This window comes from Mucilaginibacter pankratovii, assembly GCF_014773265.1.
Lineage (GTDB): Bacteria > Bacteroidota > Bacteroidia > Sphingobacteriales > Sphingobacteriaceae > Mucilaginibacter > Mucilaginibacter pankratovii.
On record NZ_JACWMY010000017.1, the window covers coordinates 1 to 57,671 of the forward strand.

Here is a 57,671-nt window from a genome sequence, read left to right on the forward strand (position 1 = left end):
CGAATTATTCATCTTTCCCATTATAAAACATTTGCTTATTGAACCCAAAAAAGGCAAAAAAGCGGCTTTTCAGATTGTTGATGATATATTTAATCCCTTAAGTTAACGGCTATGGTGACAACACCAACAAAGGCTCTAAGATTATTAAAACGAAAAAACCCGGCGATGAGCCGGGTTTTCTGTTTTATACTTATCTTACTGCGAGGAAAGCGTGGGCATGTAAGGCAACCACTCACCACCCTCTACTCATCACTCACTATTTTACCACCCAGGTATTATCCGCCTTGGTAGCATCTACAAAAATGCCGGTATCCAAAGTAACCGATTTCAGGCTTTTTCCAATAACAGCTTTGAATGTTACGTAGGCTTGTTTTTGGTTAGCTTCCCAAATGGCAGGTGTTTGGTGGATGGTTTTGGTAGTGCCATCGGCAAAGGTTAATACCACATCAAACGGAATAGCGAAACCGCCAACGTTGCTCACATTTAAAGTGTAGCCATCTTTGCCTTTTACACCTTCTTTTATCGCCAGGTCGTTATAACCATTGCTGAAGAACCAGTTGTTGAAGAACCAGGTAAGGTTTTTGCCCGATACGTTGCTCATGGAGTTGAAATAATCCCATGGGATAGGGTGTTTGCCATGCCATCTGTCCATGTAGCCGTGCAGCGCTTTTTTAAACAGGTCGTCGCCCAGCATATCTTTTAGTGCAAGGTAGCTTAATGATGGCTTGCCGTAAGCATTGTTGCCATAACCGCCTTTTTGCTCGCTGCTCATGGTGATGATGGGCTGATCTTCGGCGGTTGATTTATCGCCTATCCAGCCGTTGATACGGAACTGCTTGTAAAACTCAGCAGCTTTCGCCTGCCCGTTCTCCGCTGTGCCTATCAGGTATTCCAGGGTGGTTGCCCAGCCTTCGTCCATAAAGGCGTACTTACTTTCGTTGATACCCATGTAAAAAGGGAACCAGGTGTGTGCTATCTCATGGTCCTGCACCAGCTGTGCAAAAACAGGATCGCCAAATTGGCTATCGTTCACCATCATGGGGTATTCCATATCGGCGAAGCCCTTAAAGGCAGTCATTTTTGGGAAGGGGTAGGGTACGCCCGGCCAGTTGGCGCTAAACCATGCCAATGCATTACGCCCGTATTGTACCGATTTTTTAAAGTCGAAGGCGGCTTCGGGGTAGGCTGCCTGCATGCTGGAGCGGCGACCTGTTGTTTTATCAACCACAACGCTGGCCGCATCCCAAATGTAATGGTTGCTGATACCCACAGCCATATCGCTGATGTCATCTGCTTTCCACACCCAGGTATTGGTTGCATTTTGCGCGGTTACGCTATTGGCGTTTAACTCGGCAAGGGTAGCCACGTGTATGGTGGAGTCGCTCGTCATCGAAGCTGATAAGCGTTTTGCAAACTCGGGTTGTAAAACCTGAGCAGGATTTTGCAATGTCCCTGTTGCCCAAACTACATAGTTTTTAGGCACAGTTACATTTAGCGTATAGTTGTTAAAATCGTTGTAAAACTCTTTCGAATCTACAAACTCCACGCGATCCCAGCCCTGGTAATCGTCGTAAACAGATACGCGGGGATAAAAATAAGCGAGGTAGAAGGAGGTAGAATCTATCACCCCTTCGCGGCCGCTCTCTTTACTCAGATCGAAATGCCAGGTAATATCCAGCTTTACCGAATCGTGCGGTAATAAAGGTTTGGTTAGCCCTACAGCCTGGTTGGTAGTAGCGGCTGTTTTATTATCCCATTTCTTTTTTTGGCCAGCTACTAAAAAGCTGTCAACCTGTATACCTTCGGTAAGGTAATCTAAACTGGCGTTGCCATCGCGCGATGCACCGGGGCGATGAATGTTGAGGATCAGCTTCATATTCAGCCTTTTCAGGGTGTCGGGGCTGTTGTTAAAATAGATGATCTGCTCAACGCCCTTTACGGTGCGGCCGGGGGGCGTTAAGGTTACCGAGATATTGTACTTGCCAAAATTTTGCCAGTACTTGCTGCCCGGCTTACCATCGGGCGAGCGGGTACTTTTGGTATAAGCCTGCTTAATTTCGCGCGGCATATACAGGTTTTGAGCTTGTAATTGTAACAAAAACAGGCTGCATAATGCGGTTAACGCAATTGGTTTTAACATAAGTTATTGGGTTGTTGGATATATTGTATTTGATGATTTAGCGCGCAAATTAAATATTATACTTCTAATAGTTGAGACGATCAGCGTAAACGAATTGTTACAATGCCGCGGGCATATTAATTTGCTTACCGCCAATTAATTATTTTTATTTGTTCAAAGTTATTTTAGTAGGGGTATTAGATAACTGTGCAAAGCCGGGCGTTATGTCCGGCTTTTGTTATTTATAGCTGTTTTGAAGTTTCAAGAAGCCAAACCAATTGGAATTTAGGAGAGGTATAAGGTTTATAATCAAAACAACAGGCCAAATGGAAGTATTCACCTCTAACCTCTAACCTCTAACCTCTAACCTCTAACCTCTAATTCGTGATATATTCCTTAGCTATCAACGTAAATAGCTTATCATTATCCTGCGATTCATCAAAACTTTCCTGCAGCATTTGAATGATATTATCGTGCTTCAGCATTTTAGCTATCATAATAAGCATCCGGTACGAGGTAATGTTTACATGCTCTAATACCTGCACATACAGCATCAGGTCCAGATCGTTTAAAAGGGGCAGGGTTTGATCCTCATTGAGGCAAAACTCATCTTTAATAATATTGGTGATGGGGTTGCATTCGTTGTTTTCGGGGGTTTCGCCCAACAATGCATAAATAGCCTTCATCCGCACAATTTGTTTAAGCACATCTCCGCCAAACTCTTCAATGGCGAGTTGCAAGCCTTTGAAAGAAGCAAGATCCACAAGGCCCGGCAGGGTTTTGTGCAAAAAGCATTTGCCGTTGTATATGCGGTTGAGGTGGTGATGGAACACCTCTTTTAATAAATCATCATTTAACGGCACAGGGGTAGCGGTAGTTTCCATTCTGTTTAATTTTAACCGTGACGGGAAGCACAAAACTCTGATTTATTTTGGAAATGTAAAAACGATTTTGCTACGTAAATGTAAGTTTAATTATCGGGCGTATGGTATATTGATACCTTTGCCAAATACTATTGTGTTATGAAATATAAGTTAGGCGATTTTGTACGGTTTGTGGACGAAAAAATGGAAGGGTATGTTACCCGCATTATTAACGATCAGATGATAGGCGTAACCGGCGATGACGATTTTGAGATCCCGGTACTTGCTACCAAGGTAACATCAGTACATGGCCACAGCAAACTGGTGGGCGATGAGGAAGAGCCGCTTGTTGAAGCAATTGTCCCTGCCGGGGAATTTAAAAGCAAAGGTGTTTATATCGCAGTAGTTGCCGATGCTAAGGCCGGTTCGGTAGTGCACCTGCATTTGCTTAACGAAACCTCGTACCAGCTATTAGCCTCGGTTAGTACCGAACAAAATAAACAATACAAGGGCGAGTTTGCCGGTATTATTGAGCCACGCAGCCATGCCAAAGTATACTCGGCAAAATTGGCCGATCTGCAGCTGTGGCCAAAACTTATCTTCCAGGTATTGTTTAATACTAAACAAAACCAGCCGGTGCTTAGTCCATTGAATATAACCGAGCAATTTAAGGCGAAGGATTTTTCTGGAGCCAAAAAGCAGGTGCCATTTATCAACCAGTTGGGCTGGATGATCCAGCTGGATGAGCCAGAACTGGTGATAGATGCCGAAAAACTAAAAGAAGCCTTTTTTAAGCCCGCCGAAGAAAAGCAAGTGGTTGCCAAACCGCAGCAGGAGGTAGACCTCCACATAGAAAAACTGCGGGATGATCACCAGTTTTTAGCCAGCAGCGAGATATTGAACATACAACTGACCAATTTTAAACACGCGCTGGATGCCGCCATAGTGCACCAGATGCCCGAGATTACCTTTATCCACGGCACCGGCAACGGGATACTGAAACATGAATTGCACAAGCTGCTGAGCAAAAACCAAAAAGTGCAAACCTTTTTAGATGCGCGGAAGGAGAAGTTTGGCTATGGTGCAACTAAGGTAATGTTGAAGTAGACAAACTGCTGTACTTTACCACAAAGGACACAAAGAGCTAATTTAATAGATTCGCAAAGGGCACAAAGATTTTAAAACTTTGTGCCCTTTGTGGCTATGGGACATGCCCATCTTTGTGTGCTTTGTGGTTAAATCTCAAATTGGTTAACATTTTTATTATTAATATGTACAATTGACACATTGGCTCTTACCCGCTATCTATATTTTTAAAAACTCAATTACTAATCATTAACTATGCTCCGGTTAAATTCTGTTTTTAAAAAGTTAGCGCTCCTGTGCGTTTGTATTTCCTGGTTCGGCAACGCCAAAGCCAATGTAATTTCCTTTACAAAAAATGCTAAAAGCGTAACTTTTAAGCTGGATAAAGGCTTAATGCAGCTCAATATCTGCAAGGCGGATATCATTGAGGTGAAGTACACTATATTTGATAGTTTCCCCATAAAAGAATCGTTGGTGGTGAATAATAAATGGCCGCTTGCAACTGCATTTACGATAACAGATGGCAAAACCGAGGTAACTATCACAACTGCCAAACTCAAAATAAAAATAAACAAGGCAAGCAATGCCATCACCTATTGCGATATGGCTGGCAAAGTGATCGCCGCGGAAGCAAGCAGCAATAAAAGCATGTCGCCAGCTACCATTGCCGGGATAGAAACGTATAATGTAAGCACAGCCTTCAACTCCCCGGCAACGGAAGCGCTTTACGGGATGGGCTGCCACCCGCTCGATTCACTGAGCATAAACTACAAAGGCCGCGACCAGGATATGGCTATTAAATACCTTACCGGTGCCATCCCGGTGATGCTGTCTACCCAAGGGTATGGTTTGATGTGGGATAATTACTCGGCTTCTAACTTTTATGGCGCCGAGGAAGGCAACACCCAATTCAAATACGTATCCGAAAGCGGCAAACAGGTTGATTACTACTTTTTTTACGGCCCGGACTTTGATCATATCATCGACCTGTACCGCACTGCAACCGGTCGCGCGCCTATGTTTGGTAAATGGGCCTACGGCTTGTTCCAGTCGCAGGACAGGTACCTGAGCGAGGCAGAGATCCTGACCGTTAAAGACAATTACCGCAACAACAACATCCCCGTAGATGTATTGGTGCAGGATTGGTACTACTGGGATCCATTGCCCATCGGTTCGCACATTATGAAGCCGGAACGCTATCCACATCCAAAAAAGCTGGTAGATGCCCTGCACGCCGCCAACTTGCACGCCATGATCTCTATCTGGCCGGTGTTTGGTAAAGGCACACCCAATTACGATGCTTTAGAAAAAATGGGGGGCCTCACCAGCATTACCTGGGATAACGTAGTCACACATACTTTTGATACCTATTACGATGCCCACAACCCCAAAGCCCGCGAATTGTATTGGCAGCAGGCCCGCGACAGCCTGGTAAAACGCTACGGTTGGGACGCCTGGTGGATAGACCAGTGCGAACCGGATAATGGCGCCCTGCTTGATGAACGCCGTAAAGCCAACTTTTACACCGGCAAGGGGATAGATTATTTTAACACCTATTCGCTACAACATACCAAGGGCGTTTACGAAGGCTGGCGCAGGGATATCCCTGGCAAGCGTGCTTTCTTTTTGGTGAGGCAGTCGTTTGCGGGCGAGCAACGCAATGCATCAACCTTATGGTCGTCTGATATTGAATGTACTTTTGCCAGCTTTAAAAACCAGGTACCGCAGGGGATCAATGCCTGTGCATCGGGCATTCCTTACTGGACATCCGACATTGGCGGTTACCACTGGAAATGGAAAGCACCCGATTGGTCGAAACCCGAGTTTAAGGAATTGTTTACCCGCTGGTTTCAGTTCGGGGCATTCAGTCCGATATTCCGCATCCACGGAAAAGGGGAGCGGGCCATATTTTCTAAGAACTGGGACGAGGACACACGTTCTATCCTGTTAAACTTTGATAAGCTGCGCTACCGCCTGCTGCCATATATCTACTCGCTGGCAGGCCGTGTGAATACTGAGAATTATACGATGATGCGGGCGCTTACGTTCGATTTTCAGAAGGATGCCAATGTTTATGGTATACCTGATCAGTATATGTTTGGTCCGGCGTTTTTGGTGAACCCGGTTACCGCGCAATTATACACAGGTACAGATGCAGCAAGCAAAGCCAAAACCCGCGAGGTTTACTTGCCGGCAGCTACCAAATGGTACAACTTCTGGACGGGCGAAGTTACCAACGGGGGGCAAAAACTGATCGTAGATGTACCAATGGATATGATGCCGCTATACGTTAGGGCTGGCTCTATCATCCCGATGGGCCCGGTAATGCAATACGCTACCGAAAAACCGGCCGATAAAATAGAGCTGCGTATTTACCCCGGCGCAAACGGCACGTTTAAATACTACGAAGACGAAAACGAGAACTATAATTATGAAAAAGGCGCCAAAGCAACTTTCACTTTAAGCTGGAACGATAAACTACGCCAATTGAGTATCTCGGCCACAAAAGGCAGCTTTAAGGGCATGTTAAAAAAGCACTCATTTAACGTGGTGCTGGTAAAAGGTGCACATGGCTCCAATACCGGCGTAGCTGATAAGATAGATAAGAGTGTGGTTTACACCGGGAAACCGCTGATTGTGAAGTTGTAACACAGAGATACATCCACTGTACGATATCGTACAGTGGATGTATTAAATCCGAACGGATTAGTAGTTGTTGAATTGATTTATTTTATTGATAATCAGTTAATTAAATAATTGGTATCTTTTTAGCCTTATCAGTTTTACCAAAATGATAAGCCATGCTTAAAAATTACTTCCTTATCGCGTTCCGCAACCTGTCAAAAAACAAAGCGTTTTCTTTTATTAATATTTTCGGGCTGGCCATTGGTATGGCAGCCTGTTTGCTCATTTTACAATATGTAAGTTTTGAGTTGAGCTATGATAACTTCCATGTTAATAAGGACCGCGTCTACCGGGTTAATCAGGACAGGTACGATAAAGGCAAACTAAGCACCCAATGGGCAGGCGGGGCTTTTGCACCCGGCAATGCTTTTAAAGCAGATGTGCCCGAGGTGGAGGACTTTGTAAAGCTGGTACCCGCAGGCAACGCGCTGGCTAACTATAAGGACCAGAAAATCGTCATCAAAAAAGATTACTACTGCGGGGAGTCTTTCTTTAAAATATTTTCGTACCCTTTAATAAGCGGCGACCCTAAAACAGCATTGGTAGAGCCAAATTCGGTAGTAATATCCGAAGAGGTGGCTCAAAAGCTTTTCCACAACACGGAAGTAGTGGGGCAAACGTTGACGCTTAATACAACCAAACTATTAAAAATAACAGGCGTAATGAAAAATATGCCTGCCAATACGCATCTGAGTTTCGATATTTTACAATCGTACAGCACCCTGTTAAAAGAGAACCCACCAAGGGACGGATATAACCTGGATAACGCCTGGTATTCCGATGGTTGCACTACCTACCTGTTACTTAAAGCGGGTGCCAACCCTAAGGCAGTAGAAACTAAATTTTTACCCATTGTAAAAAAGGCCTACCAGCAATTTGCCAGTTCGGGCGCAAGCGCGATATATACGTTGCAGCCGATGCCGAGCATTCATTTATACTCTAACCGCATGTTCGAGATCCAGCCAAACGGCGACGGTAAATCTGTTTACCTGTTGTTAGGGATCGCTATTTTCGTAATTATCATCGCCTGGATAAATTACATTAACCTGGCCACCGCGCGCGGCATTGGCCGTGCTAAAGAGGTTGGCGTACGCAAAACATTAGGCTCGGCCAAAACCCAGCTGGTAACACAGTTTATGCTGGAGGCCATGTTCCTGAACGGGCTGGCAGTATTATTTGCCATTGCATTTATTGCCATTTGCCTGCCTATACTGGCCAATATTGCGGGCGTACAAATAGGTTTCGCCTTATTTGCAAAGCCCGGCTTTTGGGCGGCTGTCATCGGCATCTTTATAGTAGGTACCTTCTTCTCGGGCTTTTACCCGGCAATTGTATTGTCTTCTTTTAAACCGATAGAAGTGATGAAGGGCAAATTAACCGCATCGCCCAAAGGTATTGTGCTGCGCAAAGGAATGGTCATCTTCCAGTTCGCGGCCTCCATATTCCTGCTGATAGGCGCGCTTACCGTATACCGGCAGATCCAATTTATGCAGAGCCAGAAATTGGGCGTCACCATAGATCAAACCCTGGTTATTAAAGCCCCGCTGGTTAAGGTAGATTCGTTTTACCGCAGCATGAGTGCTTTTAAACAGGAGAGTTTAAAACAGCCGGCTATCAAAAGCATCACCGTATCCACTTCGGTGCCGGGCGAAGCGGTAGGATGGAATGCCGGCGGTATAAAACTTACCGGCGCGGCAGATGCGACTGCCGACCAGTACCGCATCATTGGCGGCGATTATGATTACCTTACCGCTTACGACCTGAAACTTTTAGCGGGCCGGAAATTTTCTAAAGAATTTACTACCGACCCGAAAACCCTGGTATTCAGTAAAACAGCTACACGCCGCATTGGGTTTGATACCCCCCAGCAGGCCTTAGGCAAACGGGTAGATTTTTGGGGCGATGTGTATACAATAATAGGGGTGGTGGATGATTTTCACCAGCAATCGCTGCGCGATACCTACGATGCCATTATTTTCCGTTGCATCCCGGATGTAAGGGGGGATGTATCTGTTAAAATAAGCTCAACCAATGTAGCCCAAACCATTACAGCCTTAAAAAGCAACTGGGATTCGTTTTTCCCCGGCGACCAGTTCGACTACTTCTTTCTGGATGAACACTTTAACGACCAATACAAAGCCGACCAGCGTTTTGGGCAGGTGTTTGGTATCTTCACTGTGATAGCCATTTTTGTGGCGTGTTTAGGTTTGTTCGGCCTGGTGTCGTTCACTATTGTGCAACGTACCAAAGAGATCGGCATCCGCAAGGTACTTGGCGCATCGGTAAACGGAATATTGCAGCTGCTGTATAAAGATTTTGCCCTGCTCATTGTTATCTCCTTCCTGGTTTCGGCGCCGCTGGGCTGGTATGCCATCAGTAAATGGCTGGAAAGTTACGCGTTCCGTATCAGCATAAATCCCGTGTTATTTATCGTTCCGTTTTTAGTGGTGCTGGTCATCGCTTTTGCAACAGTATCCTGGTTAAGTATAAAGGCGGCCCTTACAAACCCGGTAAAGAGCCTTAAAACAGAATAATTTTACCATAACTATAAGGAGAAAGCCCGGCAAATTAAAGCCGGGTTTTTTGTTTATACGAATTTGGGACAAGTTGATATTGAAAGTTATTTTACGCCGTGTAACGTCATTCTTGGCATGGTATTTATCCTATAGTTAATTCAATAAACCATTAAATAAATTATTATGAAAAGGATCATCTTAACACTGGCCGTTATCGGTTCGTTTGCCATAGGTACAGCCGTTGCCCAGGTAACACCCAATCCCGTTATTAAAAAAGACTCCGTAGTAAAACCAAGACAAAAGGTAACGCCGGCAAAACCGGTTACACCTACTACACCGGTTACACCAACCACGCCGACCACACCTACTATGCCAACGGTGCCTACAACACCTACCATACCAAATAGCCCGACTAACCCTACAAACCCGAGCTATCCAACAACGCCAACAAATCCTACGGTGCCAACAACACCTACGAGCCCAACAGTGCCAACTACACCTGCACCGGTGCCTACTACGCCTACGCCAACAACACCAACAGTGCCTACTACACCTACCGCGCCAACAACGCCACCCGTTAAGCCAGGCAAATAATAATAGCATTTAAACAAAAACAGGCCGCTGCATTTTTTGCAGCGGCCTGTTTTGCTTTACAAAGTTTTGTGATTATTGCTCTTCTACAAATTTCTTCAAACTTTCACCCAGGATGTAGTTCCAGCCTTTGCTAAAGCTCGATATGGCGAAATCCGGTCCATTTTGCGGCATCGTTTCCAGCCCGGTATGAGTTATCCTCACCAATGTTTTATCACCCTCGGGGAAAAGCTCAAAACTCACTTCCGAATCGCCTGGGAAGCCCTCGTAGCGCCAGGTGTAGCTTAGTTTTTTTTCAGGCTCAACAGAGGTTACGCGGCAAAGGTGTATATATTTTTCGCCGGTGCTGCCCTGTCCGGCAAAACTAAACTCAAAGCCAACGCGGGGTTCAAAGCTTTCGAGTTTAAAATACCATTTTTTCATTTTTTCGTTATCGGTTAGGGCTTCCCAAACCTTGCTTGTCGGCGCATTCAGCGTGCGCTCCACTATCAGCGGTTGTGTTTCCATAATTATTTAAGGTTGTTTAGTTTTTTCTTCGTCCAAAAAGCTTTCCAGTGCATCCAGTTTATCATTCCAGAAGTTGCGGTATTGAGCGGCCCAGTCTTCTACCAGCTTCAGTTTTTTGAAATTTGCCTGGCAAAAACGCTCGCGTCCATGTTGTTTCATCACTACCAAACCGCATTCCGTTAATATGCGGATGTGTTTAGATATTGCCGGCCGGCTGATATCAAACTTATCAGCAACCGCATTCAGGTTGAGCTGTTGCGATGCCAGCAGGCTGATGATCTCGCGGCGGGTAGGGTCGGCAATGGCCTGGAATACGTCTCTTCTCATAAAAACAGGCTATATGAAACCTTTCGGTTACAAATATATGTGAAACCTTTTGGTTACGCAAAGTATTTTTATAAAAAAAGCAATTGATGAAAAAGTCAATTTGAATTTAAGATGGAAGGGTTGTGTTGGATGGTGTTTTTTGAGATTGTTGTCGGTTTTGTTGTCGGTTTGTTAGTTTAAAACGGCTGACGGTAATTATTCTGTGTCTTACACTATTAATAATGGCGTTCCCTGCGGGCCAGGCTTTCCGCTCATACTGCGCAGGCATTAGCCACAGGCCGGTATCCGCTGCAATCCTTAACGCAACTTGCGGAATTTATTAAAAAACATATACTTACCTAAAAGTTGTGCTAATACTAAGCAACACCAAGCGCGGCGAATATCTCTTTCATAGAAAAACGGGCCCCGCAAACATGTTCATCGGCAGCGCCATAGTACATCGTAATGGTGTCGCCGTCGTCCTCCAAAATATGCCCGTTAGTAAATACCACGTGGCCGAAAAAGCCGGTTAGTTCATATGGCTCAGATGGTACCATAATGGGTTCCTCTGTGCGAGCTATGACTTTGTACGGGTCGTTCAAATCTAAAAGGAAGGCACCCAGGCAATACTGGTGCTCGTAATTGGCGCCGTGATAGATTTCCAGCCAGCCCTTTTCGGTTTTGATAGGGGAGCAGCCTGCACCTACACGGGCGCGGTCCCACATATTGCCGCGGGTTTTAACAATGCATTGATGATTGCCCCAATGCACTCCATCGGGCGATTGGGCCAGCCAGATGTAGTTACCGCCGATATCCACACTGCTTGGGCGGTGCAGGGCGTAGAATAGGCCATCTATCTTTTCCTCAAAAATGGCGCAGTCCTTATTATGCGGTGGCAATATCATGCCGTGCTCTTCAAAAGTTTTCCAGTCGGTAGTGGTACGCATACCCACGCCTACGCCGCTATCGCTTACAGCCGTAAAGGTGAGATAGAATTTATCATCAAGATGCGTAACACGGCAATCCTCTATCCCGAAAGTTTGCAGCGGCCCCTTACCAACGAGGTATTGGTAGCCTTCGGGCTGATAAAATTTTACGCCGTCATCGCTGCAAAGCAGGCGCAGGTGCGATAAGGTAGTGAGGTAATCTACACCTTTATATTTAACTACGCGTGCGTCTGAGGCGATCAGGTCAGCATCATTAAGGGCTATTTCCATAATTTTAGTTTCGCCGGTAGCCGTTAATATTGGGAAGGAAACCATCACCGCAGTTTGCTCTGGCCGCTCGGCAACCCGTACCAGCAGCCAGGTTTTCCCCTCGAACCTGAACACGCCCGGATTGAGCAGGCAAGCGATGTGCAGCCCGTCGAGGCTTGGTTTTAAATGAGCAGGGGATAATAAGGGGTTCTGCGAGAAACGTTTTGCAAGATCTGCCATAAGTTTACACGGTTAGTGTGTATGGCTAACAGGCGGGGTTGAAGATAGGTTTGGAAAAGTTTGAAATAGGAACGATGTGAATGCTGTTGTTAACTGTTGTGGCTTTTCATTCTATTAATTTCTTAATTCCAAAAATTCGAGTTCAAAAAAGGGAACAATAGTAAACCAAGTTGACTTATTTTTTTTCATGACAATTAAATTATACGGAGTTTAATTTATCGCTGTACATTTGCTTAACACTGTTAAATGATTTAATAGCAGTTAAGACACAATGGCAAGTAAAGACAGAATATTGAGATTAAAGGAAGAAACCAGGGTAAATATCCTGGAAGCCGCTCTTGATATTGTTAAGGAAGAAGGATGGCAGGCGCTAAGCATGCGCAAGATTGCCGACAAGATAGAATACACAGCTCCTATAATATATGAATACTTTGCTAACAAGGAGGCTATCCTGTTAGAGTTGAACCGCCAGGGTTACCTTAAACTGGCAAAAGAACTTCAGCAGGCGAAGGACGCACACGCTACGCCGGCGGAACAGTTAGAAGCTATGTGGCTTACTTACTGGAACTTTGCTTTTGCAAATAAAGAGCTCTACCAGGGCATGTTTGGTATTACTACCAGCTGTGCCTGCGAAATGGTGAATAAACTACCGGAGGCCGAACTACCCTGGGACATCATCACAGCATCTATCGGCGAGCTAATGAAGATCGAAGATATGGATTCCGAGATCATCTGTACCAAATATTACACGTTTTGGTCTATTGTACACGGGTTGGTATCTATCAACCTGCTGGATAGAGGTAACAGCGACGCCATAAACAGGCAGGTATTAAGAGATGCCATCACCGGCATTATCAGGAGTATAACTCCGTAAATTTTTTAACTAATAATATACAGTGTTAAATAATCTAACGCTGTTAAATAATTGTAATCTTATTATTAACTTTTAACAAATACAGCTATGGAAACAAACTCACACTCATCATACCAATCGGTTAACACTGTTAAACAGTTTAATGGTGTTGTAATATATAAATCAGCTCGATGTCGTTAGCTCCGCTGCAGGCACCAAAAAACATCTACCTACAAAACAGAATACCACAATACGAATACAATGAATTACTCAAACGAATCCATATATATTAATAGCCTCCGGGCAACATTTAATCCTACTAACTCACGCTCAAAATTAATCATCATGAAAAGTATCTTAATAGCCATTATAGCGATAGCACTCTTCAGCTGCTCGCCAAAACAAGAAGCGGCGCAGGCCCCCGCGCCGCCGGCTTTACCGGTTTCAACCATATTAGCCGGTACCCAAACCACTTACCAGGAATATCCTGCCTCTATTGAAGGCACTGTTAACGTAGAGATACGCCCACAGGTAAGCGGCGCTTTAGATAAAGTATTTGTAGACGAAGGCGCGTTTGTTTCTGCCGGTCAGCCGATATTTAAAATAAACGAACAACCTTACCGCGCAGCTTTAAACAACGCGCTGGCAGCCTTACATGCAGCTGAAGCCGCTGCAGGCAACGCGCAGCTGGAGGTTGATAAACTTACCCCGCTGGTTGCCAACAAAGTGGTATCAGATTACCAGCTGAAAACAGCTAAAGCAGCTTACCAGGTTGCCAAAGCCAATATCGAATCGGCAAAGGCAAACGTATCTACCGCTCAAATAAACGTAGGTTATACGCTGATAAAAGCGCCCGTTAGCGGTTACATTGGCAGGCTGATCAAAAAACAGGGAAGCCTGGTTTCGCCGCAGGATGTTGATGCACTAACCCAATTATCTGATGTGCATGATGTGCATGTGTACTTCTCTTTAGGCGAAAAGGATTTCGTGGCCTTTAAAGAGCAATACCCCGGCACAACATTAAAAGATAAGCTTAAGCAATTGCCGGCCGTTGCCTTGCTGCTATCAGATAACAGCGAATACGCAAAAGAAGGCCACATAGATATGATAGACGGCCAGTTTGATAAAACTACCGGCGCTATCACCTTAAGGGCCAGCTTCAGCAACCCGCAGGGCCTCTTACGCAGCGGCAACACAGGCAAAATTCGTTTGAGCCTGCCACACAAGGATGCGCTTATTGTGCCCGAATCTGCTACTGTAGAAATGCAGGACAAGGTGTTTGTTTGGGCTGTGGCTGATAGCAATAAGGTGAAAAAACTGCCAATTACCATCGAAGGTAAAAGCGGTAATAACTACCTGGTTAGAAGCGGCATAAAAGCCGGCGACCGCATAGTACTTTCCGGTATCGATAAATTGCAGGAAGGCGCGGTGATAAAACCGGAACCGGTTGCAGCCGATAAAGCGGTAGCTGTAGCAAAAAACTAAATAAGGGCAGCCTCACCCTGCGCTCTCCAAAGGAGAGGTTCAAAAAATTCTTAAGTCCCTCTCCAAAAGAGAGGGGTTAGGGTGAGGCTAAAATAAAAAACTCAAGACAAAAGACACAAGAACCAGGGGTAAGGTATAGGGGATATGGAGAGGAGACCGTGAGGTATCTTGCTCCCTGGTTCTTCCTGTCTTTGCTTCTACAAAAATCAAAGCCATGTTTCAAAAATTTATAGAACGGCCGGTACTATCAACAGTTATCTCCATATTGTTGGTGATTGTGGGTATCCTCGGCCTTACCAAACTGCCCTTAGAGCGTTTCCCTAATATTGCCCCGCCGGCAGTATTGGTAACCGCAGCCTACCCGGGTGCCAATGCCGAAACCATATTACGTTCGGTAACACCTTCCCTCGAGGAAGCAATTAACGGTGTGGAGAATATGACCTACATGACCTCTACCGCCAGTAACGATGGTTCGCTGGGCATTACCGTATACTTTAAACAAGGAACCAACCCCGATCAGGCGGCCGTAAACGTGCAAAACCGCGTTTCGCAGGCTACAAGCCAACTGCCTGCCGAGGTTGTGCAATATGGTATCACCACCACCAAACAGCAAAATAGCTTTATTGGTGCGCTGGCTATTTATACGGAGGATACCACAAAGTTCGACCAAACCTTTGTAGCCAACTACGCGCAGATAAACATTATACCCGAGATAAAACGTATCCCCGGTGTGGGTTCGGCGCAGGTATTTGGCGGCGTTAAGGATTACAGCATGCGTGTTTGGTTGAATCCGGCGCAAATGGCAACTTACAAAATTACCCCTGCCGAAGTAATGGCCGCCATACAGGACAAAAACCTGGAGGCTGCCCCAGGCCGTTTCGGCGAGCGCAGCGACCAATCGTTCGAGTATGTAATTAAATATAAAGGTAAGTTAACCAAGCCCGAAGAATACCAGAACATTGCCATCCGTGCCAACGCCGATGGCAGCGTACTGCACCTTAAAGATGTGGCACGTGTAGAACTGGGTGCTTATTCTTACAATAGCTACAGCAACCTTAACGGGCACGATGGTGTTATCGTTGGTATCATCCAGTTATCAGGATCCAACGCCAACGAGATCCAGATCCAGATTGATAAGCTGATGGAGAAAGCCTCAAAAAGTTTCCCTCCGGGCATCAAATACAACCAGTTCTACCGTACCAAAACCGATCTTGATGAATCTATCAACCAGGTTGAGCACACTTTGATAGAAGCTTTTGTGCTGGTATTCATCGTGGTGTTTATATTCCTGCAAGATTTTAGGTCTACGCTTATACCGGCCATTGCGGTGCCTGTGGCCATTATTGGTACCTTCTTTTTCATGAACCTTTTCGGGTTCTCTGTTAACTTGTTAACCCTGTTTGCATTGGTGCTTGCCATTGGTATTGTGGTGGATGATGCCATTGTGGTGGTTGAGGCCGTTCACTCCAAAATGGAGCACGACCCAAGTCTTAGCCCTAAAAAGGCAACCAGCGAAGCGATGCACGAAATTACCGGCGCTATCATATCTATTACCCTGGTGATGGCTGCGGTGTTCCTGCCGGTGAGTTTCATGTCTGGTTCCACAGGTATTTTCTACAAGCAGTTTGCCTTAACCATGGCCATAGCCATTATTATCTCAGCTGTTAACGCTTTAACTTTAAGCCCGGCCCTTGCTGCTTTGTTTTTAAAGAACAAACATACTGCCAATGGCGAGGCAGCGCCTAAAAAAGGCTTTGCAGATAAGTTTTACGCAGGTTTTAATGGTAGCTTCAACTACATCACCGATAGGTATGTTGGCGGCATAAAAGTGCTTATTAAAAATAAATGGGTAAGTATGGCCGGCCTCGCTGTACTAATTGCTGTTACCGTGTTTATGGTGAACAGAACCAAAACAGGCTTTATCCCTACCGAAGACCAGGGTTTTGTGGCCGTAGCGGTATCTACACCATCCGGAACCTCTCTAAGCGGTACCAACAAGATATTTAAACAAGCCGAAGATCAGCTGAAAACGCTGCCATCTGCAAGGTTTGTTACAGCTTTATCGGGCTTTAACTTCCTTACGCAGTCGAGCAGCCCCTCTGCCGGTGTTATATTCCTTTTGCTGAAACCTACCGACGAAAGGGGCGATGTGAAGAACATCGATGAGATTCAGAATATTGTAAGGGGCAAGCTGGGCGCTGTACCGGGTGGTACGTTCTTCGTGTTCAGTTTCCCTACCGTTCCGGGCTTCAGCAATGTGGAAGCGTTAGATGTAATGCTGCAGGATAAAACCAATGGCAAGCTGGATAAATTCAGTGCCGTGGCCAATAACTTTATTGCCAAGGTAATGCAGAAACCAGCCGTTGCTTACGCATTTACATCGTACAAGGCCGATTACCCGCAATTGCAATTAGAAATTGATGACGATAAAGCCAGCCAATTGGGCGTAAATGTAAAGGACATTCTTTCAACAATGCAGGCCTATTTTGGAACGGCGCAGGCTTCGGACTTTAACCGCTTTGGTAAATACTACCGCGTAGTGGTGCAGGCTGATGCAGCTGACCGTACCGACCCGACTACTATCGACCGGGTGTTTGTGAAAAACAACAGAGGCGAAACCGTGCCGATAAACACGTTGGTAAAACTTACCCGGGTTTACGGTTCCGAAACAGCTTCGCGCTATAACCTGTTCAACTCTATCCAGGTGAACGCCATTCCTAAACCGGGCTACAGTTCGGGCGATGCTATTAAAGCAATCGAGGAAACTGCCAAAGAGGAACTTCCGGAAGGATTTACCTATGAGTTCTCGGGCCAAACCCGCGAAGAGATCTCATCGGGCGGGCAATCAACCGTGGTATTCCTGCTGTGTTTGGTATTCGTGTACTTCCTGCTATCGGCACAGTATGAAAGTTATATCCTGCCATTGGCAGTAATACTTTCTATCCCTACAGGTATCTTCGGTGTGTTTGCAGTACTGGGCTTAACCGGTATCGAAAACAACATCTATGTACAGGTAGCGCTTATTATGCTCATTGGTTTACTGGCCAAGAACGCCATCCTGATCGTAGAGTTTGCGGTGCAAAAACGGCGTAACGGGATGAGCCTGGTTGACGCAGCCATTGAGGCATCGCGCCAAAGGATCCGTCCAATTGTGATGACATCGCTGGCCTTCGTATTCGGTTTGTTCCCAATGAGTATTGCTACCGGCCCATCGGCTCAGGGTAACCACTCTATCAGTATTGGTGCCGCAGGCGGTATGGTGTCTGGCGTGTTGCTGGGCTTGTTTATCATCCCTGTGTTGTTTGTGATATTCCAGCATTTACAGGAACGTATAAGCGGTGTGCCGTTCGACAGGCATCGGAATAAAAATACCGATAGTAACGACAAGCACGTAGATGAATTGCAACCGGAAATGATATAAAGAGCAATGCCTCACCCCAACCCCTCTCCAAAGGAGAGGGGCTTTAAGAAACTCTATTATAGAACCCCCTCCTTTGGAGAGGGCAGGGTGAGGCTCCTGGCTCACAAACGAACTTTAACAACAAGACAATGAAAAATTTATTCAGTAAACTGGCCTTTATACTGGTGGTGTTATCCGGTTGTTCAGTTTCAAAAGATATAGAAACACCCAAGCCCGAGCTGCCAACCGAATTCAGGAACGTGGCAACCGTAGGCGATACCAGCAGCATTGCTGATATACAGTGGAAAAGCTTTTTTGCTGATGCCACTTTGCAAAAACTGATAGATAGCGCTATCGTAAAAAATTACGACATGCAGATCGCGGTAAAAAACATCGAAGCATCGCAATTGCTTTTTAAACAGGTAAAATGGGATTATGTGCCTACCGTTGGCTTAAATGTTACGGCAAGCAGCAACCGCCCAAGCGATAATAGTGTTACTGGCTTAAGTATCAGCCAGTTTGGTATCGGTACCAACCATGTGGAAGACTATTCGGCTAACCTGGCTTTATCATGGGAAGCTGATATTTGGGGAAAGATCAAGAACCGTCAGCGCAGCGCGTTGGCCCAATACCTGCAAACTGCTGAAGCAAAAAAGGCTATCCAAACCAATATCGTAGCCGGTGTATCTCAAGGTTATTATAACCTGCTGATGCTTGATGAGCAGTTGAACATTGCCCAGCGGAATGTTAAACTGAACGATAGCACCCTGCGTATTATCCGTTTGCAATATGATGCCGGGCAGGTAACTTCCCTTGCCGTTCAGCAGGCCGAAGCGCAGCGCCAGGCAGCAGAGCAATTAGTACCCCAGTTTGAGCAGAACATCACTATACAGGAAAACGCTCTGCGCGTGCTTACCGGCGAATTGCCCGATAAAATTGCCCGCAGCGCCAAACTGGATGATCTTACAGTTCCCGAAAACCTTTCGGCGGGTGTGCCATCGGCCATTGTAAGCCGCAGGCCCGATGTGCGCAGCTCGGAATTGGCTTTAACTGTTGCTAATGCCAACGTAGGTATCACTAAGGCCGCTATGTATCCAACCTTAACTATCACAGCCAGCGGTGGCCTCAATTCCTTTAAGGCCAGCAATTGGTTTAATATCCCGGCTTCCCTGTTTGGTACAGTGGCAGGTGGGGTTGCACAGCCTTTATTAAACCGTAAAAGATTAAAAACCCAGTACGAAGTGGCTAAGGTAGATCGTGAGAAAACCGTGCTACAGTTCCGCCAGTCGGTATTGAACGCGGTAGGCGAGGTGAGCGATGCTTTGGTAAGGATAGAAAAACTAAAACAGCAACAAGCTATTGCAGCTAACCGCGTGAAAACGCTGCAACAGGCAACAGCCAATGCCAACCTGTTGTTTAAAAACGGCCTTGCCAATTACCTCGAAGTAATTACCGCCCAGGGCAACGTTTTACAAGGCGAATTAGAATTAGCTACCGTAAAACGCACCCAACTGGATGCTGTATCGGCTTTGTACCGCTCATTAGGCGGCGGCTGGAAATAAATAATATTAACACCCCTATATATAGCAGAGGCCTTCGGTAATTCGAAGGCCTTTTGCATTCTCCCTTACTTCATCCCGAATTTATTTCGGGACTTATATGCATAGTAGTATGCAAAGCGATTACCATAATGGCTTTTATAATAGGGTATTGAAACACGTTCAACATGATGGTTTAATAAGCAAAAAAGCCCTCTGCTTTTCAGCAAAGGGCTTCGTATATAAGAAACAGCTTAAACTATCTGTCCGGTTTGTGTATCCACAGTATAGGTATCGCCGTTGATAACGATCTTCACTTTATGGCCGCCCAGGAATGTGATGCTTCCTTTGTAGTTCCATTTGCCTTGCGGGGTATCGCCAATAGTTTCAAACGTTGCCGAACCACTGATGATGTCGCCATCGAGAGATGATGGGTCGATAATAAGCGAAGTGAGTTTATAATTGAACGTGGTACTCATTTTCGGTTTCGAGCCTGTATTGTACTGCACATCAGCCTTCATATTCATAATACCGCTGAAAGATAATTTATCATCGGGTTTTTGCGGGTTTACAGCGCTAACCGTTAAATTTTGCAGGATGTTATATTTAGCCGCCATTGAAGGAGTGGTGAGGTTAACCAGCAAGCTATCGTACATAGTTAAACCGGTTGGCGTATTGTTAGTGCAGGTTGATGCAAATTTAAACCGCCCGCTAATACTCATTTTTAGCGTATCAAAATCCATGCTATAGGTCATGGTGGTGTCCATCATCGAACCACACTCCGGGGTAACCGAATTGATAATTATTTTTTTACGACCGGGTGCTATCGCATTTATTTGCGGGCTTAAGCCGTCGCTTAAATCAAAACCGCCAACACCGCCATAAAGGCTTTGCGCTAAGTTTAAAGCGATTTGCTGGCTTACTGCTTTAGATGTTACGGTATTGCCCCCGGTTACGCCTCCGGTTCCGCTATAGTCGGGTGCATCCTTGGTACAGGAAGTATATAGAAGTACCATGGCTGCAACAGCTAATATGCAGGAGAGTAATTTTCTTTTCATGTGATAAAGATTTAGCTTGTAATGTTTTGCATAAATTTAGATAAAAATTAAAACATTCAAAGCAACAAATTCCAGTTTTTTAAGTGCATTAAATAGGCGACTCACCGCTGATAATAGCTCTTAAAAACAGAAAAGCCTCTTGCTTTTCAGCAAAAGGACTTCTCTTATCACTCCCAAAATTAAACCTGGTTATTTGCTTGCCAGTATTTCCACATGTTCTATGGTTGGCTCCAGCGCCAGCAGGTGCGGGGCGTTTGCCATTAAGGCTTCGGCAATTTTGCCGGCTAAATGGGCGTTGCGGCCCTCATCTCCCGGGAAGGTATCAAATATCCCGAATGTACTCTCGCTCACCCTGAACGCGTACCAGTTGGTGGTTTCGGGTTCGTTAAGCGCAAGCGGCAGGGCGCTTTCTAAAAATTCGGCAAGGTCGTATTCCTTACCGGGTTTTGCTATCAGTTTTACCAATAAGCCTGCTTTTATCATGTGGTTGTTTTTATAGGTAGATGTATTGGAATTACGTTTAAACCGCAGCCCCGGTTTTATTTGCCGGGAGAATTTTTGCCGATAACCATAAAGCCTGCTGCTAAAAACGCCAGATCCTTTACAATAAAAAATTCGCTAACGGGGACGCCATCCACAATTTTCCAAACACCCGGTGTGGTAAGCAAAAAGCTCAGTGTTGTTAAAAAGATGATTACGGTAAGGTAGCCAGCTATCAGTCCCGCTTTTTTGTTCCAAAAGGATGCGATCAGCAGTGTGCCGGTCACTATCTCGAATAGGCCTATAAAGTTTGATACCCCTTGTGTGCTGCCTATCTTGTACATCCAGTTCATTAAAAAACTATGCTGTACCAATGGCATTATTGCGGCTGCCTCGGTTGGGGTAAATTTAAAAATGCCTATCCATATTAAAATAAGCGCTGTTGACGCTACACCAATGGTGTAGCCAATTCTTGTGTGGTTCATGCTGTTGTGTTTTTAACCGCTTGGTCGGGCGGGATGGCAAAGCCTTACAGCATGGTGCAAAAAAAAGCGCCCCTGCTATTAGGCAGGGGCGCTAAAGGGATTGTATCAGCCTGAGCCTGTCGAAGGCCTATACCATAATGGTTCGACGAGCTTAGCCGGCTTTAATTAAAAGTTCGTCCTCATGGTAACGCCGTACATTCTTGGGTTGCCGAGGTGCGATGCGCCAAAATCGTAGGCGTAATCAATATAATTTTTGTTGCTTAGGTTGGTACCCCAAACAAACACATCCAGTTTTTTAGTGGTAACACCCAAACGTGCGTTGAAGGTGCTGTACGCTTTTTGCTCTATGTTGTTAGCCAGGTCGAAGTATTGTTTACCCAGGTATTTCCATTCGCCGCGGACAATTAATTTTGCGCCTTCGGCAACGCGGGCGCCATATTGCAGGGCCAGCATCGAGGTAACATCGGGTGTATAAACCTGGTGGTTGCCGTTTAAATTTACAACAGCGCCGTTGCTTGGTACCTGCAGGGAGGTATAGCGGGCGTGGGTGTAACCAAAGTTGTAAGAAATATCCAAACCTCTTAAAACGGTTGCGGCAAGCTCCAGTTCGGCACCCTTGCTACGTAGTTTACCTGCATTACGGGTAAGAACAATGGCTTGCGGTAATACCAGGGTTGGCACCTGCGCATTGTTTATCGATATGTAGAATAAGGAAGCGTTCACCCTTAATTTGTTATCGAAGAACAGGTTTTTAGATCCTACTTCAAAGTTGTTGCTGTATTCTGGCTTGTAAGCAAACAACGGCGGCTGAGATGGGTCGGCGCCAAGCTGGCTGATACCACCCGCTCTGAAGCCGCGGCTGTAGCTTGCATATAAGTTGCTTCCTTCGGATGCATGGTAAGCCAGGCTCAGTTTTGGTGTAAAGGCTTTGAAGCTGGCGGTTGATGAGGTATCGTTTTGAGTGGTAACAGGAGCATCGCCGTCCATCTGGAACTCGCCTTTTACCTGCTCTTTTTTATGCTCATAATCGTAACGTAAGCCAGCGGTAAGGTCCCATTTCGGGTCGAGTACAAAAACTACCTGGCCAAATACGGCTGTACCGTAGTTGCGCTCGATATTGGTATTAATGGTACTGAAATTCGGGAACGGAGCGCCTACCAATTCACCATCGGCACCAAAGTGCGTGCCGGTTTTGGTTGGTGCATAGCGGTAAAAACCGTACAAGCCGGCTGTCCACCTGATGTTGGTTGCCGAAGCGGGTGAGGAGAATCTGAACTCCTGCGTGGTTACCTTCACTTTGTTAAAACCGGGGCCGTAATTGTTAATTACGCTTACGCCATCTATTGGAGAAAAGTCACCATCGATAGGTACGGTGTAGTAGCGGTAGTTTTGCTGATAAGCTGTGTTAGAAATAAAGTTAAAATCTTTGCCGGTATAGCTGGCAGAAAGGGAGGCGTTAAAGATGTTATCGATCATCTTTGTCACTGCATTCTGGCTTACCTGGAAAGGTGTTGCCAAAGCATCCTGCGGTGAGCCTGATAACGCAAACGGACCGTTGTTGCGGTTAGCATAGTTCTTTACGTTCAGTGTTAAATTAAAGTTTTGGGTGGCCAGGTACTTTAAATAATAGTTGCCCATAAAGGAGTGCTGTTTATCCAGCTTGGTGTTGTTGAACTGATTGTTGTAAAAACCATCAAAGCCATTGTACAGGCCTGCAACACCCAGGTATAATTTATCATGTACCAGCGGTGTGCGGATGCCCAGGCTAATGCGTTTCTGACCGTAGCTACCAAAATTCACTTCGGCAAAACCGCTGGCCTGGTTGGTTGGCTGTTTGGTGATCACGTTGATAACACCGCCCATGGCATTACGGCCGTACAGCGTTCCCTGTGGGCCGCGTAATACTTCTACACGTTCTACATCAAAAAGCTGCGGGATGTACGTATCCAGGCTAAACTGGTTCACACCGTCGATGTACGTAGCAACAGCGGGGTCGTAAGAGGTTGTTGCCACACCACGGATGCTGGTTACGTTCCTGTCGTCGCCCGGGCTGGCGGTGTACAGGTTAGGCACAATGGCGGTAATATCTTTCAGGTTCCAAACCTTATATTCCTGTACCTGCCTGGCCGATAGCGTGGAAATACTTGCAGGCACCTGTTGCGCAGCTTCTTCACTTTTTTGGGCGGTAACAACTACTTCATCAAGCCGGTTACTTGTTGCGGTAAGCTGGATGGTGGTTGATGCCGATTGTGCGCCTACGGCGATGTTTTGGTTCACGGCAGCATAGTTCAAGCTGCTTACATGCAGGGTATACTTGCCCGCAGGTACGTTCTTAAAGCCGAAAGCGCCTTGCTGATTGGTGATGGCAGCGTAATTGGTGTTTAATAAACTTACTGTAGCTCCGGGGATAGGAGAGGCGTTTGTAGTGGTAACGGTACCCGAAAAATTAACTCGGGTTTGAGCGAATGCTGAACAAAATAACGTCAGCGCGAGTAATAGGGTAGATAATTTCTTCATTGTAAAATAAAAAGCGGATATGATGGGGGGTATCATATCCGCTGCAAAGAAAAATAATTTTATTATTTAAGTGAGTATATCCAGTCGATGATCTTTTTGCTGTCCGCCGCCTTTAATGCCGGGTGGGCGGGCATATCCACGTCACCCCAAACGCCGTGGCCACCATTTGCTATCTTTTTGGTTAAGTGAGCGGTAGAAGCAGCGTTGGCAGGGTATTTTTTAGCTACATCTGTAAACGACGGGCCTACCGATTTTTCTGACACCTTGTGACAAGCAGCGCAATCAAGCGACATCATCAGGGCTTTGCCTGCTGCGTTTGCTTTCATGTTGGCCACTTTCAATTTCATATCCGGCGAATCCTGGCCGGCTAAAATAGCTACCGTTTTAGTGCTGGTGCTTACGGCATCGTACTCGTCACGTGCCTCAACAGATACGGTGTAGTTGCCTTTTTTGGTGTAGGTATAGGTTAACTTAGGTAAGGTGGTCATTTTTTTAACCCCGTTACCCAGGTTCCACATGTAGGTCATTTTGTTTTTCTCAGGGTCGGTTGCTTTAACAGTTAATATGGTGGTTAAAGGCAACGCACCGTACGATTTGGTAGAAGCAACGCTTGCCACTTCGGGCGCGCGGTTACCGCTGTTGTAATCTATACGGGCTAAACCAGCATCTTTATTTTTGGCGAACCAGCCGGTACCGTACTCCAGCAGATAAATTTTACCATCGGGGCCGGTTTCCATATCAATAACGTTATTGAATTTGGTGCTGGCCATAAATGGCTCCATTTTATCAAGGTCGCCGTTTGGCTGCAGGGTAAGCAGTTTAATAAAGCCGCGGATCCAGTCGTAAAAAACTACTTTTTTATTAAAATAATCAGGGTAACGGGTAGCTTTCGGGAACATATCTGTGTAATAAGCAGGGCCCGCCATAGCGTTACGACCGCCGGTACCTACCTGCGGGAAGTCAGGCGATTCGGCATATGGGTACCAGATAAATGCGGGTTGTGCAGGTGGCAATTCGCGCAAACCTGTGTTGTTTTTCGAATCGTTCACCGGGTGCATAGGGTCCCATGGTGCGCCGGATACGCCTGTGGCATAATCGTAAGGGCGGTAGGCGTAGTTGTTGCCTATAAAATATGGCCAGCCAAAAAAGCCTGCTTTACGCGCCTGGTTAAACTCATCATAACCGCGGGGGCCGCGTGTTTCTAAACTGTCTTTCTGCGCATCAGGGCCAACTTCGCCCCAGTACAGGAAGCCGTTCTTCTGATCTACCGAGATACGGTACGGGTTCCTGTCGCCCATTACATATATCTCCGGGCGGGTTTTTGGTGTGCCCTGTTTAAATAAGTTGCCCTCGGGGATGCTGTAAGTAGCATCCGGGTTTATCTTTATCCGCAGGATCTTGCCGCGCAAGTCGTTGGTGTTACCGGCAGAACGGCGCGCATCATGATTTAAAAACTCGGGGCGGTCGTCCTGTGGTGCAAAGGCGCGGGTATTAAATGGTTTTTTGCCCGGCTCGTCAAATGGCGTAGTGTTATCACCTGCCGATAAGAACAGCGTGTGATCCGGCCCGAAAGCGATAGAACCACCGGTATGGCAGCAGATCTCGCGTTGCGAGTACATCTGTAATATAACTTTTTCGGTTTTGTTATCAATGGTGTCGCCCGTCATGGTAAAGCGTGATAAGCGGTTCACCGAGGTATCCGACGGGCTGTAGTAAATGTAAACGTAATGGTTGGTTTTAAAATCAGGGTCGATGTTTAAGCCCAGTACACCTTCTTCGGCGTTAACGCCTTTGGTATGCGTTTTCCAGTACACATCTAAAAAGCCGGCTTGTTTTACAGTTTTGGTGCCGTTTTTATACAGCATCAGCTCGCCGCGGCGCTGCGATACCAGGATATCGAAGTTTGGCAATACGGCCATTTCGGTAGGCTCGAAAAACGTGCCTTGTATTAATTGGGTTTTCTCAAAGCGGTTTGCCTCGGGCACGCGCAGAGTGGTGGCTTTGCTATAATCTAATGCTTTGTTATCGCCAATGGCGTATTTAATACCGCCCAGCAGGTGACCAAGGAACAAGGGATCGGTATACGATTCGTCAGTGTGGCCCAGTTCGGTATAAAAAGAACGGCCGTTCTCAAAATTTTGGTACCAGGCCATTGGGTGAGTAGGGCTGTTTTTGCCGCCTTTATAGCTGGCTTCGTCAATGGTCATCAGCACATGTATCTTCGGGCTGATGCTTTTGAAGTTATACCATTCGTCCTTACGTCTCCAAACATCCGGTAAGCCCTTGGTTGATGGATGGTTTTTATCGATAATGTTCAAATTGGCTTCCTGTTGTTGCGGGTGGCTGTCAAAGTAAGCGCCAACCAGGCGGCCGTAGTATTTCCAGTCGTACTCGGCATCAGCCGCAGCATGCACACCAACAAAGTTACCACCTGCCTGCATGTAACGCTCCAGGTCGGCTTGCTGGTAATTGTTCAGCATATAGCCGGTGGTGTGTAAAAACACAACAGCCGAGTATTTTTTAAGGTTTGCCTCGGTAATTTTCGAAGCATCAGAGGTGCTGTCTACCAAAAAGTTGTTTTCGGCACCCAGTTTCATGATGGCGGGTACGCCAACGGCAATACTTTCGTGGTGATAGCCGGAAGTTTTTGTAAAAACAAGTATCCTTGGCTTGGTGGGTATTTTGCTATAGTTAAATAGCATTACACACAGCGCGAGCAACAGGGTAATTTTTAATCGCATATTCAGAAGTTTATTTGGTTGATAATTAGTTGAATAAACACCTTAATCCTCATTGTGTGTTTATTACGCAATAAATATAATATTAAAATACAAAACAGGCTACAAGTATCTCAAATATTACAGAAAATCCAATCGATTGCGTAAATTATTTTTATTTGCTGGTTTGCTGTGAGTGAGTTTTATGTGAAAGATAGTGGGGTTTTGCAGAGCGCGGAGACGTGCCGTTATTACCTATGCTAATAGCTCCCCAGGGAGGGTTTCAAAAAAATAGCGATGGGTTTCAAACCCATCGCTATTAATGCAGTAACAAAGAAGTGTTTGTTATTTCTTCCCGGTCATTTTATCCTTCAAAGCTTTCATAAAATATCCTCCTACAACACTGCGTGCCTGGAAACCAACCATTTTACCGTTGGTGGTTTCGTGCCAGTCGCTAAGCGGTACGCGCGATGCTGTTTCCTGCGCATATTTGTAAACCGGTTTCACCAGGGCATCAAAATCCTTGCGGTCGGTGGCCATGGTGGCGGTCCATATTATCCAGTCGCTTTTGGTGTAGGTTTTGCGGCTGTCCAACGGTAAGCCAAAGCTTTCCTGTTTGCCCAGGTAGTATTTAATTTCCTTGTCGTACACGTATTGCGGAAACAAGTTCAATCCTAAAACCTTATCCCAAACCATGTTGTATTTCTGGCTCCAGGTGTTCTTATTGTCGAAAACCAAGGCGTAGTGGTCGCCGGCATCGTCCTTGGCTATCCATTTGGTGGCCAGGTCTTTAGCCAGCGCACTGTATTTAGCAGCAGTTTTAGTATCGCCCAGCATGGCAGCCATTTTAGCGTAAGCACCAATAGCCACAATAGCTTTGATAGACAGGTTGGCGTTATGCGCCAGGTGACCTGCAAAATCATCGGTACACAGCTGGTTACCCGGGTCGAAACCTGCTTCGGCGAGGTAGTTGGTCCAGGTGGTGAGGGTTTTCCAGTGTTTTTTGGCATAGGCCGGGTCTTTTTGTGCTACTACAATAGCGCCCGCCAGTATCACCATGTTACCGCATTCCTCTACCGGCATGTCCTCGCCATAAGTTTGCCCGTTAGCAAGGGGATAGGTGCCCAGATCGTGCGCCGCAAATGGTTTAGCCCATTTGCCGCTTTCGCTGTAATAAAAGATACCATTCAGCATGCCTTTCAGCAACTCGGGGTTGTAAAGCAGGTATAGTGGTGCCGATGGGTAAGTTACATCCACGGTGTTGATAGAGCCATTGCTGAAGTTTTCTTTAGACAGGAAAAGCAACTCGCCCTGCGGACTTTTAACCAGCTGGTGTGCCGAAATACTTTGGCGGTAGGCCAGTACGCAAAGCCTGGCATATTTTTCGCCGCCGGCCTGGTAGGCACCCAAGTAGATCTTCACATCGGCATTGCGGCAGGCAGCCGTAACGGTTAAATAGTTTTTTAACGAGGCCGCCAAAACGCCATCCATCGTAGCGCCTTTGGTATCGCGCCACCATGGGCGCAGGTTGGTTTTAAAATATTGTACCGAATAGATGTCGTCGTACCCTACAGCGATGTGTTTTTCCGCGCCATTTTTGCTAACCCTGCCAAAGGGCAATAGGGTGTTCAGCATCAGTTGCTTACCAACCACTGTAGCATTGGTGCCCGGAGTAGAGAGGTAGGAATTGATGGCCTCGTCCTCGGTAGTGATATATTGCCGGGCATTGTAAGTTGGCGAAGCTACGTAAAGGTAACCCCAGTCTATCCGCAGATCGTCGCCGCGTTTTTTGAGGACGGGTTGCTCGGTAGTGCCCGCCTTCATAATTTTGATGCCGCCGGCGGTATAGGTTTCAGCCTTAACTTCCTGTGCCGGTGTGTTAACCGCGGCATCGGTAGATATACCCTGGTAAATATCCACCGCGTGGGTTTTATTATCATTGGCTTTAACCTCGTAACTGATGTACGATACCGGGTTGGCCAGTGTTTTAATATCGGTAATAAGCAGGGGTGAGGTGAAGGTCACGTTCAAATTAACCGCTCCGCATTTAAAGCTGTAGATGGTTTGCGTTGCATGAACGCTAACTGCGGTTTGCTTAGCCAGTTTAATGGCCTCATTTGTTTTATCCTCCACTTTTACCGAAAGGCCCGCATCCAATGATGCCAGCCCGCCGGTGTTGGTGCAATGTAAAGCCAGCACGTTTTCACCGGTTTTTAAAGTGGATGCAGCTGCATCAGATAGTTCGAAAATCTGCAGATCGCCATTGGCACCGCCACTGGCGTAGATCTGTTTACCATTGAGATAAACTTCTACATCATCATCGTGAAACAAACGGAGTAATAACGGGCTTTTTGGCAGCTCGCTAAGCGTAAAGGTACGGCGTACCCATACTTCGCGGCTCGTCCAGCGGGTGCCGGTGGTGTTTTCGTTGTCGCTGAAGGGGGCTTTACCTGTTTTCCAATCCTGGTCGGCATAAGTTGCTTTTTCCCAGCCCGCGGTTGGAGCGGTAAAGCTGTATTTGCAGGTGTATGGCGTTTCATCGGCAGCCGACAAAACGGTTTTGTAATGCGGCGCAGCCTGCCCCATAAAGCGGTAATATTCGCCGTCTACCTTCAATACACCTAACAGCGACTGGCTTTTGCCCGTCCAGTGCGTGGTGGTAGATTCGTTCAGCTTATCGGTTGTAGACCAGATGCTGAAATAGGGGTTATGCGTGATGAGCGGATACGCAGGAGCATGATCCTGCTGCGCCAGTGCAGGCACTGTTGAACTGAATAAAATGCCGCATAGCAGCGCCCGACCGGGGTTCCCCCAGCCGGAAATAGAATTGAAGAATTTTTTCATTGTAAATGATGTTTTAAAAATTGTTGGACCCGTGACTATTCAAAACACAGAATACAATAGTAGAGATAAGGATTTGTTTTACCACATTATAAATGCATTTAGCAGTAGAGGCCTCGCGATGCTTTTTTGATACTTTAAATTATTTGCGCAAATTGAGCACTTATTAACACCAGCCTTATGGATACTTTTAAAACCGTTCCCGAATCGCAAACTACCCTTACCGAACTGATGATCCCCTCGTACGCCAACTTTGGCGGAAAGATCCACGGGGGGATTATTATGGGGCTGATGGATAAGGTTGCGTATGTGTGTTCGGCCAAGCATGCCGGTGCCTATTGCGTAACCGCATCGGTAGAGGATATTGATTTTTTGGCGCCGGTGGAAGTTGGCGAATTGGTATCGCTGATGGCATCGGTAAACTACGTTGGTAAAACCTCGCTGGTGGTGGGTATTAAGGTGATCTCCGAAAATGTAAAAACCCACACGGTAAAACATACCAATACCAGCTATTTCACCATGGTGGCTATGGACGAGAACCACATGCCACTGCAGGTGCCGGGACTGATATTGCATACCGACATAGAGATCCGCCGGTTTTTTCAGGGACTGCACCGCAAGCAGCTTAAAAAGTACTACCGGCAGGAAGAATCGCGCGTAAAATCAGATTTCGAAATGGATCAAACTATTGAATTGCTGAAAACAGAAAGGTGTAGAATAGAGCGGGTGAAGTAGTTCAAAAGATTGTTCGCCTTACCGCCCGTGTTACCTTCGCCGAAGAGGCTTATCTCTAATTCTGTGCTTAATCCTCTTTTGCCTGGTATTTATAGTGCAGCTGTTTCAGCGTTTCTTCCGCCACCTCATCTGCCGAATAGCCGTAACCGGTAACTAAAATGCCCTTTTGGCCCGCGGGTGACGCCAGTGCATACACGGTTGCCTCGTCTGCCGGGTCGGATGGGCCTTCGTAGCGGTAAACATCCACAATTTCAAATTCATCGGCAGGGTAGGTGTACTCGCCCGCTTTTAAGTGGTTAGCTTCCAGGTTAAAATCTAAGGTAAAACCCTGTTCTTTCAACTTATCAATGGCCTCGCTAACGGTTGCGTAATGGAATTTTTGTTTCATCGGTTTGGTATGTTAAGGTTGTATGCTACAACAAACTTATAAAAAGCAGTTTGGTTTTGGTTTTGTTCCAGCATCAGTGTTTTGTAAAGATAATGATGTGGTTTTTGGCGGTTTCATAGCGGTGGGTTTCAAACCATCGCTATATTTGCCCCGTGGCAATCTCCAGATCAACCAAACCTCCCGTAAAACGAACCGCGAAACCGGCACCCCGAAAGAGAAAGGGTAAACCCGGTAGCACCTGGTGGAGGTGGCCGGCTGTTATCTTCGTGCTCATCCTGCTTTCTCCGCTTTATTATGGGTATATCCTCAATGGCTTTACCGGTGCCTGGCGCTGGATCCGCGACATTGGCAACGACCCGAATTACCGCACCTATAAAAGCTATAAGATCCGTATCCCCGCGGGTTATAAAATACACGGCATAGATGTATCGTACGCGCAGGGTAAGATAGACTGGCATAAAGTAAGCAAGATGGAAGATGACAGCGTACGCGTTGGTTTTGCTTTTATAAAAGCAACTGAAGGGTTAATGCTGGTAGATTCGTACTTTAAGCGCAACTGGCGCGAAGCTCCAAAAGCCGGCATTACCTGCGGTGCTTATCACTTTTTCAGGCCGAAGAAGGCCGGACTGTGGCAGGCGCGTTTCTTCCTGCAGAACGTTACGATGGAGCGCGGCGATCTCCCCGCCGTTTGCGACATTGAGGTGCTGGATGGCACCTCGCCCGAAGCCATGCGCAAAGAGCTGAAAGCTTTTTTAAAGCATGTGGAAAGCAAAACCGGTGTAAAGCCCATTATTTATACCAGCATCAGTTTTTATAAGGATTACCTCGACGGCTATTTTGACGGTTACCCTTTATGGATAGCGCATTATTACCAGGCAAAGCTAAAAATGGACGGCAGTACCACCTGGCGTTTCTGGCAACACTCGGATAAGGCCCGCGTAAACGGCATCAATCACGCGGTAGATTTTAATGTTTTTAAGGGGGATAGCCTGAGCTTTCAGCGGTTGCTGGTGAAATAAAATTAAGCGTCTTTTTTACAAGACGAATCTGCTTATCATTAATGATAATTCGGTACCCTCATTGATAAGATAAATTTAAACTTAGCGAGGCTGTGCAGTTATTCTAATAATAAAGCCCCGGTAAAAAGAACCGAGGCTAAAAGGGGTGGGGAATCAATAGTTGCATATTATACGCAGATGTGCGGTAATTGTTGCAATTGATAAACAAAAAGCTCTTCGGAATTATATTCCGAAGAGCTAACTATTGACTAAAGAGCACCCCTGCCCTAAAGTTTCATGCATTATTAACAGAAAGTTAATTGATAAGTTTGGATTAATCATAATATTTATACGGATTAGTAAAGTTTAACTTAATTTATGGCAGGCTGTTAAATGGCTTACAATTGAATTACATCGGGCTAACAATTTGATAAACAGATATACTAATAGGATAGAACGTTACCCAAAAGCTTTTTAGTCCACTTGAGATAACTGCCGTTATCATCATTTTGCCATTTTACTATTCCGTAGTTAGACTCCTGAAAGCTTTTGTATGGCTCGTCGAATAATTGATATATGATAGCCACTTTCACTTGTGGGTTGTTACGGCATTTTGCAATAAATTTGCTTACAAATGTGTGCTGGTCCTCTTCGTTAGACTCTTTTCCTGCTTTATAACGGTAATTGAATTCGGTAAACCAAATCGGTTTATCGGGGAATAGTTCGGATAGTTTTAGCGTAATATCCGGTACATTATTGCGTCCATTTGCAGCAACACCTTCCATATCTGAGTACCAGTGGTAAGCTACAACATCAAATTTAATTCCGTACCAATCGCACATTCGTAAAAAGGCATAGTGCAACCAGCCAGCATCTATCATAGTTTTGGCATCAGCATCGTTCGCTTTAATACCCTCATCCATGCCCTTTAAATATGCCGCAGTTGTATTAAATTTTTGGCGGTCGTAATGGTCCTGGCTACGGCCGGTTTTATTTGGTAAAAGCAGCTTTAATTCTAAATCGTTACCTAAATCATAATAAGTAAAGTATTGGCCATATTTTAACGCGAAGTTTGCGCCAAGCGTTCTTCCCTTTTTATATGCTACATCTTCGCTATCAGTTAAATCTAAAGTCCGGGTGTAAAGCATGGGCAAAATCCCAATGTTGCCTTTTTCTGCGGATTTTTGCAGCTTATTAAACAAATGCGAAGACGAAGCAGAGATGGTACCATCGGATGTGGTTCGTACGTTTATTCTGTACCAGCTCATTCCCATCCCTTTTATTAAATTAATTTGATTAGCAGCAGTCACAGCCAGGTAAGGAGCGTCTCCAAATGGATGCCCGTTGATGCCAAGCATCATTCCGTTGGTTTCTGTCGGTGCGCCTTTTGCCGACATTAATAACGCCGAAGAAGATAGCGATAGTTTGGGCACCGACGGTTCTACAGCCATTTCTTTCGAGCAACCTGTGAAAATTGTGCAAGCAAAAAATAAGATCGTTAGCTTTCTGTCAATTGATAATTTTTTAAACATTGGCAAGAAATTAGTAAGAATTTGATGAAATGGGGCGTTTTTTTTACCAAAAATATACCAAAATGATTTTCAATTCAAAAAAATAATAAAACTGTCCTTTGTTGGAACAATTGTGTGGTACAGGGGTATCGGTTGATGATTTTGACATGCTCCGGACAGCAGCTCGTGCGGGTGATTAAGAGACAACTGTTTGATGTTATTTAACTGATAAAGTAAACAAGTCTTTTAAGGCAGCTGCGGTAGATAGCACATTATTAGCAAGTGTGGTTAAATATGTACGGCAGTACCACCTGGCGTTTCTGGCAACACTCGGATAAGGCACGCGTAAACGGCATCAATCACGCGGTAGATTTTAATGTTTTAAGGGGGATAGCCTGAGTTTTCAAAAGTTGCTGATCAAGTAGGGAGAATTGTACATCATTAGCTGACTAACCAGGCGCCCCTGCGCGGTTGCGGAAATTTAAGCGTCCGTACTTCCATCCATCAAACTGTTACAAAAATCTTTTCGGGTACTCTTGCAAAATCAATTTAAATACTATTTATTTGCTAAATCAATTTAGCTTATTTAAGCCTCGAGTTTCATGAGACGTTTTTACCTTGTTGTTTTCTTCATCGGCCATGTGCTGTGTTTAAATGCGCAATCCATCGCGCCTTTTAAGGCGGGGGATAGGGTGGCGTTTATCGGCAACAGCATTACCGATGGCGGGCATTACCACTCCTATATCTGGCTGTATTATTTAACGCATTTCCCAAGCCGGCGCATCCAGCTTTTTAACGCGGGCATCGGCGGCGACGTTTCTAAACAGATGTACGAGCGCCTGGAGAGCGATGTGTTCGCTAAAAAACCTACCGTGGTTACGCTCACTTTCGGGATGAACGATACCGGCTACCAAAACCTTAAAGGTGCTAAGGCAGATTCGGTTTATGCAGCGAAAGTGGCCGAATCACTCAAGAGTTTTGCACTTATTGCCGATAAACTGAAGTTGCACCCGGAGATCAGGACGATTATGATCGCATCCTCACCCTATGATGAAACTGCTAAAATAAAGGCCGCGCCACTTTTAAAAAAGAACGCTGCCATGCAGAAGATTGCGAAAGCACAGCGAGCCGTAGCGCTGGAAAGTAAATGGGACTTTGTTGATTTTGGCACACCCATGACCGCCATTAACCTGCGCGGGCAGCAAACAGATTCGGCCTTTACCCTACAGGGCAGCGACCGCATTCACCCTACCAACGATGGGCAAATGGTGATGGCTTACATCTTTCTAAAATCGCAGGGGCTGGCAGGCAGCAGTGTAGCAAAAGTGACCGTAAATGCCAAAAATAAAAAAATCGTTTTAGCTAAAAATTGCCTCATTACACAACCCGATATTTCAACAGACGGCGTCAGGTTTACTTATCTCGCTAATTCCTTGCCTTACCCCATGGATACCATACCCGGCGGTTTCGGCAGGCCGGATAAAGCACAGTCGGAAGCTTTAAAGATCATTCCTTTTACCGAAGAATTTAATAAAGAAATGCTGCAGGTAAACGGCTTGCAGGATAAAAAGTATAATCTAAAGATAGACGGTAAGGTTATCGGCGCTTTTACCGGCAGCGAGTTTGCGCAGGGCATTAACCTCGCGCTCATCAAAACCACCCCGCAATATCAACAGGCGCTGGCCGTAATGCACCTGAACGAGGAACGCTGGACGATAGAACGCCGCCTGCGCGAGTATTACTGGATCCACTATTCTATCCTGAAACCGAAGGGCTTGCTGTTTAATGATGGCGATGCTACCGTGGATTCGCTGCAGAAGTACGGCAAGAAGGATTTCTTCGTTGCTGTAACCATCCCAACCTATCAAAAAGCGCGGTTTAAAGCGGTGCGCGATGCCTGGCAAAAAGAAATGGACCTGCTTACCAACGAGATGTACACGGCAAACAAACCCGTTCCGCACCGTTTCGAGATCACTTTAGTAGATTAATGCTGATGAAATGCTACCGTAATATATTTCGTGCTTTGATACTGACTGCCGCTGCATCGCTTACGCAAACCGTATCGGCACAAACCGCCTACTACATCGATGGCTACCACGGTGGTATCTGGGGGCATTACCCGGATTGGAACACCCGCTTTATGGCGGATATGCTAAAGAAAAACCCCGATTGGAAGATCAATATCGAACTGGAGCCCGAAACATGGGCCCGCGCCAAAGCAATCGACCCAGCCGCCTACGCGGATTTTAAGGCGCTTTTTGCCGATCAATCCCCTAACGGTCGGATAGAATACGTTAACCCAGCCTATGCGCAGAGTTATAATTACAATATCAGCGGCGAGAGCATTATACGGCAGTTTAGCTATGGGATGAAGATGGTGAAGGCTCATTTCCCGGAGGCTTTATTTACCAGCTATTCCTCCGAGGAGCCTTGCTTTACCAGTGCCTTGCCGCAGATCCTTACCTCATTCGGTTTTAAATATGCCTCACTCAAAAATCCAAATACCTGCTGGGGAGGCTATACGCAGGTGCACACCGGTGAGCTGGTGAACTGGATAGGTCCCGATGGTACAAGCATTATTACCTCGCCAAGATATGAGGTGGAGGAATTGTCGCCCAAATCTACCTGGCAAACCATCGCCTGGAATAACTCACCGCAGTATATTAATGCCGCTTTCACTGCAGGTATGCCGCACCCCGTTGGGATGACTTTGCAGGATGCGGGCTGGAAAGAGGGTCCGTTCATTGGCACGGTTCAAAAGGGAGCGATCAAGAATGGTTACACTACCTGGCGCAACTATTTTGGCAACATTGCTAAGAACGATACCCGCGAGGATTGGAAAGTATCGCAGGAAGATATCCTGGTGAGCCTGGTTTGGGGTTCGCAGGTGATGCAGCGGATAGCGCAGGAAGTGCGGGTATCAGAGAATAAGCTGGTGGTGGCCGAGAAACTGGCAGCCATGGCAAAAGTCTACAAAGGCGTCGCGTTCCCGCAGGCACGACTTGATTCGGCATGGCGCACGCTGCTGTTGTCGCAGCACCACGATTGCTGGATTGTGCCCTACAACGGCAAACCCGGCGATACCTGGGCCGATAAGGTAGTAGGCTGGACGGGCAACACCAACGCTATTTGCAATGATATTGTTGGTAAAGCGAGCATGGAGCTGGGTAAAACGGCAAGGAACTACATCACCATTTATAATACCACGGGTACCAACAGGACTGAGGCCGTTGAGGCGGATCTGCCCGCAGACTTTAATGCCGCCAATACGCTTGTTTTGGATAGCAAAGGGCGGGCGGTAATGATGCAATTCACCGCAGATAAAACAAAGCTGATATTTAAAGCGAGTGTACCATCAATGGGATACGCGGTTTATCAACTGAAAAAACAAGCGATGAATACCGCGAAAGGCGCAAATATTTCCACTCTACCCGATGGTAAATACCTTGCCGAAACCGATCTGTACAAAATTATCATCGATCCTTCGCGGGGCGGTGCCATTAAAAGTATTATTGCCAAAAAATTGGGCAATAAAGAGTTTATCGACCAGGCAAACGCACGCGGTTTTGGCGAACTACGCGGCAATTTTCATAACGACGGAGGCTTTAAGTCGAGCGTTGATAATCCTGCTAAAGTGGAGATATTGCATAATGGGCCGCTGCAGCTTAAAATCGCTATAAAAGGCACTATTAACGGTAGCGATTATACGCAAACCATTACCCTTGCGCAGGGGCAACCCCGCATTGATGTGACCCTGAATATCGATTGGAAAGGCAACCCCGGCATTGGCGACGACACGCCAAAAGGAACTTACAGGCTAGATAACCCGGTAAAAGCATTTTACGACGATCGCAACAAACTGCTGGCCTACTTCCCGCTCAACCTTAAAGGGCAAAAGGTTTACAAGAACGCACCATTTGATGTTACTGAAAGCAAGCTGGATAATACTTTCTTCACCAGATGGGACAGCATTAAAAACAACGTGATATTGAACTGGGTAGATGTTACCGACAAAGACAACCAGTACGGCATGGCTTTATTTACCGACCATACCACCAGCTACGCACACGGTAAGAATTTCCCACTGGGGCTAAACATTCAATATTCGGGCATGGGCCTGTGGGGGAGGGATCATCAAATCACCGGGCCAACAACCATCCACTACGCTTTGTTACCGCACGCCGGTTTGTGGGATAAGGCGGGCATCGAGGCAGAAAGCGCTAAATGGAACGAGCCTTTGATGGCGGTGTTATCCAACAGCCAACCGGCTATCGCTGGCCGGTCGCTGATACAAGTACCCGCCGGGTACGAGATCTCGGCCGTGAATTTTGAGGGAAATGACATGCTGATACGGTTATTCAACACCGGCGCGGGCAACGTTAAGAGTAAGTTGATATTCAATTGCAATGCCGATAAAGCCATGCTGATCGAATTGGACGGGAGAGCGGGGAAGGCCCTGCTATTGCGGAGAAGCCAAGCCGGCGAATTGAGCACCAATATCACTATGCCAAAGTTTGGCATCCGTACCATAAAACTGGTAAATGCACGGCGGTTTTAAGGCCGTAAAGTGTTGTATGTACATCAGCAAAAAATAATTTGGCTAAAATTTGCTAAATCGTTTTTTCTTGTATAATATTGGGCTTATTTATAAACCATTTACCAGATACCAGCCTGTATTTGTACGTTTTTAATTTTTAAGATGATCGCGGGAGTGAAGGTAATTATGCGCTAATTTAAGCAGTGTAATGAGTTATTTCTGCCAACCAATTATAGTACCCAACCATGTTTAAACCTGTAGTAAAATATTTTGCGTTCACCCTTGCGGCGAGTTTGGCGTTTACGCCGATGCTGCGTGCGCAAAACCGGGCTGCCTATGTTAACCCCTTCATTGGCGCAAGCACCAGCACGGCAGACGCGGGTGTTTACCACGGGCTTGGCAAAACCTTCCCGGGCGCAACAACGCCTTACGGCATGGTGCAGGTAAGCCCTAATACCATCACCGGCGGCGATAACGGTTCGGGCTATAGTTACGAGCATACCAGCATCGAAGGCTTTGCCTTTACGCAAATGAGCGGCATTGGCTGGTTTGGCGATCTGGGTAATTTCCTGGTGATGCCCGCAACTGGTCAGCTGAAAACCAAAGCGGGTACCATTGCGCATCCCGAGGGTGGTTACCGTTCCATGTATGCCAAACCGAGTGAGAAGGCCTCTGCAGGTTACTACAGCGTGCAGCTTACCGATAACAATATCAAGGCCGAAATGACCGCCGCTCCGCACAGCGGTATGCTGCGCTTCACTTTTCCGCAGAATAAACAATCGCGTATCCAGATAGATCTTGCCCGCAGAGTAGGCGGTACCTCCACTTTGCAATACGTAAAGGTAGTTGATGCTAATACCATCGAAGGCTGGATGAAATGTACACCCGATGGGGGCGGTTGGGGTAACGGTGATGGCCATGCCGAGTATACCGTTTACTTCTACGCAAAATTCAGCAAACCGCTTAAAGATTACGGCGTTTGGAGCGCCGATATTCCCGAAGACTGGGCGCGTAAACGCGAGGAAGTTGGCAGCGATAAATACCAGGATGCAGTTGCCAACGCAGCTATCCTGAAAGGCATTAAAGAAAAACAAGGCAAGCATTTGGGTTTCTACACCAACTTCGCCACAGGCGCAAACGAACAGGTGCTGATGAAATCGGGCATCTCCTTTGTGAGCGTAGCAGGGGCAAAGGCCAACCTGCTTGCCGAAATTAAAGACTGGAATTTTGACGCCCTGCATCAAAAGGCAACTGCACTTTGGAACAACGCGCTTGCTAAAGTGGCCATACAAGGCGGTACTTTAGAGCAGAAAAAGGTATTCTATACCGCCCTGTATCACACCATGATAGACCCCCGCATTATCAGCGATGTGGATGGCAAATATCCCGGCGGCGATGGCAAGGTACATGCACACGCAGGCTTTAAAAAGCGCACTATCTTTAGCGGCTGGGATGTTTTCCGCAGCCAGATGCCGCTGCAAACCATTATCAACCCAAGGCTGGTGAACGACCTGGTAAATTCCATGGTCACCCTTGCCGATCAAAAACAAAAAAACTATTTCGAACGCTGGGAACTGTTGAATGCCTATAGCGGCTGTATGCTGGGCAACCCCATGACCTCCGTTTTGGCCGATGCTTATGCAAAAGGCATCCGCAATTATGATGTAAACAAGGCTTATGCGCTGTCGGTGGGTTCGGTAGAGAAATTTGGCAACGGCGAGCGGGGCTACACACCCGGTGGTATCGGCATTGCCCAAACATTGGAGTATGCCTATAACGAATGGTGCGTGGCGCAACTGGCTACCTGGTTAAAACACCCAGCGGATGCCAAAAAATACGCTGCTCGCGCTTTGTCGTACAAAAATATCTTCGATAAAGAGAAAGGCTGGTTCCGTCCTAATGAAGACAACGGGCAATGGAAAGCCTGGCCCGATTCGGGGAGAATGACGCAATGGTACGGCACCTTCGAAACTAACCCCTACCAGCAGGGCTGGTTTGTACCGCATGATGTGGATGGCATGGTGGAACTGATGGGTGGAAAAGCCAAAGTACTGGCCGATCTGGATAACCTTTTTGCCAAAACACCGGATAACATGATGTGGAACGATTACTACAACCACGCCAACGAGCCGGTTCATCATGTACCCTTCCTGTATAACCGCCTTGGCCAGCCGTGGCTAACACAGAAATGGACGCGTGAGATCTGTCGCCGGGCTTATAAAAACTCGGTGGAGGGCTTGGTTGGGAATGAAGACGTAGGGCAGATGTCGGCATGGTATGTGCTGGCTTCCAGTGGCTTGCATCCGGTTACCCCAGGAGATACAAGGCAGGAAATCACCAGTCCGGTTTTTGATAAGGTGACCTTAAAGCTCGACCCTAAATATGCAAAAGGGGCTTCATTCAGTATCATCGCCAAAAACAATTCGGCCGCTAATGTTTACATACAAAGCGCAAAGCTCAACGGCAAAATTTATAATAAATGCTACCTGGATTATTCGGCAATTGCGGCGGGTGGTACGTTGGAACTTGTGATGGGGGACGCGCCGAATAAGAAGTGGGGTGAGAAATAGGAAAAAAAGGCTGGAAAAAGCGAGGGGACGTGCGATTCCCCTCTTGAGAGGGGGGAGGGGTGTGTTTCTGCGCAATGCTTTGCGCGATTGCAAAGCCGCGAACACCCCCCTGCCACCACACCTAGCCCCGCGCCCCCTCTCGAGAGGGGAACAAAAAGGCACCGTTCGAAAAACCAATTGAAATACAATAGAATTCCCCGCAGGGAACAATTAACAAATATGAAAAAACTCTATTCTCTACTCATAAGTATCGGGCTATACACAAGTGCAAGCGCCCAAACCGTGGCCCCTTTTAAAGCCGGCGACCGCGTGGCCTTCGTAGGCAACAGCATTACCGATGGCGGGCATTACCATTCGTACATCTGGCTGTATTACATGACGCATTTCCCAAACCGCCGCGTACAGTTCTTCAACGTGGGCATAGGCGGCGACGCCATTGGGCAAATGGCGGACAGGTTTGATGCCGATGCGCTGAGCAGGAAACCAACGGTGTTAACCCTTACCTGGGGCATGAATGATACCGGCTATTTTGAATGGTACCGCAAGGATGCGCAGGAGTTTATGGATAACCGCCTCGCCGGCAGCTACAAAACATACGCGGCGCTTGAGGAAAAACTGAAAAAGCATACCGGGATCCGCAAGATCCTGATCCTGGGTTCGCCGTATGACGAAACCAGCAAGTTCACCACCAAAAATATTTACCCCGGCAAAGCCGCAGCATTTTCTAAGGTAATCGATTTCCAAAAGGCCAGCGCCGTGAAAAATAACTGGGGTTACGTTGATTTTTTCCACCCGATGGACGCCATCAACAAGCGCGAACAGTTAAAAGATACCGCCTTTAGCCTTACCCCGAACGACCGCATTCATCCCGATAACGACGGGCACCTGGTAATGGCTTACCTGTTTTTAAAAACACAGGGATTAGCCAACAGTGTGGTGGCCGATGTAGCCATAAATGCTACTTCAAAAAGCGTTACTAAGGCTGTAAATACCAAAGTGTTAAATTTATATGCAAACGCTAAATCGATATCTTTCAGCTATTTAGCAAACTCGCTACCATATCCCTTAGACACCATCCCGCGTGCCTGGGGCAACCGTAAAAAACAGAGCGATGCGCTTAAGGTGATCCCTTTTACCAGCGAGTTTAACCGCGAAATGCTTACCGTTAAAAACCTGGCAGCCGGCAATTACAACCTGCTGATAGACGGTGAAAAAATGGGCAGCTGGAGCGCCGACGAATTTGCCGGTGGTATAAACCTTGCGGAAATTACAGCCACGCCGCAGTACCAGCAAGCCATCCAGATCCGCGAGCTGAACGAAGAACGCTGGGAAATTGAACGCCGTTTTAGGAATTACATGTGGATGGAATACGACTTTTTAAAAGAAAAAGGCATGTTGTATAAAGACAATAACGCCGCTATGGATTCTGTGGCAAAATATGCCCCGAAAAACCCTTTTATAAACGGCAACAAGGATAATTATAGCCGCGCCCGTTACAAAAGCCTGCGCGATGCATGGCAAAAAGAAATGGATGTGTTAATCAACCAGATCTACGCGGTCAACAAACCACAAACGCACCGCATTGAGATAATCGCTTCAAAATAATACCAGCTAATAACATGAATACCAAAAGAATTATCACCTTATTGCTCATCTGCGCGGCATCGCACGGGCTAAAAGCAACAGCTGCTACGGTTGATACTGCACTTACCCACAGCGCAAGCATGAATAAGGACTTGAAGGCTGTGATCATTAAGCCTTCCGACTATTCTACCACGCAAAAATACCCGGTGATGTACCTGCTGCATGGTTTCAGCGGCAATTATTCCGATTGGATAAAAAAGATCCCGGCCATTACCAAACTGGCCGATACCTACCATTTTATCATTGTTTGTCCCGATGGGGCTTTTGCCGGCTGGTATTTTGATAGCCCTGTTAATAAGGAGCTCAGGTACGAAACTTATATAGCTAACGAGCTGGTAACTTATGTAGATAAACATTACTCCACCATTGCCAACCGCAAGGGGAGGGCCATTACCGGGCTTAGTATGGGCGGGCACGGTGCCTTGTTTTTAGCGTTTAAGCACCAGGATGTTTTTGGCGCGGCAGGCAGCATGAGTGGGGTAGTGGATATCCGCCAGTTTGCCGATAGCTATGGCATTGAAGCTTTGCTGGGCAAGTACAGCGAGCACCCCGAGGTATGGGAACAGCACTGCGTGGTGAGCCTCATCTACCTGGTAAAACCAAACGCCCTTGCGCTTACATTTGATTGCGGGTACGATGATGGCATGTACAGCGGCAACCAGGAGCTGCACGACAAATTACTGGAACGCAAAATACCGCATGATTATACGGTAAGGCCCGGCGGCCATTCGTGGGAATATTGGGGTAACTCGGTAACCTACCAGGCGCTGTTTTTTAGCAGGTATTTTAACGGTGAAAAGTAGGAGCGGAACGCATTGTTAAAAACATTGATTATAACCCTTTTAAATCTTATTAAAATGTTAAATAATAACAGCTTGGGATTGCAAATTATCAAAAATAAAAAAAAACCGAAAAAAGTTTGCTAAATCGTTTTTACAGCTTATATTAGCAGTATAAATTAATACCGGAATTATAAACCAATTGTTCGATCAGTAAACATTCATTTAAAAACGTGTGTTTTCGTTCGATTTGCTAAAACGATTTTTCGAGCCAAAAATAAAATGCTGAAGCTTAGCCGCTTTGGTACAATAAACCTATAGTATGAAAAAAATTTACTTTCAGTCGGTTGCTTATTCGTTTTTCCTGTTGCTGTTCCTTTTGGCATCCTGCAAAAAGGATAGCTTCCTGGGGCAAACCACCACTTCAAACCTTACCGAAGAAACCGTTTTTAAAGATAGCGCTAACACCGTAAGCTTTTTGGCCGGCATTTATACCGGTGTAGGTTTTAGTGCTGCGGCCAACCGGTTTACTTATGGGCCAAGTGCTTTTAACCAAACCCCGAATGGCGGCTTGGATGCTTCATCGGATGAGGCGGAGGTTTTCAACTCGGGCGGTTCAACAGCACTGGCCTGGGAAACAGGCACCATCAACGCAGCGGTAGTTACCGATGATGCCTACAAAAAAACGTATGTAAACATTCGCGCGGTGAACCAGTTGCTAAAAAACCTGCCAAAATCGCCTATTAACGCGTTTAGCAAAACACAAATGAAAGCCGAGGCCCGTTTCTTAAGGGCCTGGTACTACGCCATCCTGCTGAAACATTACGGCGGTATTCATTTGGTGGGGGATAGCATTTATAACTACACCGATAAAATTCCGGCGGCCCGCAATACCTACGAGGAGTGTGTTAACTACATTATAGCCGAATGCGACGCCGCGGCGCTCGACCTGCCCACCACGCAAAGCGGTGTAAATTATGGCCGTGCATCCAAAGGTGCTTGTTTGACCTTAAAAGCGAGGGTGCTGCTGTACGCTGCCAGTCCGCTGTTTAACGGCGAAGCGCTTAGCGGTACCAAAAACGACGCGGTTTTAGGCTATACATCCTTCAGTCGCGAGCGCTGGAAACTGGCAGAAGACGCTGCTGCCGCGGTGATAGGCCTGAGCGCCTATAATTTATATGTTGATAATGGCACCAGCCCGGGCTTTGGTTTCCAGTACCTGTTCACACAGCGTTTCAACAGCGAATACATTTTCCAGTACATGAGCCCGGCCGGCAATTACGACCTGGAGGCGCTGTTTCAGCCACCATCACGTACAGGGCAAAACGGTGCTTTCCCGCTGCAGGGATTGGTTGATGCATTCCCGATGAGTAATGGAAAAGCCATAACCGACCCAACATCCGGCTACGATCCTCAAAAACCTTACACCAACCGCGACCCGCGCCTGAATTATACCGTTATCCGCGATCAAACACCAATTCAAAACAGGCTTTCTGCAGGGCTTTCACCGGTAAATATTTATCAGGGTACTTTCAATGGGGTATCAACCGGGCCAGATGCCGTGCATATTGGTACCTCAACAGGTTATTACACCAATAAAATGCTGGCGCCAAACGCCGTGGCCAATGATTTTACCCATCGTACCGATCGTGTGTTACCATTGATGCGTTATGCAGAGATCCTGCTGAATTACGCTGAAGCCGCTAACGAATACGATGGCCCCACCTCCCAGGTTTATGCCGCGTTGCAGGCTATCCGCCAAAGGGCGGGGTTAAACCCATACCAGCTACCTGTAGGTTTAAGCCAGGCAGCTATGCGCGAGGTGATCCGCAACGAGCGGCGCATAGAGCTTGCTTTTGAAGAGCACCGTTTTTGGGATGTACGCCGCTGGAAAATTGCCGAAACAACCGATAACATCCAAACCATGGGGATGGAAGTTAACCGTAACGGCACTGCTGTTACTTATACGCCGTTCCCGGTGCGTAAACGCAACTTCCGTACGGCAATGTACCTGTGGCCTTTGCCGCAAACCGAAGTGGCTAAATCTGCAGAGCTAATACAGAACCCTGGTTATTAATAAGATATCAACATAAGTATATGAAAAAGATATATCAAATAAAAGCGCTGATACTGGTAATGACGATTACCATAATGGCCGCATCGTGCAAAACCGAAAAGGTGCTGCAGCAAAAAGAAGCGTTGAAAGATATTACCGGCAGCTGGCAGGTGATAAAAGCGACCCGCAACGGTACCGATCTTACCCCGATCATCGATTTCAGCGCGTTTAAAATAAACTTCGCATCGGGTGGGTACACGCTGGTGAATAAGCTGCCTTTTTTGGTGGATAAAGATGGCGCTTTCGCGCTTGACGACCCGGAGTACCCATACAAAATAACCTTTACCGCTGCCGGGAAAACACCGATAGCAACCGCGTTTACTTACCCTATAGTAAACGGAAAAAGGCAGCTTAGCTTAACCTTTAGCCCGGGTTGCACCAATAATTCTTATGTGTACGTGCTCCAAAAAGTTAACTAACCCACAGCCTTAAATCCGAATACAGACAGATTATGAGAACATCTTTACATATAAAAGGCAAACATTTATGGCGCATATGCACCTGCCTTATCCTGGGTATTGTACTGGCCTGCTGCGGCGAGGTAATTACCGGGGTAGACCAGCCCACCACAGCCAAGGTTGGCGATATAGTGCCAATCACGGTGCATATTTCTATCCCTACGGCAGGTAACGGCGGCCCCGATTACCTGGTACTGGGTATACTGGTACCAAAAGGCTGGAAAGCCGCGCAAAACACCACCATTACCTACACCAGCCCGCTGGGCGATGGCACCATGAGCCTGATACCTGATGGCTCGCTGCCAAAGAATGGCGGAGGGTTAACCTGGTCGGGCTATATGAAGAAAACCTTTGGAAACGCGGGTAACCTGATAGATGATATGGAATGGGTGGCCTACCAAACCGATAAAGCTTACATCCACGAAGGCGGGCACACCATCACCGGCGATCTGAATATTAAAATGAAGGTTGCTGCCGATGGCAATAACACCCTGGTAAAATTAGGCTATGTAATTACCGATACAGGCAACGGCTTTATCAGCGATGGTAACGGTACCTATTTTAGCCAGGTAAGCACCCCTTGCTTTGAAGTAACCGGCGGCAGCGGCGATATTGTAGATTTTTGCAACCCGCAGTTAACCATTGTAGATCCGCCGAAATCGCTGGATAATGATTTTGTTACCCTCACTTTTGATGGTAATGTAGTAGCTACCCCGGTTAGCGGCGAGGCCGAAGTTTACCTGTGCGCCACCGCCTATACCGACGATGGTAAAACCATCACCGTATGCGAGCAAACCGCCAAAACCCTCATGAAACAAACCTCGGCAACCAGCAAGCGGTACCAGATAACGTTTTGGCCAAGGTCGTTTTTTAATGCTACCGATACGCAGACAATAGTGAAGATGGAATACTTTGTTACCAACAAGGCGGGTACGGCCAAGGTGGGTTATGGTAATACAGCAGAGCCGTTTGTGTACACCTTTAAGTGCGGATAACCAGTTTTAAACATAAACCACGGGGCATATCAAAGACCATAGTGTGCCCGCGCTAAACCGATATTTTAATTTTTGCCAACAATTTAAACTTTATACAATGGCTAATTGCTACTTAAATAAATATTTTACGGCTTTGGTGATACTGATGCTGGCACTGGCTACAAGCGGCCATGCTATGCAGCAGGATACCACCGCCAAGGGTAGTACCCGCCCCGGTATGGCCGGCGGGCTTGTGCTTGATGAGTACGGCAACCCCCTTAAAGGCGTAAAGGTTGCCGTAAAAGGCAAAGCAGATACCACCCGCACCGACAGGAACGGACGGTTTGAGATAAGCGCTGCAGCCAACAACACGCTGGTGTTTAAAGCCGCCAATTATAGTACCCGCGAAGTCGCTTTTAAAGGCAGCGATGTGACGGTGAGACTGATTGATACCTACATTAAAGCACCATCAAAAATAAATGTGCTGTATGGCACTGCCGATGCCGATAAAAATTTAGGATCGATATCTACCATCTACACCAACCAGTTAACCAGCACGCCCGCTACGCTTTATACTTATGCTTTGCCGGGGCAATTAGCCGGTTTGTACACCCAGCAGCGTGGCGGTTTCGCTATCCCGCAAACATCCGGGCAAACCAATGCCGATTTTATTGGTAACGTGGTACAGCACAACAACTACCAGGCAAATGATAATACCGAGTTTTTCCTGAACCTTCGGGGGCAGTCGCCAATTACCATAATAGACGGGGTGCAGCGCGAGATCTCCTCCCTCGACCCGGAAAGCATCGAATCGGTATCTGTTTTAAAAGATGGTTTATCCAGTATCTTGCTGGGCGTAAACAGCTCGCGCGGTATTATCCTTATCACCACCAAACGTGCGCAGGCCGGTGCACCAAAAATTTCGTTCACCGCGCAAACCGCATCGCAAACACCACTGGGTTTGCCTACGCCGCTGCCGACTTACCAATATGCTTATTTATATAACGAAGCCCTGCAAAACGATGGAAAACTGCCCATTTACAGCGCTGCCGATTTTGCCGCCTACCGCGATGGCAGCGACCCTACGCGCCACCCGGATGTAAACTGGTACAACACCGTCCTCCGCAAAAACTCACCCATGACCAGCTATAAGCTGAATGTGAACGGCGGCAGCGAGATAGCCCGCTACAGCGTATCGCTTAACTACATGAACCAGGACGGGATGTTTAACACCGCGCCCGATGTAACTTACAATACCAACAACAACCTAAACCGCTACATCATCAACACCGATGTTACGGTAAACGTAACCAAGAAATTTGTGGTCGATCTACAGATGTTTGGGCGTATCCAATCGCAAACACAACCGGGCGCGGGGTATTCAAACATCCTGGGTGCTTTATACAGCACGCCAAACAATGCCTACCCGGTACGTAATCCCGACGGCTCTTTTGCAGGTACCACCACCTACACTAACAACCTTTTAGCGCAAACCGAATATTCGGGCTACCAGAAAACCAACAGCAACGATGTGCTGGCCAACCTGGATCTTACCTACGATATGAGCAGCATTACCAAAGGGCTCTCCGGCAAGGCAATGGGCAACCTGGCGCTTTCATCGCAAAGCCTGGTGAACAGGTCCTTACAAAACAACGTGTTTTTAATAAAGTCCGATGATTCTTACGCGGGCGTTGGCTCTCCATCGTCGCAACAAAATAACTTTAGCAGCGTATCCAGCGCGCGCTATTTTTACGGCCAGCTGGCGCTGAATTACGACAGGACCTTTGGCAAGCACAACTTCACCGGTAAGCTGATGTACGATACCCGGTCGATGAATCTCAACTTTGATTTAACGGCCACCACCACCAACGAAGCCCTGAAGGCCGGTTACAATTACGATGGCAAATACTTTATAGAAGGTGCCGTAAATCGCAGCGGTTACAGCCGCTACGCGCCGGGCAGGCAGTTTGGCGTGTTTTACGCGGGCGGCCTGGGCTGGCAAATGGGTAAAGAGGATTTTATTAAAGATAACCTAAGCTTTATCTCTTCGTGGAAATGGCGCGCCACTTATGGCCGCACCGGTAACGGCAACGTAGATAATTATGGTTACTACAACTTTATTCAAACCTACGGCTCGCCAAACGGGTACCAGTACAGCACCGGCAGCAGCCGAAGCGATGTACAGGGCGTTTTTGCCAACTCACTGGCCAACCCGCTTATCAGCTGGGAAAAAGCAGATAAAATTGACGTAGGTGCCGATATCGCCCTGTTCAATAACCATCTGAGTGTTACTGCCGATTACTATCACGACCGATATAAGGACTTGCTGCAGGTGCGCGGCCGCAGCATATTGCTGTTGGGCACACCTTATTCTGTAGAGAACATTGGCGTGGTGCTGAACACAGGTACAGAATTTACTTTAACCTACCAGAACAATATCAACAATTTCAATTACTTCTTTTCGGGTAATGCATCGGTACAAAAATCTACCAGTGTTTTTAGCGACGAAACACCAACACCTTACCCATGGCTGCGCCGTACGGGCCAGTCTACCGATGCTATTTATGGTTACAAGGCATTGGGTTTCTTTAACAATGCACAGGAAGCAGCCACAAGCGCTACCACAACCGGCTACACCGCGCAGGCAGGCGACGTAAAATATGCCGACCTGAACAACGACGGTGTGATCAACCAGTTTGATATCACCAACATCAGCAACAACAAAGCGCTTATTTATTATGGTGCATCGCTTGGTTTCAACTACAAGGGTTTTGGCTTCAGCATGATCATCCAGGGGGTAGAGAACAGGCAGTTCCTGTTTGATAATTCCATGGTGAACGGCTTTGCCGGGATTGGCTTCCTGGGCCTTACTTATGCCGGGCAGGGTTATGATAACCTTACCGGCCGCTGGACGCCCGAAACCGCCGCAACAGCTACGCTGCCGCGCTTAACAACAGGCAATGCCAATAATACGGCATATAGCAGCCTGTACGTTCGCTCGGGCGATTATATCAGGCTGAAGAACGCAGAGGTAAGTTACAACCTGCCATTCAGCTGGGTAAAGAAATTAAGATTATCTGGTGTGCGGTTATTTGCCAACGGCGAGAATTTGGTAACCTTTTACGGCTATAAAGGCATCGACCCGGAAGTTAGCAACGGAGCGTATCCCATACAGCGGGTAGTGAACGCAGGGTTTACCGTTAAGCTTTAATTTTTGGCCATCATAAAAAATACGATCATGAAAAATCACAAAAATATTATAGCGGCCCTGATACTGATACTGGCAATTGCCGGCTGCAAAAAATACGAGCAGTTCCCCGTGGATAAGGTAGGTATCGATAAGATCTTCGATCCAAGGGATTCTGCGGGTGTAAATGCACAGAAGTACCTTTACGGTATTTATTCGGTGCTAAAGAACGGACACAACAGGGTAGGGGGCGATTACCTGGATGCAGCATCTGACGATGCCATTTCATCAGCCTCGGGCCCAACCAACGTAGCAACTATATTGTCTACCGCGTCATACAATTCTTATACTATCCCTAACGATGAAAACTTGTGGGGAACCTACTACGGGGGTATCCGCCAGGCAAACGAGTTTGTAAACAACATTGGCGTGGTACCGGTGCTGGCCAAATACAATGGCTTCTCGCAAAAATTCGTGTGGAAAAGCGAAGCGCGTTTTCTGCGGGCCATGTTCTACTTCGAACTGGTAAAACGCTACGGCGGTGTGCCGTTGATGGGTAACAAGGTGTACACCATTACCGATGATCTGTCGCTGCCCCGCAACTCTTTCGATGAGTGCATAAAATACATTGTTAGCGAGTGCGACGCTATAAAAGATTCGCTGCTGGTTTACCCGCTTGCCTTACCTGCCAGCCCCGAAGCCGATAGCCACCGCCCTACAAAAGGCTCGGCCATGGCGCTAAAGGCCAAAGTGCTGCTGTATGCTGCCAGTCCGCTGTTTAATGGTGGTAACATAGATGCTGCCAACCCCTTAACCGGCTACACCAGCTTTGATGCCGCCCGCTGGACAGCAGCCGCTGCTGCCTGCAAAGCTGTGATGGACCTGGGCACGTACTCGTTACTGGTCAACTATAAAGATATTTTTACTACCCAAAATAATCCCGAGATCTTGTTCTTCCGCCAGGGCGGCAACGGCAATGGAGTTGAAACCACAAACGGCCCGGTAGGTTTTTCGGGCGCGACAGGCAAAGGGCAAACCAGCCCAACGCAACAGCTGGTGGATGCCTTCCCGATGAATAATGGTTTGGCCATTACTGATCCGGCATCCGGCTACGACGTGAACAACCCGTACAATAACCGCGACCCGCGGCTTACTTACAATGTTATTTATAATGGCGCGCAATGGCTTAATACATCTATCCAAACCTTTGAGGGCGGGCAAAGCAAACCTAATACAACACTGCAGCAAACCAAAACGGGTTACTACATGCGCAAATTCATGGGCAACTTCGAAAGCACCAACGCCTACAGCTCGCACAGTACCGATTGGCTCATCTTACGCTATGCGGATATTGTTCTTGGCTATGCCGAAGCGCTCAACGAATCTGCCGGGGCAACGCCAGAAGTTTACAACGCCGTGAAAAGCATCCGCCAGCGTGCAGGCATAGCGGCAGGCGCTGGCAGCCAGTATGGCTTAAAAACAGGTATGACCAGGGATGAGATGCGCATTGTTATCCAAAACGAAAGGCGTGCGGAATTTGCTTTTGAGGAGAGCCGCTACTGGGATATCCGCCGCTGGAAAATTGCCGAAACCGTAATGAACCAGCCGCGCACCGGCGTAAGCATTGTAAAAATAGGTAGCAGCTTAAACTACAACCCCATTAACGTGCTGACGACCAAGTTCGACTCGCCAAAAATGTACCTGTACCCAATACCTTATGATGAGGTGCAGAAGAACCCGAATATGAAACAAAACCCCGGATGGTAATACCTGAAAGAATCAACTTAACCAATTAATTACGCAGTTATGAGAAAAATAATACTTTTCTTTCAAATCATACTCACATTGCTTCCGGCGGCTTTGTATGCTCAAAACACAGCCATAACCGGCAAGGTACGCGATATTACAGGCGTGCTGCCCGGGGTATCCATAGTGGAGAAAGGAATGCCAACCAATGGCGTTACTACTGATGTGAATGGACGGTTCTCGCTTACGCTGAAAGGCCAGGGCAAGGTAGTTATTGTACGCTTTATAGGCTATAATACACAAGAAGTAAAAGTACAGGACGGGCAGGTGCTCGATCTGATCATGCAAACCAGTACCAACAGTATCGATGAGGTATCGGTAGTAGCATACGGTACCCGCAAGCGTATCACCAACACCGGCGCGGTAAGTTCTATCTCGGCAGGCGAGATCCGTACCGTACCAACCGCCAACGTGCAAAACGCGCTTACAGGTAAATTACCGGGCTTCTTTTCGCAGCAGGGATCGGGACAGCCCGGTAAGGATGCATCAGATTTTTACATCCGTGGGGTAAGCTCGCTAAATCCGGCAGGTAATCAGCCCCTCATTATTGTTGATGATATCGAGTACAAGTACGAACAGTTACAGCAGATAAACGTAAACGAGATAGAGAGCATCTCCATCCTGAAGGACGCCTCCACTACCGCTGTATACGGTATAAAAGGAGCTAACGGCGTATTGGTGGTTACCACCCGCCGCGGTAAAGGCGGCACACCAAAAATTAACATCAGGGTAGAGGGCGGTATGGCCCAGCCAACAAAAACGCCCAAGTTTTTAAACTCGTACGATGCTGCCGTGCTGATAAACGAAGCACAGGTAAACGATGGCCTGCAGCAGAGCTTTAGCCAGGCGGATCTGAACCATTTTAAAAGCGGCGACGACCCTTACGGCCACCCGGATGTGAACTGGTACGAGAAGATCTTTAAGAAACAAAGCTACCAGGCCAATACCAACCTGGATATATCGGGTGGTACCAACGCGCTAAAATACTTTGTATCCGGCGGCGCCTTAAACCAAAATGGTTTAGTGCGCGATTTTGATGATCCGCAGGCAATGGTGAACACCAATTACTATTTCCGCAGGTACAACTTCCGCTCGAATTTAGATCTCAGGGTAAATAAAACCTTAGATCTCCGCCTGGATGTTACCACCCGTTTTAGCGACTTAAACCAGCCCTACAACCAAAACGCGGTAGGCGAGATCTACGATTTTACGAAGCAAACACCGTTTACAGCGCCTTACCTAAACCCTAATGGCACGTACAGCTACGCGTATTCATCTTTTAACCCCGGCCACTTGCCAACGCTAAATGCAAGGCTGGCTACCGGCGGTTACCAGCACTCGCGCAGAACAGATTTTAACTTCCTGTTTGGCGCTACGCAAAAATTGGATGCTATTACTGATGGCTTATCCTTAATCGGCCGCATAGCTTACTCCAGCGTGGAGCAATTCACTAAGCAGATCTTTAACGAGGGGATCCCCGCATACCATTATGACCCGGTAACGCAACAATACTCGCTGCGCCCGGGTGCAACCTATGTTTATCAAAACTACGGGCTTACCGGCAATACCGACATCAATACCAATAATTACAACCTGCAGGTATACCTTAATTACGACCGCACCTTTAGCAATACGCACCATTTTACCGCTCTGGCCTTGTTTAATCAAACATCAAACACCCTGTATGCCGCGCCATTTTTAGCGGGTAATTTAGTAGGTGTTCCGCAGAAATTCAGAGGCACATCGGGCAGGATAGGGTACGATTATAAGCAAAAGTACCTGATAGATTTTAACGTGGCCTATAACGGTACCGACCGTTTTGCCGCCGACCACCGTTTCGGCATTTTCCCGGCGGTAAGTATTGGCTATAATTTAGTGAAAGAAGATTTCTTTACGAATGCCTTCCCAATGTTCAGCCTGTTTAAATTAAGGGCCAGCTACGGTTTGGTTGGCTCGGATGCGGCACCGGGCAACCGTTACGTGTACAACCAGGTGTATAACAACAGCGGCGGCTACAACTTTGGGCAATCGCAACAAAACTATGGTGCCATCTCCGAGGGCTCCTTGGGCAACGGCGAAGTTGTTTGGGAGCGCGCCAAAAAGCTGGATATAGGTTTGGATATGAACTTGTTTAAAGATAAGGTTTCGGTAACGGTAGATTATTTTCATGATGTGCGCTACAACCAGTTGATAACACCGGGCAGTGTACCGTTGATATTGGGCGTTGACCTGCCGGCGGTGAACATTGGCCGTACGCAAAACCAGGGTTTCGACGGATCTGTTAGCTACCATGGCAACGCAGGCAAGTTACAGTACAACGCGGGGTTAGTGTTCTCGTACGCCAAAAACAAAATTTTGTTTAAAGATGAGGCCGCGCCGGCTTACCCATGGCTGGCACAAACCGGTTACTCCATCGGTCAACAGCAAGGGTACCACTTTTTGGGGTACTACACTGCAGATGATATTGCCGCCATTACCGCTTACAAAGCCGCGCACCAGGGTTCAAATGTGGGTAACCCGCTTGCCCTGCCGGATAACGGCATCCCACTACAGCCGGGCGACCTCAGGTACCAGGACCTGAATGGCGACGGCATTATCAACGTATTTGATAAACGCGCCATTGGCAACCCCAACCTGCCGAACACCATTTTGGGTTTATCGCTACAGGCGGTTTACAAAGGCTTCAGCGTAAGTGTATTGTTCCAGGGTTCGTTTAACTATAGCTTCGCGGTACTGGGCACCGGTATCGAGCCGTTCCAAAGCCAGTTTCAGCCCATCCACCAGGAACGCTGGACGCCGGCGACAGCCAACACGGCTAATTTCCCGCGTTTAGGTTTCAATCCAACATCAGTAAACAGCCCAACCGCCTACTTTAGCGATTACTGGCTGGTTGATGCCTACTACGTCCGTTTAAAAACGGTAGATATTGGATACCAGCTGCCGACCAAACTGCTGCCATTTAAAATAAGCAATGCTCGTATTTATGTGAGCGCATACAACCTGTTCACCTGGGATAATTACAACAAGTACCAGCAGGATCCGGAGATCTCTACCAACACCGCGGGCGATGCCTACATCAACCAGCGCGTAGTGAACCTGGGGATCCAGTTAGGTTTTTAAATTTGGTTGAAATTTAAGGCAGCAGGGTTAACACAAATACGGTGTTAACCTTTGCTGTTTTTATGGAAAAAATGTTGCCGAAAAGGGCACGGTTTTATCCCTTTTTTTGACAAAAAAGCAGAAATTTTAGCAAAAAAAGGAGAGGAAAATTGTGCTTTTAACACTTTTTTGCCCACAGTCCATCACAGTTATTGCCCCGGTATTTTATACATTAGCAACATGTTCCCAACCATAGGCGACCTGGTTTACTACCTTTTTGATGTACGCTTTTTGTTCCCCATACAAACGCTTGGGTTGTTTATTGTTTTGTCGTTTTTGCTGGCGTACGTAGTTTTTACTTCGGAGTTTAAACGTTACGAAGCCAACGGGAAAATCCACGCCTTTAAACGAAAAGTGCTTGTGGGCCAGCGTGCTACGGTGTTGGATATTGGCGCTAATTTTATCCTGGGCTTTGTATTTGGCTTCAAGGTATTTGGTGCTGCGCTCAACTACAGCAAGTTTCAATCAGATCCAAGAGGCTACATTTTATCCCCTCGGGGCAGCCTCCTTATGGGCATACTCGGGGGCACGGCCTTTGCCCTGTGGATCTACCTTGATCGTAAGAAACACGCCCTGCCCCAGCCAAAGGTAATAGACCAAACCAGGCACCCTTACCAGCTGATGGGGCTCATCGTTTTTAGTGTAGGATTTTTTGGTTTCATCGGTGCCAAACTGTTTGATACTGTGGAGCATATGGATCAGTTCCTGTACGATCCGCTGGGTGTGCTGTTCTCCGTAAACGGCTTTGCTTATTACGGCGGGCTGATATTCGGCGCACTTACTTACCTCTACATCGGCTACCGCCACGGCATGAAACAGGTGCACCTGGCAGATATCGGCTCGCCGGGTATGATGCTGGCTTATGGTATTGGCCGTATAGGCTGCCAGCTCTCCGGCGATGGCGACTGGGGGATCATCAACCGCCACCTCAAACCAAACTGGCTCGGCTGGTTACCGGATTGGGCCTGGAGTTTTAAGTATCCGCATAACTCTATTAACGCGGGTGTTCCCATCCCCGGCTGTAATGGTAATTACTGTAACCAGCTGGTGCAGGGTGTATACCCAACCCCGCTTTACGAACTGGTGCTATGCATCGGCATGTTTGGACTGATGTGGGTTTTTCGCAAAAAGATAAAAATACCGGGGCTGATGTTCTCTATCTACCTCATCCTCAATGGCGGCGAAAGGTTTTTGATAGAACATATCCGCATAAATTTTTATTACCGTTTTTTAGGACTTACTTTTACACAGGCAGAACTAATTGGCGGCCTGATGTTGCTTGGCGGACTGGTGGGGCTAACCATCATCGGTTATAAGCGCTACGTATTATCCAAACAAACCACATAAACCATTGACAATTTATCCCTTCCCCATATGAAAAGGCTTACGCTATTGTGTTTGTTTATTTGCTGCGCGATGCACCAGGGCGTGGCCCAAACAAAGCCGGTAAACCTTACCGATATTAAATTTACAGTAGCAGAAGCGCCGGAATGGTCGGCATTGCTGAAGCGCGATAAAGGCTGGTTTGGCGGCGACGGAATTTACACCATACCACTAAGTGGGATAGAGGGAAAACGTGCAAAGGCGAAGGATAAGATCTTGTTCATCTTTAGTGATAGCATGATAGGGGAGATAAGGGATAATACCATGATGCCGGGCTATAAAATGATCCATAATTCGGTTGCGCTGCTCAACGGAAATAGGCCGCTGGCCAAACAAATGAAGTTTTACTGGGATAAGGATGCCAAAGGTAACGCCGAATCTATATTCATTCCCAAAACACCCAAAACAGATAGTACCGACTACTATTGGCTGGGCGATGGCTTTGTGAACCAAGCGAATAATGCCACCTACATCTTTGGCTACCGGGTACGCAATGTAAGCAGCGGGGCATTCGGTTTTAGGGAGGTTGGCAATACGCTTATCAAAATCCCGGCAGGCAGCAAGCCACCTTATAAGGATCTGAAACAGATGGATACTCCCCTTTACCTGCTGGATGAAAAGAATGATATCGGATCGTTTGGCGCAGGTGTTTATGTAAATACCAAAACCGCTGGCGCGCCGCAACCAGATGGCTATATTTATACTTACGGTGTAAGGGGTATGGTTAAAAACCTGATGGTGGCCCGTGTGCTGCCAAAAGATTTTGAAGATTTTACCAAATGGACCTATTGGGACGGCAACGCTTGGGTAAGCGATATCAGTAAAGTGGCCAATATAACCGATGGCGTATCCAACGAGTTAAGTGTATCTGCCCTGCCGGATGGGCGTTATGCATTAATCTTTCAGCATGGCGGCATGAGCACAACAGTGGGGATGCGTATCGGCGCAAGTCCCGTAGGGCCGTTTGGCCCCATTATCAAGTTATGGGATTGTAAGCCGGACCTGGTGGAGAAAACCTTTGTGGTGTACAACGCTAAGGCCCACCCAAGCTTATCTAAACCGGGCGAGCTGCTGATCAGCTACAATATCAATTCCGTAGAGTTTATTAAAGACCTTAAGGTACACCCTAACTTGTACCGGCCGCGGTTTATAAGGGTAAAATTTCAATAGACTGGCGGATGAAAAGGTGTGTATTTTTCATTTCCTATTTATCGCCAGCAATTAGGGTTTACAAAAGTTTACACAATTCACAAAATTAATTTGTAATTAATTTATAATCAATTAGTTGTATTTTTGCAGGGTTTACATAAATATCGTTTTTTTTAATCGTCAAAAAAGGTAATTTTTCAATTTTTCGGGTCAGCGGCGAGTATACCGTTCAGCCACCCACTCGCTATTTCCGAATAATTCTCACATATAATTTGTTACTTTAAAAATAATATATAATTTAGCTAAATCAATTTAGCATTTACTGCCAATTAAACTAAAATGAAGAAATTATTAATGCTTGCCGCAATTGTGGTAATGTGCAGCTTCCAAACCAAAAAACCGGTTAAGATCGTATTTTTCGGCGATTCCATTACCGAATACGGTGTACGCCCGGATGGCTATATTACGCTGTTCCAGCAAAAACTAAAGGATAATAACAAAGCCGGCGATTATGAGGCTGCAGGGGCGGGTATAGGCGGTAATAAGATCTACGACTTATACCTGCGCTACGAAGAGGATGTACTCACCAAGAACCCCGATGTGGTGGTGATATGGGTAGGGGTGAACGATGTGTGGCACAAGCGGATGTTTGGTACCGGCACCGATTGGGACAAATTTGGCAAATTCTACACCGCGCTCATCAAAAAATTCCAGGCAAAGGGCATTAAGGTTACCATTTGCACGCCGGCATCCGTGGGCGAAAAAACGGATTACAGTAATGAACTGGATGGCGA

At 46.8% G+C, this 57,671-nt stretch carries 37 protein-coding genes (1 of these 37 running past the window's edge); 24 read left to right on the top strand and 13 right to left on the bottom strand.

The annotated features are described in order from the left end of the window. Window positions 1-256 precede the first annotated feature (256 nt). Both IDJ77_RS25425 and IDJ77_RS25430 read right to left on the bottom strand, forming a co-directional pair. Entirely contained in the window at window positions 257-2,140 is a 1,884-nt protein-coding gene (locus IDJ77_RS25425) for a M1 family metallopeptidase (protein ID WP_191191811.1), read from the bottom strand. Between the two features lie 356 nt (window positions 2,141-2,496). Next, on the bottom strand, window positions 2,497-3,003 hold the full coding sequence (locus tag IDJ77_RS25430) for a DUF892 family protein (RefSeq protein WP_191191812.1): 507 nt from the start codon (window positions 3,001-3,003) through the stop codon (window positions 2,497-2,499). 138 nt (window positions 3,004-3,141) lie between these two features. Here IDJ77_RS25430 and IDJ77_RS25435 point away from each other — a divergent pair, with 138 nt between their 5' ends. The 4 genes from IDJ77_RS25435 to IDJ77_RS25450 all read left to right on the top strand — a co-directional run bounded on the left by IDJ77_RS25435 (window position 3,142) and on the right by IDJ77_RS25450 (window position 9,863). Then, window positions 3,142-4,089, top strand: a complete 948-nt coding sequence (locus IDJ77_RS25435) for a Smr/MutS family protein (protein WP_191191813.1) — start codon at window positions 3,142-3,144, stop codon at window positions 4,087-4,089. Between the two features lie 234 nt (window positions 4,090-4,323). Beyond that, window positions 4,324-6,717, top strand: coding sequence for a glycoside hydrolase family 31 protein (locus IDJ77_RS25440; protein WP_191191814.1), 2,394 nt, complete (start codon window positions 4,324-4,326; stop codon window positions 6,715-6,717). Between the two features lie 152 nt (window positions 6,718-6,869). Further along, on the top strand, window positions 6,870-9,287 hold the full coding sequence (locus IDJ77_RS25445) for an ABC transporter permease (RefSeq protein ID WP_191191815.1): 2,418 nt from the start codon (window positions 6,870-6,872) through the stop codon (window positions 9,285-9,287). Window positions 9,288-9,452: 165 nt separating this feature from the next. Further along, window positions 9,453-9,863 (top strand): hypothetical protein, encoded by a 411-nt coding sequence (locus IDJ77_RS25450; protein ID WP_191191816.1) that lies wholly within the window; start codon window positions 9,453-9,455, stop codon window positions 9,861-9,863. Between the two features lie 72 nt (window positions 9,864-9,935). Here the strand turns inward: IDJ77_RS25450 and IDJ77_RS25455 are convergent, their stop codons facing one another. From IDJ77_RS25455 to IDJ77_RS25465, 3 genes are all read right to left on the bottom strand, one after another. Continuing rightward, the gene (locus tag IDJ77_RS25455) at window positions 9,936-10,367 is read right to left on the bottom strand and encodes an SRPBCC family protein (protein WP_191191817.1); all 432 of its coding nucleotides are present in this window, start codon (window positions 10,365-10,367) and stop codon (window positions 9,936-9,938) included. A 6-nt stretch (window positions 10,368-10,373) separates the two neighbouring features. Continuing rightward, window positions 10,374-10,694: an ArsR/SmtB family transcription factor gene (locus tag IDJ77_RS25460; protein ID WP_191191818.1), complete on the bottom strand. Its 321-nt coding sequence runs from the start codon at window positions 10,692-10,694 to the stop codon at window positions 10,374-10,376. Window positions 10,695-11,050: 356 nt separating this feature from the next. Beyond that, window positions 11,051-12,109: a glycoside hydrolase family 130 protein gene (locus IDJ77_RS25465; protein WP_191191819.1), complete on the bottom strand. Its 1,059-nt coding sequence runs from the start codon at window positions 12,107-12,109 to the stop codon at window positions 11,051-11,053. Between the two features lie 271 nt (window positions 12,110-12,380). On the opposite strand from IDJ77_RS25465, the gene IDJ77_RS25470 reads away from it, so the two are divergent. The 4 genes from IDJ77_RS25470 (at window position 12,381) to IDJ77_RS25485 (ending at window position 19,409) form a co-directional block, all read left to right on the top strand. Next, window positions 12,381-12,983 carry a TetR/AcrR family transcriptional regulator gene (locus tag IDJ77_RS25470; protein WP_191191820.1) on the top strand — a complete coding sequence of 201 codons (603 nt, stop codon included), beginning with the start codon at window positions 12,381-12,383 and terminating at the stop codon, window positions 12,981-12,983. Between the two features lie 324 nt (window positions 12,984-13,307). After that, a complete protein-coding gene (locus tag IDJ77_RS25475; RefSeq protein ID WP_191191821.1) occupies window positions 13,308-14,447 on the top strand; it encodes an efflux RND transporter periplasmic adaptor subunit in 1,140 nt (379 codons plus the stop codon). A 214-nt stretch (window positions 14,448-14,661) separates the two neighbouring features. Continuing rightward, the gene (locus tag IDJ77_RS25480; RefSeq protein WP_191191822.1) at window positions 14,662-17,868 is read left to right on the top strand and encodes an efflux RND transporter permease subunit; all 3,207 of its coding nucleotides are present in this window, start codon (window positions 14,662-14,664) and stop codon (window positions 17,866-17,868) included. Window positions 17,869-17,996: 128 nt separating this feature from the next. Then, on the top strand, window positions 17,997-19,409 hold the full coding sequence (locus tag IDJ77_RS25485; RefSeq protein ID WP_191191823.1) for an efflux transporter outer membrane subunit: 1,413 nt from the start codon (window positions 17,997-17,999) through the stop codon (window positions 19,407-19,409). Between the two features lie 230 nt (window positions 19,410-19,639). Here the strand turns inward: IDJ77_RS25485 and IDJ77_RS25490 are convergent, their stop codons facing one another. From IDJ77_RS25490 to IDJ77_RS25515, 6 genes are all read right to left on the bottom strand, one after another. Next, window positions 19,640-20,443 carry a hypothetical protein gene (locus tag IDJ77_RS25490; RefSeq protein WP_191191824.1) on the bottom strand — a complete coding sequence of 268 codons (804 nt, stop codon included), beginning with the start codon at window positions 20,441-20,443 and terminating at the stop codon, window positions 19,640-19,642. Between the two features lie 189 nt (window positions 20,444-20,632). After that, window positions 20,633-20,926: a putative quinol monooxygenase gene (locus IDJ77_RS25495; RefSeq protein ID WP_191191825.1), complete on the bottom strand. Its 294-nt coding sequence runs from the start codon at window positions 20,924-20,926 to the stop codon at window positions 20,633-20,635. Window positions 20,927-20,982: 56 nt separating this feature from the next. Then, window positions 20,983-21,408 carry a DUF417 family protein gene (locus IDJ77_RS25500; RefSeq protein WP_191191826.1) on the bottom strand — a complete coding sequence of 142 codons (426 nt, stop codon included), beginning with the start codon at window positions 21,406-21,408 and terminating at the stop codon, window positions 20,983-20,985. 165 nt (window positions 21,409-21,573) lie between these two features. Next, on the bottom strand, window positions 21,574-23,925 hold the full coding sequence (locus IDJ77_RS25505) for a TonB-dependent receptor (protein ID WP_191191827.1): 2,352 nt from the start codon (window positions 23,923-23,925) through the stop codon (window positions 21,574-21,576). Between the two features lie 62 nt (window positions 23,926-23,987). Continuing rightward, window positions 23,988-26,666 carry a ThuA domain-containing protein gene (locus IDJ77_RS25510; RefSeq protein ID WP_191191828.1) on the bottom strand — a complete coding sequence of 893 codons (2,679 nt, stop codon included), beginning with the start codon at window positions 26,664-26,666 and terminating at the stop codon, window positions 23,988-23,990. A gap of 321 nt (window positions 26,667-26,987) precedes the next feature. Further along, a complete protein-coding gene (locus IDJ77_RS25515) occupies window positions 26,988-29,486 on the bottom strand; it encodes a glutaminase family protein (RefSeq protein WP_191191829.1) in 2,499 nt (832 codons plus the stop codon). Window positions 29,487-29,663: 177 nt separating this feature from the next. Between IDJ77_RS25515 and IDJ77_RS25520 the strand changes: the two genes are divergently transcribed. Continuing rightward, the gene (locus tag IDJ77_RS25520) at window positions 29,664-30,218 is read left to right on the top strand and encodes an acyl-CoA thioesterase (RefSeq protein WP_191191830.1); all 555 of its coding nucleotides are present in this window, start codon (window positions 29,664-29,666) and stop codon (window positions 30,216-30,218) included. Window positions 30,219-30,285: 67 nt separating this feature from the next. Here the strand turns inward: IDJ77_RS25520 and IDJ77_RS25525 are convergent, their stop codons facing one another. Next, complete coding sequence (locus IDJ77_RS25525) at window positions 30,286-30,606, bottom strand: hypothetical protein (RefSeq protein WP_191191831.1); 321 nt, start codon at window positions 30,604-30,606, stop codon at window positions 30,286-30,288. A gap of 152 nt (window positions 30,607-30,758) precedes the next feature. Here IDJ77_RS25525 and IDJ77_RS25530 point away from each other — a divergent pair, with 152 nt between their 5' ends. Continuing rightward, entirely contained in the window at window positions 30,759-31,625 is an 867-nt protein-coding gene (locus tag IDJ77_RS25530) for a glycoside hydrolase family 25 protein (RefSeq protein WP_191191832.1), read from the top strand. 422 nt (window positions 31,626-32,047) lie between these two features. Here IDJ77_RS25530 and IDJ77_RS25535 read toward each other — a convergent pair whose 3' ends face one another. Continuing rightward, entirely contained in the window at window positions 32,048-33,055 is a 1,008-nt protein-coding gene (locus IDJ77_RS25535) for a glycosyl hydrolase (RefSeq protein ID WP_191191833.1), read from the bottom strand. 662 nt (window positions 33,056-33,717) lie between these two features. On the opposite strand from IDJ77_RS25535, the gene IDJ77_RS25540 reads away from it, so the two are divergent. The 14 genes from IDJ77_RS25540 to IDJ77_RS25605 all read left to right on the top strand — a co-directional run. After that, on the top strand, window positions 33,718-35,103 hold the full coding sequence (locus IDJ77_RS25540) for an SGNH/GDSL hydrolase family protein (RefSeq protein WP_191191834.1): 1,386 nt from the start codon (window positions 33,718-33,720) through the stop codon (window positions 35,101-35,103). Window positions 35,104-35,108: 5 nt separating this feature from the next. Then, window positions 35,109-37,673 carry a glycoside hydrolase family 38 C-terminal domain-containing protein gene (locus tag IDJ77_RS25545; RefSeq protein WP_191191835.1) on the top strand — a complete coding sequence of 855 codons (2,565 nt, stop codon included), beginning with the start codon at window positions 35,109-35,111 and terminating at the stop codon, window positions 37,671-37,673. A gap of 224 nt (window positions 37,674-37,897) precedes the next feature. After that, entirely contained in the window at window positions 37,898-40,222 is a 2,325-nt protein-coding gene (locus IDJ77_RS25550; RefSeq protein ID WP_191191836.1) for a GH92 family glycosyl hydrolase, read from the top strand. A gap of 219 nt (window positions 40,223-40,441) precedes the next feature. Further along, complete coding sequence (locus tag IDJ77_RS25555; RefSeq protein ID WP_191191837.1) at window positions 40,442-41,827, top strand: SGNH/GDSL hydrolase family protein; 1,386 nt, start codon at window positions 40,442-40,444, stop codon at window positions 41,825-41,827. Between the two features lie 14 nt (window positions 41,828-41,841). Further along, window positions 41,842-42,669 (top strand): alpha/beta hydrolase, encoded by an 828-nt coding sequence (locus IDJ77_RS25560; RefSeq protein ID WP_191191838.1) that lies wholly within the window; start codon window positions 41,842-41,844, stop codon window positions 42,667-42,669. Window positions 42,670-42,967: 298 nt separating this feature from the next. Next, on the top strand, window positions 42,968-44,722 hold the full coding sequence (locus IDJ77_RS25565; protein WP_191191839.1) for a RagB/SusD family nutrient uptake outer membrane protein: 1,755 nt from the start codon (window positions 42,968-42,970) through the stop codon (window positions 44,720-44,722). Window positions 44,723-44,742: 20 nt separating this feature from the next. Beyond that, the gene (locus tag IDJ77_RS25570; RefSeq protein ID WP_191191840.1) at window positions 44,743-45,180 is read left to right on the top strand and encodes a DUF5004 domain-containing protein; all 438 of its coding nucleotides are present in this window, start codon (window positions 44,743-44,745) and stop codon (window positions 45,178-45,180) included. Window positions 45,181-45,212: 32 nt separating this feature from the next. Continuing rightward, a complete protein-coding gene (locus tag IDJ77_RS25575) occupies window positions 45,213-46,214 on the top strand; it encodes a DUF4961 domain-containing protein (protein ID WP_191191841.1) in 1,002 nt (333 codons plus the stop codon). A 97-nt stretch (window positions 46,215-46,311) separates the two neighbouring features. Then, window positions 46,312-49,404: a SusC/RagA family TonB-linked outer membrane protein gene (locus IDJ77_RS25580; RefSeq protein WP_191191842.1), complete on the top strand. Its 3,093-nt coding sequence runs from the start codon at window positions 46,312-46,314 to the stop codon at window positions 49,402-49,404. Between the two features lie 27 nt (window positions 49,405-49,431). Next, the gene (locus tag IDJ77_RS25585) at window positions 49,432-51,147 is read left to right on the top strand and encodes a RagB/SusD family nutrient uptake outer membrane protein (RefSeq protein ID WP_191191843.1); all 1,716 of its coding nucleotides are present in this window, start codon (window positions 49,432-49,434) and stop codon (window positions 51,145-51,147) included. Between the two features lie 39 nt (window positions 51,148-51,186). Further along, window positions 51,187-54,306: a SusC/RagA family TonB-linked outer membrane protein gene (locus tag IDJ77_RS25590; protein ID WP_191191844.1), complete on the top strand. Its 3,120-nt coding sequence runs from the start codon at window positions 51,187-51,189 to the stop codon at window positions 54,304-54,306. Window positions 54,307-54,525: 219 nt separating this feature from the next. Beyond that, window positions 54,526-55,692 carry a prolipoprotein diacylglyceryl transferase gene (locus IDJ77_RS25595; RefSeq protein WP_191191845.1) on the top strand — a complete coding sequence of 389 codons (1,167 nt, stop codon included), beginning with the start codon at window positions 54,526-54,528 and terminating at the stop codon, window positions 55,690-55,692. A 27-nt stretch (window positions 55,693-55,719) separates the two neighbouring features. After that, complete coding sequence (locus IDJ77_RS25600; RefSeq protein WP_191191846.1) at window positions 55,720-56,898, top strand: DUF4185 domain-containing protein; 1,179 nt, start codon at window positions 55,720-55,722, stop codon at window positions 56,896-56,898. 318 nt (window positions 56,899-57,216) lie between these two features. Continuing rightward, window positions 57,217-57,671, top strand: partial view of an SGNH/GDSL hydrolase family protein gene (locus IDJ77_RS25605; RefSeq protein WP_191191847.1) — the 5' portion only. 208 nt of this gene lie beyond the right edge of the window; only the first 455 of its 663 coding nucleotides appear in the window; its start codon is at window positions 57,217-57,219; the stop codon falls past the right edge of the window.

Coding starts and splice junctions, on each gene's coding strand:
- IDJ77_RS25545 (WP_191191835.1), top strand. CDS start 35,109: ATGAAATGCTACCGTAATATATTTCGTGCTTTGATACTGACTGCCGCT.
- IDJ77_RS25480 (WP_191191822.1), top strand. CDS start 14,662: ATGTTTCAAAAATTTATAGAACGGCCGGTACTATCAACAGTTATCTCC.
- IDJ77_RS25585 (WP_191191843.1), top strand. CDS start 49,432: ATGAAAAATCACAAAAATATTATAGCGGCCCTGATACTGATACTGGCA.
- IDJ77_RS25500 (WP_191191826.1), bottom strand. CDS start 21,408: ATGAACCACACAAGAATTGGCTACACCATTGGTGTAGCGTCAACAGCG.
- IDJ77_RS25595 (WP_191191845.1), top strand. CDS start 54,526: ATGTTCCCAACCATAGGCGACCTGGTTTACTACCTTTTTGATGTACGC.
- IDJ77_RS25495 (WP_191191825.1), bottom strand. CDS start 20,926: ATGATAAAAGCAGGCTTATTGGTAAAACTGATAGCAAAACCCGGTAAG.
- IDJ77_RS25600 (WP_191191846.1), top strand. CDS start 55,720: ATGAAAAGGCTTACGCTATTGTGTTTGTTTATTTGCTGCGCGATGCAC.
- IDJ77_RS25460 (WP_191191818.1), bottom strand. CDS start 10,694: ATGAGAAGAGACGTATTCCAGGCCATTGCCGACCCTACCCGCCGCGAG.
- IDJ77_RS25470 (WP_191191820.1), top strand. CDS start 12,381: ATGGCAAGTAAAGACAGAATATTGAGATTAAAGGAAGAAACCAGGGTA.
- IDJ77_RS25425 (WP_191191811.1), bottom strand. CDS start 2,140: ATGTTAAAACCAATTGCGTTAACCGCATTATGCAGCCTGTTTTTGTTA.
- IDJ77_RS25525 (WP_191191831.1), bottom strand. CDS start 30,606: ATGAAACAAAAATTCCATTACGCAACCGTTAGCGAGGCCATTGATAAG.
- IDJ77_RS25575 (WP_191191841.1), top strand. CDS start 45,213: ATGAGAACATCTTTACATATAAAAGGCAAACATTTATGGCGCATATGC.
- IDJ77_RS25510 (WP_191191828.1), bottom strand. CDS start 26,666: ATGCGATTAAAAATTACCCTGTTGCTCGCGCTGTGTGTAATGCTATTT.
- IDJ77_RS25565 (WP_191191839.1), top strand. CDS start 42,968: ATGAAAAAAATTTACTTTCAGTCGGTTGCTTATTCGTTTTTCCTGTTG.
- IDJ77_RS25455 (WP_191191817.1), bottom strand. CDS start 10,367: ATGGAAACACAACCGCTGATAGTGGAGCGCACGCTGAATGCGCCGACA.
- IDJ77_RS25560 (WP_191191838.1), top strand. CDS start 41,842: ATGAATACCAAAAGAATTATCACCTTATTGCTCATCTGCGCGGCATCG.
- IDJ77_RS25440 (WP_191191814.1), top strand. CDS start 4,324: ATGCTCCGGTTAAATTCTGTTTTTAAAAAGTTAGCGCTCCTGTGCGTT.
- IDJ77_RS25435 (WP_191191813.1), top strand. CDS start 3,142: ATGAAATATAAGTTAGGCGATTTTGTACGGTTTGTGGACGAAAAAATG.
- IDJ77_RS25555 (WP_191191837.1), top strand. CDS start 40,442: ATGAAAAAACTCTATTCTCTACTCATAAGTATCGGGCTATACACAAGT.
- IDJ77_RS25580 (WP_191191842.1), top strand. CDS start 46,312: ATGGCTAATTGCTACTTAAATAAATATTTTACGGCTTTGGTGATACTG.
- IDJ77_RS25505 (WP_191191827.1), bottom strand. CDS start 23,925: ATGAAGAAATTATCTACCCTATTACTCGCGCTGACGTTATTTTGTTCA.
- IDJ77_RS25550 (WP_191191836.1), top strand. CDS start 37,898: ATGTTTAAACCTGTAGTAAAATATTTTGCGTTCACCCTTGCGGCGAGT.
- IDJ77_RS25535 (WP_191191833.1), bottom strand. CDS start 33,055: ATGGCTGTAGAACCGTCGGTGCCCAAACTATCGCTATCTTCTTCGGCG.
- IDJ77_RS25515 (WP_191191829.1), bottom strand. CDS start 29,486: ATGAAAAAATTCTTCAATTCTATTTCCGGCTGGGGGAACCCCGGTCGG.
- IDJ77_RS25475 (WP_191191821.1), top strand. CDS start 13,308: ATGAAAAGTATCTTAATAGCCATTATAGCGATAGCACTCTTCAGCTGC.
- IDJ77_RS25450 (WP_191191816.1), top strand. CDS start 9,453: ATGAAAAGGATCATCTTAACACTGGCCGTTATCGGTTCGTTTGCCATA.
- IDJ77_RS25485 (WP_191191823.1), top strand. CDS start 17,997: ATGAAAAATTTATTCAGTAAACTGGCCTTTATACTGGTGGTGTTATCC.
- IDJ77_RS25590 (WP_191191844.1), top strand. CDS start 51,187: ATGAGAAAAATAATACTTTTCTTTCAAATCATACTCACATTGCTTCCG.
- IDJ77_RS25445 (WP_191191815.1), top strand. CDS start 6,870: ATGCTTAAAAATTACTTCCTTATCGCGTTCCGCAACCTGTCAAAAAAC.
- IDJ77_RS25520 (WP_191191830.1), top strand. CDS start 29,664: ATGGATACTTTTAAAACCGTTCCCGAATCGCAAACTACCCTTACCGAA.
- IDJ77_RS25465 (WP_191191819.1), bottom strand. CDS start 12,109: ATGGCAGATCTTGCAAAACGTTTCTCGCAGAACCCCTTATTATCCCCT.
- IDJ77_RS25430 (WP_191191812.1), bottom strand. CDS start 3,003: ATGGAAACTACCGCTACCCCTGTGCCGTTAAATGATGATTTATTAAAA.
- IDJ77_RS25540 (WP_191191834.1), top strand. CDS start 33,718: ATGAGACGTTTTTACCTTGTTGTTTTCTTCATCGGCCATGTGCTGTGT.
- IDJ77_RS25570 (WP_191191840.1), top strand. CDS start 44,743: ATGAAAAAGATATATCAAATAAAAGCGCTGATACTGGTAATGACGATT.
- IDJ77_RS25490 (WP_191191824.1), bottom strand. CDS start 20,443: ATGAAAAGAAAATTACTCTCCTGCATATTAGCTGTTGCAGCCATGGTA.